We start from the raw sequence: 55041 nt of genomic DNA on the forward strand, positions 1-55041 counted from the left end.
AACAGGGCAGCACCCAAGGCACCGAGGTCCGCGATCACGCTTCATTGCAGAAGAGCATCGAAGACGCAGGCGGGCTATGACTCATGAAGACCCTTAACATTAAATAATGCTTAACAAAAAAAGAGCTAAGGCGTTAGCTCTTTTTTTCGTCTTGTGTAACTTTATGAAGCGTCAGAATCTGGTATGCATTACAGATCAGCAACGGTACAACCATAAAAATCGTGGCGTTGCTCACTCCGATTTGCAGCACGCCGATAATCTCTACGATGGAAATGGCCATCATGAAGAACAGCGTCGGGATCCATGCGTTGGCATTTGTACTCTTTACTTTGAGGTAAGCAACGACAATGGCAATGACCAGTATGGAGATACCCAGAATCAAATCCTGCTGCAGGCTGGTGGATCCGCCGACAAACGTACGGAAGAACATCAGCTCCAGCAATGCCAGTACAGCCAACACAATCTGAATGTATTGCCAAGTCTTTCTTCGGAATATGCCAATCCCCATATAATTTAACGTCAGGTATGCAAAAAAGCCCATCTGGGAGTATACGCTCACCAGCGCCCCAGAGCCTAACAAAATCAGCGGGTATATCAATAAATCGGCCATTCCCGTGAACTCGATAGCGCCATTAAACAACTGCAGGATCAGACCTACGATCAATGCCGCCACTGCCCCGACGAGCAGCGTTTTCAAAAACAATTTGGACCACTTACGTAAGCTCAACTAACTTCCACCCCCACAGATCATTATTTTACCAACGTTCACAATAAAAAACCATTCTGAATCCGACATATTTCTGCAAATCCATCGCATACTATGCGAAGACCCGTAAGAAAAATGACAATCAACTTACTTTCACGAAAAGACAGACCGCATGCAGAAGGACTTTTCTTGCGAAAAAAGGAGGACAACGGTAATGAAGTGGCCGTTATTTCGTTTATGTATTATCGTCTTCGTTGCTGCCATGGTGCTTACCGCTTGTGGCGTAGAACAAAGCTCGTCCCCGCAGCTTGGCTATAAAGAAATCAAGTCTATGGTGGTCGACATTCTGAAAACCGACGAAGGCAAAAAAGCGGTGGAAGAAGCGCTAGGCGGCGGATCCGGCGGTTCCTCAGGCAGCGGAGGCTCAATGGGAATGCGGATGATGTCCGCCCAATCTGGCGATCAAATTCGGATGGCTGTTAAGGATACGCTGGTGTCGGATGAATATAAGAAGGAAATTGAGAAGATCATGACCGATCCGCAGTTCGCCGGCGATTTTGCCAAAGCCATTAATTCCGAGAGCAAGCAGCTGCATATGCAGCTGATCAAGGACCCTACGTATCAAAAGGCTATTCAGGATATGTTAAAATCACCGGATGTGATGAAATCGTTTCTTGAATTGACCAATACGCCGGACTATCGCAAACAGTCCATGACCGTGATGCAGGAAGCTATGCAAAATCCGCTGTTCCGCATGGAGGTTCTGGAACTGCTCAAAACGGTCGTGAAAGATGAACTTCAGCCTAAAGTGGAAAAGAAAAAACAAGGCGAGGGACAAGGCCAAGAAGAGCAAGGCGGTGGCGGCGGTGAAGGTAGCAGTGAAAGCGGCGGCGGTGAAGAAGGCGGCGGCGATGGCGGCGGCGGTTAAAGCATCCATTCCGAAAAATAGAACAAGCTCCCTGCAGAGGGAGCTTGTTTCGTCATATTATGAGTTGGTCTTAAACGGATCCTTCAAGCTTAGCCGCGATTCGTGAGGCGATCTCTTCGTAAATCGCTGCGCTCTCGGTCCCCGGTTTATAAACCGATGGCGAGAAATCCGGCTCCGAAGGGTGATTATCCGGGGCCCCCAACGGAAGCTGCGCGAGAAGCTCCGTATGAAGCGTCTCGGCAAGCTTGCCTCCGCCTCCACGACCGAACACATAATCCTTCTCTCCGCCATGGGAGCAGACATAATAGGACATGTTCTCGACGACGCCTAGAATTTCATGATCGGTCTGCAAGGCCATCGCACCCGCTCTGGCGGCAACAAACGCCGCCGTAGCATGCGGGGTGGTTACGATGATCTCTTTGCTCTGCGGAATCATTTGATGCACGTCCAGCGCCACGTCACCGGTTCCTGGCGGCAGATCAAGCAGCATGTAGTCCAAATCCCCCCAAGCGACATCGGTGAAAAATTGACGCAGCATTTTGCCAAGCATCGGTCCACGCCAAATCACCGGACTGTTCTCACGGATGAAGAAGCCCATCGACATGACCTTGACGCCAAAGCGCTCAACCGGGTGAATGACGCCGTCTTCGGTTACGGAGGGCCCTTCCTCAATACCCATCATGTCCGGTACGCTGAATCCGTAAATATCCGCGTCGATCAGACCGACCCTCTTTCCTTGTCGGGCCAAAGCTGCGGCTAAATTCACCGTAACGGTGGATTTGCCGACGCCGCCTTTGCCGCTTGCGATCGCAATGAAATGAACGCCGGATTGTTCGCTTAGAAGCGTATTCTGCTCCATGCCGGCAGCATGCCCTTTTGTCAGCTTGTCGCGATCGTTGGCTTCCTCGCGGTTCGCTTGGTTTGAGGCATTGTCCAGGGGACGCATGCGGATATGAATATCCTCTGCCCCCATCGCCTCCAGAATTTCTCTGATCTGCGCTTCCAGGGAAGCGCGTACATCTTCGCTGCTGTACGTCACGGATAGTCGAACCGTGCGTTCCTTGACTACAATATCTCGAATACGCTGGAGCTCCATCAGGCTCTTTCCGGTTTCGGGATCACGTAAAGGCTGGAGTATCTCCTGTACCGTTTCTCTAGTCAGCATATAAGCACCTCTGCTCTATGTAATGGAATAGACAATGTTTCGATATTCGTGTCTATTATACCATTACTCTGCAGCTTGTGACGACTCGCTGATGGACTCTCCGGAGGTATACCGCAAAATGCCGTTATACACGGAAGCTGCGACCTTTCTCTGGTATTTCTCGTCCCGAAGCAATTCGGATTCCTGCGGGTGGGACAAGAAACCGACCTCGACCAGGGCGGATGGCATGCGCAGGGCTTGGAGCAAATATATCTTGTCGTCCGTTTTGGCCAGACGCTGCGTATTCTCCAGGTTATGCCTAATTTCAGCTTGGATCAATTCGGCAAGTTTCTTGCTGTCCTCGTTATTCGGCGGGAAAAAGGTCTGTGCGCCTCTCCACCGATTGGACGGAATGCTGTTCAGATGCATGCTGATAAACAGGTCGGCCTTGCTGTCCTCAATCATCCGCACGCGTTGTTTGAGATCTTCCGTTTTCCGCTTGGAATATCCCTTGGTGCTTTCCGCCGCCAGGTCGTAGTCTCCTTCTCTTGTCATAATGACAAGCGCGCCTGCCTGCTGCAAGTAATCACGTAGATACAAGGTGATGGCCAGGTTTACATCCTTCTCTATGACGCCTTGGCGGCTTACTGCTCCCCCGTCTGGCCCGCCATGGCCTGCATCAAGGGCAATGACTTTGCCGGCAAGCGGCAGGCTCCAGGTATTGGACGTTTTGGCAGAGGGGATTTCGTACGTCACTACGATAATGAGCAGTGCCAGTAGTACGGCACCAATCAGGGTTTGTTTGATTCTCTTCAACGATATCCATACCGTAACCTTGTCCGTTCTCCGCCTGGACATAACAAAACCACCTCGTCCCATGAGTTGTTCTACTCCATCATATGGGACAAGGCGGTTATTTATGCCTTCGTTATACCGTGATCTGCTCTTTCATGCCTTCGATCAGTACTTGCGCAACTTCCGGGCGCGTAAATTCCGGCGGCGGGCACTGCCCCTCACGAAGCAAGCCGCGAACCTTCGTTCCCGACAAGGTCAGATGATCCTCCTTAGGATGCGGGCATGTTTTGCTCGAGGCCATGTTTCCGCATGTTGTGCAGAAGAAGCTGTGCTCGAAGAACAGCGGGGTAATGCCCAACTCTTCCGCAGTGAAATTCTTGAAAATTTCCTGTGCCTCATAAGTGCCGTAGTAGTCGCCGACTCCGGCATGATCCCGGCCCACGATAAAATGAGTGCATCCATAATTTTTACGAACCATGGCATGGAATATGGCTTCCCTTGGGCCTGCATAACGCATGGCAGCCGGAAATACGCCCAGGAAGGTACGATCCGCGGGGTAATAGTTCTCCAGCAAGGTCAGGTAGCTCTTCATCCGCACGTTGGCAGGAACGTCATCCGATTTGGTCTCTCCCACGAGCGGATTGAGGAATAGCGCATCTACGATTTCCATTGCGCTTTTCTGAATGTACTCATGTGCACGGTGGACCGGGTTTCGGGTCTGAAAGCCGACAACCGTATTCCAGCCCTTGGCTTTAAAATGTGCGCGTGTCTCTGCCGGATCAAAATAAAACTCGCCAAACCGTTCAGGCTGTGGACGATTCAATACTTGAATCGGACCTCCAACATACGTCGCAGGTCGTTCCAAAAGCTTTTTCACGCCTGGATGCTCCGGATCATCGGTCTTGAATACTTGTACAGCCTCGACTTGCTGATCGACCTGGTAGACACTCTCGACATCGATGACGCCATAAACGACGCCGTCTTCTTCTCCTACAAGCGCCGCCTTCTCGCCGACTACGAGCTTCGCCGCCGTGACTTCATCTACGGCCAGCGTGACCGGTATGCTCCACACCGTTCCGTCAGATAAACGCATATTGGAAACGACGGATTTGTAGTCCTGCTCGTTCAGAAATCCCTGCAATGGCGAAAATGCTCCGACCCCGATTAGATCCAAGTCCGAAATGCTCCAGGCGTTTACAGGGATCTTATGAAAGGTGTCAACCTGCTTCAACAAAGTTTCACGTTCTTCTCCTTGGGCTACCCGCTGTACCAGCGTACCGCCATGAGGGAGTATGGCTGTCATGAATAATTCCTCCTTCTTATGCTGCAACTGTGATAAGGCAAGTGGTTCTTATCTGTTTATTTATGAAGCCCGCACTCCGTCTTCTCATGCCCGGACCAGCGTCCTGCACGTGGATCTTCTCCCGGCATGACCTGCCGCGTGCAGTATTCGCAGCCAATGCTCGGATAATTCTGATCATGCAGCGGGTTGTAGATGATCTCGTTCGTGCGGATGTAATTCCACACATCCTCACTCGTCCAGCCCGCGATCGGATTGAACTTCACCAAACCAAACTTGGTATCATATTCAATCTTCTTCGAGTTCGCCCGGGTAGGGGCTTGATCTCTTCGTATGCCTGTGATCCAAGCCTCGTATTGAGACAGAATCCGGGTCAACGGCTCTACCTTGCGGATGTTGCAGCATTCGTTCGGGCTGACGCTCCATAATGCTTCGCCATGCTGAGCCGCTTGCTCTTCCGGCGTGATGAGCGGAGATACGCGCACAAATTCCAGGCCATAGCGTTCTGCCATACGATCCCGCGTTTCGTATGTCTCCTTGAAATGAAAGTCGGTATCCAGATAAAAAATATCCGTCGACGGACTGATCTTCTGAATCATATCGACCAATACCACATCTTCTGCTCCAAAGCTGCAAGCAAACGTTATGTTAGGAAACGTCTTGATTGCAAATTCGATGACTTCCTCAGCCGATGCGTGCTCAAGCTCTTCAGCTTGCACTCTGATCAGATCTTCTTTCTCCAGCAAATTCATGATTGGATGCCTCCCCCATTTTCATTAATCCCGATAATCCTACTGAAATAATATGAATTAAATACAGTATAAAACATTCCTAATAAATGTCAACCATCAAATCGTTACCATAAAAAACGAAAAAACCCTTCCTGCGCAAGCAGAAAGGGTCTTCTTTCTCTTCGATTTCCAAACATTTTGACAAATGCCAATCTTAGTCTGTAGTTGCCACCGATACCTCTTTAGCTCTAGTACCAGCGCCAGCACTTTTCCCTTCCGAGTCCTCGGATTTGGGAGCGGATGCCTGATTCGTCGTTCGCAGCGGAATTTCCTTCAAGAAGAATACGAGCAGCAACGCGACTACGAGGACTAACGTACCTGTGAGGAACACCATGGACAATGTATTTCCAAGTGCATCGCGGATACTGTCGATCATTTGCGCGAACAAAGGCTGTACATCAGCAGGAAGACTTGCCTGCGTTTGCTCGATCAGCGGTTTATTCATCAGTGTCTGCGGATTAGCGAAGGACAACATCTGCTGGGCTAGCTGCGGATCCACCGAGCTAAAATCCGGTGCATTAGTCGACTGAAGTGCTTCCTTCAAATTCTTCGTCAGATTGTTCGACATAACCGTTCCCATAACCGCAATCCCGATTGTACCGCCGAGATTACGGAACAATTGAGATGAAGCCGTTGCTACACCGAGCTCATTGTGGGGTACGGCATTCTGCGTAGCCAGCGAGAATACCGGCATACCCAAACCAAGACCGATACCGAAAATAATGGTACTAACGACAGTAAGCCAAATGTTGTCCATAAACACCATAATGCCCATACCGACCATCATAATTGGAACTCCAAGAAGTGCGTACCGTTTGTACTTTCCGCTCTTAGCAATGAGTTGACCTGCTATAGCACTCGTACCCATCATGAAAATCGACATGGGTATGGTTACATAACCCGCATAGGTTGGTGAGATGCCAAGCACACCTTGAACATAGAAGGAAATATAAATCATGGCACCCATCAAACCAAAGTTCATAAAAAATCCAATCAGATTAGAAACCGTAACGACACTATTTTTGAACAAACTAAGTGGCAATACCGGTTCCTTCGCCTTCATCTCTACCAAGATAAAGATTAAAGCTGATACGACTGAAGCTGCGATGAGACCAATAATCTGAGGTGATCCCCAAGCATATTCCGTACCTGCCCAAGAAAAGGCCAGCAGTAAAGGAACGATGGACGTTGTAAGGAACAGGGAGCCCAGATAGTCAATGGATTGGCCAGGTTTGCGTTCAACCTTCGGAAACAACGTCCATATCATAATAAAGGCTACTACACCCAGCGGCAGGAAGATCCAGAATAACCAACGCCATTCGATGTTATCGACCAGGTATCCGCCTAGCGTAGGGCCAAGGACACTGGAAAAACCGAATACCGCGGTCATCAGTCCCATCCATTTACCACGTTCCCGCGGCGGGAATAAGTCCCCGACCGACATAAATGCCGTTGACTGGATAATGCCGGCACCGATACCTTGAATCCCCCGATAAATAATAAACTGATACACGTCTGTCGAAGTACCCGTCAGGAAAGCTCCTAACATGAAAAATAATATACCTATCAAGATAAACGGCTTACGTCCGAACATATCGGACAGCTTGCCAACCAGTATGGTTGCGATCGTTGATGTTAACAAATAAATGTTGATGGTCCATGTGTAATAATCCATGCCATCAAGAATGGCGATAATCCGCGGCATCGCGGTGCTTGTTATCGTCTGGTTAATGGCTGCGAAGAACATCGCAGCCATGATCGCGATCATAATCGAAACTTTACGTTTAAGCGTTAAATGCTCCATGCTCCACCTCTACCTGTTGTGATTGTCTTTATCTATGTTTGACAGCATCAAGGAGAAGATTCTTCTTAAATGCTGAATGTCTTCCTCAGAGAGGAAGTCAAAAAATCCCTGGATCATTTCTTTTTGATCCTTCTTCACTTTCTTAATGATCTCAAGCCCCGGTTCCAAGAGCGTGATGTTGACAACTCTGCGGTCATCCTCGGCGCGTTCTTTCTGCAGATATCCTTCTGCAACCAATTTATCCGTCAGTCCGGTTATAGCCGGCGGCGTCAAAGACAAAACTTCAGCAAGCTCCGAGACCTTAAGAGGTCCTCTCATCTTTAATACATACAGCACCTGAAATTGAGGGAAACTTAAATTGTATTTCCCGGCGCTCGACTTGTTCCATTCTTGAGAAATGTTCTTTAGCAGCGCCCGAAACATCGACGACACCTTAAAAATCTCTTCATTGCGATCCAACCATATCACCCCTTACTGCTCCAAGAAATTACTTATCTAATTAATGATTAAATATTAATTATTTAAGTGCTTAATTAATTTGCAATTAATAATATATCTCTATTTACATATGAAGTCAAGTGGTTAACGATGTCAGATGATCATGCTCGGAAGCCAGCTTCATTCTTTCTATCCTCAACCTGTGCACATGATGTGAACAACATGCCCCAAAACACGCGAACGTATTCCAAATGTGCTCACCATGATGTGCATATCTTTGTGGACAACCTGACTACAAACGTCTTGTCCACTTAATATTCAGTAGACAGACTTCGTGCAGAGGACGGTGTATTGCGATAACCGGGAGACCTATGCTTCGAGAATTATGCTTTCAGACACCACAAAAAAGCCCTTGACCATAATGGCCAAGGGCTTGGTAAATCGAATATTAACGTTTGGAGAACTGAGGCGCGCGACGAGCTGCTTTAAGACCGTATTTCTTACGTTCTTTCATACGAGGGTCGCGAGTCAGGAATCCAGCTCTTTTCAGAGAAGGACGGAATTCAGGATCTGCTTTCAGAAGAGCACGGGAGATACCGTGACGGATTGCTCCAGCTTGACCGGAGATGCCGCCACCGTGAGCGATGACAAGCACGTCATATTTGCCCAGTGTTTCTGTCAGATTCAAAGGTTGTTTAACGATCAGTTTGAGTGTTTCCAAACCGAAATATTCATTGATATCACGTTTATTGATGACAATGCGTCCTTCACCCGGTACGAGGCGTACACGTGCTACCGAGTGTTTACGACGACCTGTCCCATAGTATTGTACTTGTGCCATGAAACTGTCCTCCTTTTTAATTAACCGCGAAGTTCGTAAACTTCTGGTTTTTGTGCTTCATGTGGATGTGCCGTGCCTGCGTATGCTTTCAGTCTCAGCTTCATTTTCTCGCCCATGCGAGTTTTAGGAAGCATGCCGTGAACCGCGCTTTCGATTACACGCTCTGGGAATTTAGCAATCAGGTCTTGAGCTGAAGTTACTTTCAATCCACCTGGATGCAGGGAGTGACGATAATATTTCTTGTTCTCCATCTTTTTGCCAGTGAGGTGGATTTTCTCGGCGTTGATAACAACCACGAAATCCCCTGTGTCAACATGTGGAGTGAATTGAGGCTTATGTTTGCCGCGGATCAGAGCCGCAACTTCACTTGCCAAACGGCCAAGCGTTTTGCCTTCGGCATCAACGATGTACCATTTGCGCTCAACTTCATTTGGCTTCGCCATATAGGTGGTACGCATGTATAGTTCCTCCTTGTATTCGTCCGAAAATCATCATTAATTTTCATCATTTATCTTCGTTCATGTGTAAAGCATTTTCATGGTGATGCTGTCTTGCTATTGGCATTCTCTTAACCGGGGCTGTGGGAGAGCCGTTAAGAAAACACAACTTATATAATACAGGATTACGCCCACTTCCGCAAGTGTTTTTTGCTTTTCTACCTTACACCCTGCGGTTTGATTCAAACAAGCCGCCAAACGCATCCCGAATGCTTTCCGGTTCTTTGGGGAATAACCGTCTGCGTGGTACGTACCGCGTCAGTCATTGCAGCTTCTCGTGGCCGGCGATATCGTAATCCACTTCCCATAACATCAAGCCCTTGCCCATCGCTGTGGGACCGGCTGCCGCCCGATTTTGGGCTTCCAATATGACCTTCATATCATCCGGATGACGCTTGCCTTCCCCTACCTCAATCAACGTTCCCATAATGATCCGGACCATGTGCTGCAGAAACCCGTTCCCGGATATGAACGTATGAATGATTCCTTGATCTCTGGTGCCTGGGCGGCACATGGATGTATCCTTCTCGATCCAAGCATCAAAAATCGTACGGACATGGGACGGCTTCGTCGACTTTCGTGACGCAAACGTTGTAAAGTCATGCGTTCCGATCAGATGAGAAAGTCCCTGCTCCATCGCTGCGATATCCAGTTTTCCATGATGATGGATCTGGTACCGCCGGTTGAAGAGATCCGGATATTGATTCGCATTGATGGTAAAACGATAGGTTTTGCGTTTCGCTGCATGGCGGGAATGGAATTCCATCGGTACCTCCATTGCATCCGAAACCACGATATCTTCCGGCAGCCAAGTGTTTAATGCCATGCACCAACGCTCCACGGGAATGGGGGAAGCCGTGTAAAAATTAAATACCTGGGCGCGGGCATGCACCCCGGCATCTGTCCGGCCGGAAGCCGTAATCTTGAGCTGCTCTCCGGACAAGCGGCGAATGGCTTCCTCCAAATAGTCCTGAATCGTGTGGCCACCGGGCTGGGTCTGAAAGCCGTTATAATCGGTACCGTCGTAACTGACCTTCATCAGAAGATTACGCATTGCTTGCCTCCTGCGTGCTTTCATCGAATGATTCCGCAACGAAACTTGCGATTTAGAATCTCATCAGCATCGCTGATAACTCATGAGTTCCATATCTATCAAAAAAAGAGCCCCATAGGAGCTCCTTTTCATCATGTTAAGCCGAACCCTTCGAGTCAGCCACATGACTAGAAGGTCCCCGTTATCGTAGCCCATGGAGTAGTCGAGACGAGTCGAACCAAATGATCGACTATATCTCGCACCACTTCCCGTTCATGGCTCCTAGAATAAACATCTGAAGAGCCGGGCATACATAACTTCAGTCACTTCAATGGAACAAAACGAAATTACGCGCGATCTACCAGTTCCAAATAAACCATTGGAGCTGCGTCACCACGACGAGGACCCAGTTTCAGGATACGCGTGTATCCGCCTGGACGCTCTACGTAGCGAGGAGCGATTTCGGAGAACAATTTTTGGATTGCATCTTGTTCACCGTCAACTGTTTCACGACGCACGAATGCAGCTACTTGACGACGAGCGTGCAGATCACCTTTTTTTGCTTTTGTGATCAGTCTCTCAGCGATCGAACGAACTTCTTTCGCTTTGGCTTCAGTCGTTTGAATACGCTCATATAAGAAAAGGTCGGTTACCAGGTCACGGAACAACGCTTTACGCGCACTGGAATCGCGGCCCAACTTTTGGTATGCCATGTGTTTTTCCCTCCTTTGCTAAGCTAAGCCGAATCTGCTATTCTTCCGTACGAAGTCCCAGGCCCAACTCTTCGAGCTTCTCTTGAACTTCCTCCAAGGATTTGCGTCCGAGGTTCCGGACTTTCATCATATCCTCTTCGGTTTTCGTAGTCAGCTCTTGTACCGTATTAATGCCGGCACGTTTCAAGCAGTTGTAGGAACGAACGGAAAGATCCAGCTCTTCGATCGTCATTTCAAGCACTTTTTCTTTCTTGTCTTCTTCTTTCTCGACCATGATCTCCGCATCCTTCGCTTCGTCGGTCAGACCCACGAAGAGGAACAGATGCTCAGTCAAGATTTTCGCGCCGAGACTAACGGCTTCTTCTGGGCGGATGCTGCCATCCGTCCAAATTTCAAGCGTCAGTTTGTCGTAGTTGGTTACTTGGCCAACACGCGTATTTTCCACGCCGTAGTTAACACGGCTAATCGGAGTGTAGATCGAATCGACGGGAATGACGCCGATAGGCTGGTCATCGCGTTTGTTCCGATCCGCCTGGACATAGCCACGACCGCGACTGGCAAAAATACGCATATGAAGTCTTGCACCAGGGCCCAGCGTCGCAATATGAAGATCCGGATTCAGAATCTCCACATCACTATCCGCACGGATGTCACCAGCAGTAACAACCCCTTCACCCTCCGCATCAATCTCGAACACTTTCTCTTCATCGGAATGAATTTTCAGAGACAAAGCTTTCAGGTTCAGGATGACCTCGGTCACGTCTTCCATGACACCCGGAATCGTGGAGAATTCATGAAGCACGCCATCGATTTGAATCGATGTGACGGCTGCACCCGGGAGTGAGGATAACAAGATGCGGCGAAGCGAGTTCCCCAGCGTCGTGCCATATCCTCTCTCTAGAGGCTCAACAACGAATTTCCCATAGGTTCCTTCTTCATTGACATCAACGGTCTCAATTTTCGGCTTTTCGATTTCAATCACGCAAGTACCCCTCCTTCAAACGTCGCTCCTATATGAAACTGTCATCTTATCCAGTAATCCATGTAGTAGTATGCCTAAACAACCATTATTAGCAGATTGCAACGGATTTATACCACATTAACAGGATGACTTCATTATACGCGACGACGTTTTGGTGGGCGGCATCCGTTATGTGGAATTGGTGTTACGTCTTTGATCAGGTTAACTTCGAGACCTGCTGCTTGCAGGGAACGAATTGCTGCTTCACGACCAGCACCAGGACCTTTAACCATGACTTCCACCGCTTTCATACCGTGTTCCATAGCCGCTTTGGCAGCTGTTTCAGCAGCCATTTGCGCAGCGAACGGGGTCGACTTACGGGAACCTTTAAATCCAAGGCCGCCGGAGCTTGCCCAAGAAATCGCGTTTCCGTGAGGATCCGTAATCGTTACGATTGTATTGTTGAACGTGGAGCGGATATGAGCCACGCCACTTTCAATATTTTTGCGGTCACGACGTTTAGTACGTACGACTTTTTTTGGTTTAGCCATTGTCTATTATCCCCCTTTCTTATTTCTTCTTGTTCGCTACGGTACGACGAGGACCTTTACGTGTACGAGCATTCGTTTTAGTACGTTGACCACGAACAGGCAATCCACGACGGTGACGAATACCGCGGTAGCAGCCGATCTCCGTGAGACGTTTAATATTTAAGGAAATTTCACGACGCAGGTCACCTTCTACCTTAACCATACCATCGATCGTTTCGCGCAATTTGCTGACTTCATCTTCTGTCAAATCACGGACACGAGTGTCTGCATTGATTCCAGTTTCTTTCAATACTTTCTGGGAAGTCGTTTTACCGATTCCGAAAATGTAAGTCAAGGCGATCTCAACGCGTTTGTCACGTGGCAAATCCACACCAGCTATACGAGCCATTTTACGCTACACCCCCTTCTTTAACCTTGTTTTTGTTTGTGTTTCGGATTTTCACAGATAACCATTACGTTCCCTTTGCGGCGAATGACTTTGCATTTTTCGCAAATAGGCTTTACAGAAGGTCTTACCTTCATGCTAATTACCTCCTCCAAGTTTTACGTTGTAAAACCAGCTTCGAAACTAAAGTAGTTTGTTACCGCTGCTGAGTTTTACGTCAGTAAAACCGCTTCGCAGCTTTCCTTGATTCCCCGGGGGAACCTTGAATCTATTTACGGTACGTGATACGACCTTTGGTTAAATCGTACGGCGAGAGTTGAACAACCACTTTGTCTCCTGTAAGGATACGGATAAAGTGCATCCGCAGCTTTCCGGAAACATGAGCGAGAATCTGGTGACCATTCTCCAGCTCGACTTTAAAGGTAGCATTCGGCAACGGCTCGATGACCGTTCCTTCGACTTCAATGACATCTTCTTTAGCCACAGTTAGTCTCCTTTCTGATCTGCCTTGGATTTATCGGATACAAATTGGCCAAGTGCGAAACGCAGTTTACCGTTTGTAACCCGACCGCTTTCTTGCAAACTGTTTACCACTTCACTGCTAATGTAGGATTGAGGTTCAAGATGAAGAACATTCTTCTTCTTGGCCCCGTCAAACTTGCGTTTGTCCCCATCCGCGATCCACACGAACCTGCTGTCCTCAATCGAAACGATAACGGCATACTGTCCGGCATCTCTGCCCTTCAGTATCTTAACAATCTGACCGGGTTGTAGCGTGATTTCATGATTCAATGTCATCACCCTATTCCGGCAGCTTCGTCAAAATTTCCATGCCATCCGGCGTGACTGCTACCGTATGCTCGAAGTGAGCACATAGTGAGCCGTCAACCGTTACAACCGTCCAGTTGTCTTCCAGCGTCTTGACATGCCGTTTCCCGGCATTGACCATCGGCTCAATCGCGAGCACCATGCCCGGTTTGAGTCTTGGTCCGCGGTCAGGGATGCCATAGTTCGGAATTTGCGGATCCTCATGCAGATCGGTACCCACGCCATGACCAACGTACTCCCGGACGACAGAGAAACCTGCATCCTCGATATGACGCTGAATGGCATGAGAGATTGTAAACAAGCGGACATCGGGTTTGACTAGCGCAAGTCCAGCATAGAGCGATCCTTCCGTAACGTCCAGCAAACTCTGGGCCTCTTCGGAAATTTCTCCTACAGCGTAGGTCCATGCCGAGTCACCATGGTAACCCTGGTATTGCGCGCCGATATCAAACGTAACGATATCGCCCTCGATCAATTTGCGTTTGCCTGGAAATCCATGCACCAATTCTTCGTTGACTGATGCGCAAATGCTGGAAGGAAATCCGTTGTAGCCTTTAAAAGATGGCACAGCGCCTTGGCTTCGAATGAACTTGTCGGCCATCAGGTCCAGTTCCCCGGTCGTAATGCCCGGTTCAACATGAGCGGCAAGGAGTTTGTGGCATTCCGCCACGATCCTTCCTGCTTCTCTCATCAAGCTCAGTTCCGTTTCGGATTTACAAATGATCATTATACTTAACCTCTCAGTATAGACGCAATTTGTGATGAAACCGCGTCGATTTCCTGATCACCATCGATTTGACGCAAAAGACCTTTGTTCTCATAAAACGTGAGGAGTGGTGCTGTTTTGTTGATATATTCGTCTAAACGAATGCCGACGCTCTCTTCGTTATCATCGGAGCGCTGGTACAATTCGCCGCCGCATTTATCACAAATGCCTTCCTGTTTAGGAGGATTAAAGATCACATGATAAGTCGAACCGCAGTTTTTGCAAATCCGGCGGCCGGTTAGGCGGGCCAGAAGCTTTTCCCGATCCACTTTCAGGTTGATGACGTGATCGAGACCAGTATTCAAGCGGGCGAGGATGTCATCCAGCGCTTCCGCTTGCGAAAGGGTTCTTGGAAAGCCGTCCAATAAAAAACCTTTTTCGCAATCGGACTGCTGCAGACGCTCTTCCACAATACCAATCGTTACGTCATCCGGTACCAGCAGACCCTGATCCATGAATTCCTTCGCTTTGATCCCGATGGGAGTTCCTTGTTTGATCGCGAGACGAAATGCATCGCCCGTAGAAATATGAGGAATACCGAATTCATTCACGATGTTTTCTGCTTGCGTTCCTTTTCCTGCCCCAGGAGGACCCATGAATAAGATGTTCACCTTACGTCACTCCCTCCCCTTGATTGACTAGCAAGAACAACACAATAGGCGCCGGGAAGCGATACAGACCACTCGCCGGAACCTATCGCCTATTTATTGATAAAACCTTTGTAATGACGTTTGATCAGTTGGCTTTCGATCTGCTTCATCGTATCCAGTGCAACACCGACGACGATCAAGAGGGACGTACCACCAATCTGAACCGTACGAGGAAGACCTGCAAGTGATCCAAAGAACACCGGAAGTACGGAGATCACGGCCAGGAACAGAGCTCCTGTCATGGTCAGACGGGTCATAACCCGTGTCAGATACTTCTCGGTAGCTTTACCAGGACGAATGCCCGGCACATAGCCGCCGTTCTTCTTCATATTATCAGCCATTTGGTTCGGATTCATCTGCACGAAGGTGTAGAAGAACGTGAAACCAATGATCATGAGTACATACAGTACCATTCCAAGCGGGCTGTCATAAGCCAGGTTCGCCGTAATCCATTTCGCCCAATTCTGGTGTGCCCAGAAGCTGGCCAGGATAACCGGGAACTGCAGCAATGACATCGCAAAGATTACCGGAATAACGCCTGCTCCGTTAATTTTGAGCGGAATGTGTGTGTTCTGTCCACCGTACATTTTGTTTCCTACAACACGCTTCGCGTATTGAACCGGAATTTTACGGATACCTTGCTGAATGAATACAACACCGGTAATGATCAGAACCAAAATCAAGAGGATGATGACACCCTTCAGAATGTTCATGAAGACCTGACCATCCTGAATGAAGTTCGATTCAATCGTTGTCCGAATGTGCATCGGAATACCAGCAGCGATACCTGCAAAGATAATGATCGAAATACCGTTACCGATTCCGCGTTCCGTAATCTGTTCGCCGAGCCACATCAAGAATGATGTACCTGCAGTAAGAACGATCGCGATCACGACGAAGTCGATAAAGGTTGCTCCAGGAACCATTTCGGCGCCATACAGGCGGTTAAACCCGATGGACATACCGAACGCCTGAATCAGACCCAGTATTACCGTACCATAACGAGTAATTTGAGCCAACTGTTTCTTCCCGTGTTCCCCTTGTTTGTTCCATTCCGCAAACTTTGGAATGACGTCCATCGACAGCAACTGCACGATAATGGACGAAGTAATATATGGAAATATCGAAAGGGCGAAGATCGAAAACTGCGATAACGCGCCCCCCGAGAACGTGTTAAGAAGACCGAACAACTCATTGCCTGCCTGATTTGTCTGGGTAAAGACATCCTTGTTAACACCGGGAACCGGTACAAAGGATCCGATACGGAAGATGATCAGAACGAATAAGGTGAACAAAATACGCTTGCGAAGGTCCTCGACACGCCATATATTTTTCAGGGTCTTAAACATTAGATCACCTCGGTTTTACCGCCGGCAGCCTCGATCTTCTCTACCGCAGATTGAGAAAACTTATTAGCTTTTACAGTCAAAGAAACGGTAACTTCACCGTTGCCAAGAATTTTGATTCCGCTCTTTGTATTGTTAACAATACCGCTCTCAACCAAAACTTCTGGAGTCACTTCAGTACCTGCTGCAAAGCTGTTAAGTTCTTCGATGTTCACAATCGCGTACTCTTTCCGAGTTGGGTTTACGAAACCGCGCTTCGGAAGACGACGATACAATGGGTTCTGTCCACCTTCGAAGCCTGGACGTACACCACCGCCGGAACGAGAGTTTTGTCCTTTGTGACCGCGACCCGACGTTTTACCCGTACCGCTACTAGTACCGCGTCCAACGCGCTTGCGCTCTTTGCGGGATCCAGGTGCTGGGCTCAGCTCATGTAACTTCATCGTTCGTTGCACCTCCTTAATATGTCCGGGGATAAACTGCCCGGGATTAACCTTCGATTTCTTTAACAGAAACCAGGTGATTTACTTTCTTGATCATTCCGCGAATTGCAGCATTGTCGCTTTGAACCACGGAATGGTTGATTTTGCGAAGTCCGAGTGTTTTCACGGTTGCACGCTGATCCTCTGGACGACCAATCACGCTGCGTACGAGGGTGATTTCAAGTTTAGCCATGAGATTCCCTCCTTAACCCAACAGCTCTTCGACGGATTTGCCGCGAAGCTTGGCAACATCTTCAACACGCTTCAGGCGGGACAAGCCTTCCAAAGTCGCATTGACCATGTTCATGGAGTTCGAAGAACCTAGAGATTTTGTCAAAATGTCGCCTACGCCAGCCAGCTCGAGTACTGCACGAACCGGTCCGCCAGCGATAACCCCAGTACCTTCAGATGCCGGCTTCAACAATACGCGGCCTGCTCCGAAGTGTCCTGTTACGAGGTGAGGAATAGTGGTTCCAACAAGTGGAATGTGAATCAGGTTTTTCTTAGCATCTTCAATACCTTTGCGGATTGCATCCGGTACTTCGCCTGCTTTACCGATACCTGCTCCTACCCAACCTTTGCCATCACCGACAACTACCAGTGCGCTAAAGCTAAAGCGACGTCCGCCTTTTACAACTTTAGCAACGCGGTTAATGTTTACTACTCTTTCAGTCAGTTCTAAAGTGTTAGGATCTACACGCAAGTCGTTTACCTCCTTTTGAAAATATCTTAGAATTCAAGGCCTGCTTCGCGAGCTGCCTCTGCAAGTGCTTGAATACGTCCATGGTACAAATATCCACCACGATCGAATACGATCGATTTATAACCTTTGTCCGCTGCACGTTTTGCAACGAGTTCGCCGACTTTACGAGCGGATTCAACGCTTCCGCCGTTCTTGATGTCGTTAACCAGTTCTTTGTCCAGCGTAGAAGCTGATGCCAAAGTCACGCCAGCCACGTCATCGATCAATTGAGCATAAATGTGTTTCGAAGAACGGAACACGTTCAAACGTGGACGTTCTGCAGTGCCTTGGATTTTCTTACGGACACGCAGGTGTCTTTTCAGACGAGCTTTGTTCTTGTCTTGTTTCGTGATCATGCTTCCATTTCCTCCCTTCAGTTTTGCCTTAAGAGCTTCACTTTTAGACGCATCGGGTAAGTATGGGAGAAGAGGCAAGTTATCCACCAGGTGAATCCCCAGTCAGCTAACCTTACTTCTTCTTACCAGCTTTACCTTCCTTACGGATAATGCGTTCACCTTCGTATTTAATCCCTTTACCTTTATAAGGCTCAGGCTCACGTACGGAACGGATCTTAGCAGCGTATGCACCTACGCGCTCTTTATCGATACCGCGAACGGTGATTTTTGTGTTTGACGGCACATCGAATTCGATGCCAGCTTCCGGTGTAATTTCAACTGGGTGGGAGTAACCCACGTTCAGAACGATTTTATCTCCGGTTTTGCTTGCACGGTACCCGACACCTACCAACTCCAGGTTTTTCGAGAATCCTTCAGTTACACCGTTGACCATATTCGAGACAACGCTGCGGGTCGTGCCGTGAAGAGAGCGATGTGTTTTGTTGTCGGAAGGACGAACAACATTGATCTCGTTGTTTTCTACTGTAATTTGCATGTCTTTATGCAACTCACGAGTCAAGGTACCTTTAGGTCCTTTTACGGTGATTACAGTGTTATCCAGTGTGACTTCCACACCGTTAGGAATAGCAATTGGTTTACGACCAATACGGGACATTCATTACACCTCCTATCTTGTGACGTTGATTACCATACGTAGCAGAGAACTTCTCCGCCAGCTTTGGATTGACGAGCTTCTTTGTCGGTCATAACTCCCTTAGACGTGGAGATGATCGCAATACCCAAACCACCAAGTACGCGAGGTACTTCGTTGCTCTTCGTGTAAACGCGAAGACCTGGTTTGCTGATTCTTTTCAGACCTGTGATTACGCGCTCGTTGTTGGAACCATATTTCAGGAATACACGAATGATCCCTTGTTTATTGTCTTCCACAAACTCTGCATCACGGATGAAGCCTTCACGCTTCAAGATGTCAGCGATTTGTTTTTTAATCGTCGAAGCAGGCATTTCTACTGTTTCGTGGCGAACCGTGTTCGCGTTACGAATACGAGTTAGCATATCTGCAATTGGATCGGACATAGTCATGTAGGATAAACCTCCTTCCCGTTTATAAACTTCTTACCAGCTTGCTTTTTTCACGCCAGGAATCTGGCCTTTATAAGCTAATTCACGGAAACAAATTCTGCAAATTTTAAACTTCTGCAGTACCGAATGTGGGCGACCACAACGTTCACAACGGGTATATGCCCGTACTTTGAATTTCGGTGTACGTTGTTGTTTAACTTTCATCGAAGTTTTTGCCACTTAGCCTGACACCTCCTAAATAGTTTCGGAGAAAAGGACAACCGTCTTATTTCGCGAAAGGCATGCCCAGTTGAGCAAGCAGTTCACGGGATTCTTCGTCGGTTTTGGCAGTCGTTACGATAACGATGTCCATACCGCGAACCTTATCCACTTTGTCATACTCAATTTCAGGGAAAATGAGCTGCTCTTTCAGACCGAGCGTATAGTTACCGCGTCCGTCAAATGCTTTGGTGGACACGCCTTGGAAGTCACGTACACGTGGAAGTGTAACGTTGAACAGCTTGTCGAGGAAGTAGTACATACGCTCACCGCGCAGCGTTACCTTCACACCGATTGGCATGTTCTCACGCAGTTTGAATCCCGCGATGGATTTCTTTGCACGGGTGATAACCGGTTTTTGACCAGCAATCAGCTGCATGTCGTTCACAGCGGAATCAAGCACTTTCGAGTTGGCTACAGCGTCGCCCACACCCATGTTGATGACAACCTTCTCGATTTTTGGTACTTGCATTACTGTCTTATAGCTAAACTTCTGCATCAGAGCAGGAGTTACTTCGTTCAAAAAACGCTCTTTCATTCTTGCTGCCATGATTCAAGGACCTCCTTTCTAAACCGTCTTATTTATCGATAACTTCTCCGGATCTTTTAGCTACGCGAACTTTTTTACCGTTGTCCAGTACTTTGTAACCGATACGAGTTACTTTTCCGCTCTTCGGATCAACGTGCATAACGTTCGATACATGGATCGGAGCTTCCTTCTCGATGATACCGCCTTGTGGGTTCATTTGGTTTGGCTTCTGGTGCTTCTTAATCATGTTCACACCTTCAACCAAAACACGATTTTCACGAGGGTACGCTGCGATGACACGGCCTTTTTTGCCTTTGTCTTTACCGCTGATGACGATAACTGTATCATCTTTTTTCACGTGCAGTTTGTTGCTATGGGATTCCAGAACTTTTTTCACTTTAGGCATTCGTTACACCTCCTATGACTAGCCAGTTCAACTATTTATCGGGTTCCCGAAAAGTTACGTCACTTTTTGGGGTGTTATTAGATTACTTCCGGAGCCAAGGAAACGATTTTCATGTAGTCTCTTTCGCGAAGTTCGCGAGCAACTGGTCCGAAAATACGAGTTCCGCGTGGGCTTCTGTCGTCTTTAACAACAACAGCTGCATTCTCGTCAAATGAGATGTAAGATCCGTCTTTACGACGTACAGAACGCTTCGTACGAACGACTACCGCTCTTACTACATCACCCTTTTTGACAACGCCGCCTGGTGTTGCTTGTTTGACGGAACATACGATCAAATCACCGATTTGAGCTGTACGACGACCAGTACCACCCAATACGCGGATACACATCAGTTCCTTCGCACCGGAGTTGTCAGCAACAGCTAAACGTGTAAATGGTTGAATCATTTAAATTTCCTCCTTCCATCAAAAACTGATCATATCTTAGATGATAACCGCTTTTTCAACCACTTCTACCAGTCTCCAGCGCTTGTCTTTGGAGAGAGGGCGAGTTTCCATGATTTTAACGGTATCTCCGATTTGAGCTTGATTGTTCTCATCATGCGCTTTAAATTTTTTCGTGTATTTAATGCGTTTGTGATACAAGTCATGCTTCTTATAAGTTTCAACAGCTACAACAATGGTTTTATCCATTTTATCGCTGACAACTTTACCGATTTGCACTTTACGAGCATTGCGTTCTTCGCTCATTTGTTAGCCTCCTTCCTGAATACAGAACATGACGTTCCATTTCATTAACTAATCCCAAGTTCTCTTTCACGGATAACGGTTTTAGCACGAGCTATTTCTTTGCGAACGTCACGGATCCGAGTCGGGTTATCAAGCTGGCCAGTGGCCAATTGAAAACGGAGGTTAAAGAGTTCCTCTTTAAATCCGGCGATTTTTTGCTCGATTTCTGCAGTGGTTAAGTTGCGCAGTTCATTAGCTTTCATTTGCTTCACCACCCACTTCTTCTCGTTTCACAAACTTCGTTTTTACAGGCAGCTTGTGAGCGGCGAGACGCATCGCTTCGCGGGCGATTTCCTCGGACACGCCTCCAAGTTCAAACATGATCTTGCCTGGTTTTACAACGGCAACCCATTTCTCAACGTTACCTTTACCGCTACCCATCCGCACTTCGAGAGGCTTTTGAGTAATCGGCTTATCTGGGAAAATCTTGATCCATACTTTACCGCCACGACGGATGTAACGAGTCATCGCGATACGAGCAGCTTCGATCTGACGGTTCGTGATCCAGCCTGGTTCTGTAGCTTGCAGACCGAATTCGCCGAAGTTCAGTTCAGTACCGCCTTTCGCTTGGCCTCTCATATGGCCGCGCTGTTGTTTGCGGTGTTTTACACGTTTTGGTACCAACATGATTAGTTGCCTCCTTCCTGAGCAGCTTGTTTCTTAGCCGTAGGAAGAACCTCTCCACGATAGATCCATACTTTCACGCCGATACGGCCGTAAGTCGTATGCGCTTCTGCTGTACCATAGTCGATGTCTGCACGAAGCGTATGAAGTGGAACAGTTCCTTCACTGTAGCCTTCCGTACGAGCAATCTCGGCTCCGCCAAGACGTCCGCTGACCGATGTTTTAATCCCTTTCGCTCCAGAGCGCATAGTTCTTTGAATCGCTTGTTTCAGTGCACGACGGAAAGATACACGACGTTCCAGCTGTTGTGCAATGCTTTCAGCAACAAGAATTGCGTCCAGTTCAGGGTTTTTGATTTCAGAAATGTTGATGTGAACTTTTTTACCGCCGGCGATTTTAGTCACTTGTCCGCGCAGTACTTCTACTTCGGAACCACCTTTACCGATAACCATACCTGGCTTCGCAGTGTGGATCGTCACGTTCACACGATTAGCCGCTCTCTCGATTTCGATACGGGATACAGCGGAGTCTTTCAATTTATTTTTCAGGTATTCACGGATTTTCACGTCTTCCAGCAAAAGATCACCGAAATCTTTGCCTGCATACCATTTGGATTCCCAATCACGGATAATACCGATACGGAGTCCTACTGGATTTACCTTTTGGCCCACACGTTTTCCCTCCTTATTTTTCAGCTACCACCAAAGTAATGTGGCTGGTGCGTTTATTGATCCGGCTTGCACGTCCCATCGCACGAGGGCGGAAACGTTTCATAGTCGGTCCCTGGTTGACATAAGCTTGCGTCACAACCAATTTAGTTACATCCAAAGAGTAGTTATGCTCAGCGTTTGCGATAGCCGAGTTCAAAAGCTTCTCAACAACCGGAGATGCAGCTTTCGGAGTGTGACGAAGAATTGCGATCGCTTCGCCCACTTGCTTACCGCGGATCAAGTCAACAACGAGTTGAGCTTTACGAGGAGCAATACGAATCGATCTAGCATGTGCTTTTGCTTCCATATGTTTAACCTCCTCTCAAACAAAGAGCTTCGTTAATTATCTTCTTGTTTTCTTATCGTCTTCATGACCTTTGTAAGTACGGGTTGGAGCGAACTCACCCAACTTGTGTCCTACCATGTCCTCAGTTACATATACAGGTACATGTTTACGGCCATCGTATACACCGAACGTGTGACCGATAAATTGCGGGAAAATAGTGGAGCGGCGGGACCAAGTTTTGATCACAGCCTTTTTGCTTGAGGCGTTCATATCCTCCACTTTTTTGAGCAGATATCCGTCAATAAAAGGTCCTTTTTTCAAACTACGGCTCATATTGAAATCCTCCCTTCATCAAATTGTCTCGTTACCTTCGGGCCTGACACGAAGTTATGCACTTAAGCGCGCATTACTTCGTGCGGCGGCGAACGATATATTTGTCAGAAGCTTTGCCTTTTTTACGAGTCTTAGCACCAAGGGTTGGTTTACCCCATGGAGACATAGGAGACTTACGTCCGATTGGAGCGCGGCCTTCACCACCACCGTGAGGGTGATCGTTAGGGTTCATGACGACACCGCGTACTTCAGGACGTTGTCCGAGCCAGCGGCTGCGGCCTGCTTTACCGATTTTGATCAACTCATGGTCTTGGTTACCCACAGAACCGATGGTTGCACGGCAAACTTTCAGGATGCGGCGAACTTCACCGGAAGAAAGACGAACCGTTACGTACTTGTCTTCTTTACCGAGAAGCTGAGCTTCTGTACCAGCAGCACGAACCAATTGTCCGCCTTTGCCTGGTTTCAATTCGATGTTGTGGATAACGGTACCTACTGGAATGTTTTCCAGAGGAAGCGCGTTACCGATCTTGATGTCAGCACCTACTCCAGATACTACTTGGTCTCCAACTTTCAGACCTTTAGGAGCGATGATATAACGCTTTTCACCATCTACATAGTGAATCAGAGCGATGTTGGAAGTACGGTTCGGGTCGTATTCGATTGTAGCAACGCGACCTGGAATGCCGTCTTTATTCCGTTTGAAGTCGATGATACGGTATTTACGTTTGTGTCCGCCGCCATGGTGACGAACCGTAATTTTACCTTGGTTGTTGCGGCCAGCTGTTTTGCTCAGTGGAGCCAGCAACGATTTCTCCGGCTGATTCGTGGTGATTTCTTCGAAAGTCGACACGGACATGTTGCGTCGAGCCGGGGATGTCGGTTTATACTTTTTAATAGGCACTGAATTTTCCCTCCTTACTTAAGAAATTCTTATTCAACCGATTCAAAGAACTCGAGCGGTTTGCTGTCTGGTGCCAAAGTCACGATTGCCTTTTTCCATTCGGTCGTGTAACCGGAATAACGGCCGTAACGTTTTGGTTTAGCAGGGACACGCATCGTATTCACGTTCGATACTTTAACTTTAAAAATAGATTCGACAGCTTGCTTGATCTCGGTCTTGTTAGCACGGATATCCACTTCAAAAGCATATTTCAGCTCTGCCATGTAGTCAGCCGTACGTTCCGTGATCACCGGGCGCTTGATTATATCGCGTGGGTCTTTCATTACGCGAGCACCTCCTCTACCTTCTGAACTGCTTCCTTCGTAATGATCAGTTGATCGTACGACAGTACGTCAAGAACATTAATGCCGTCAGCCGCTACGAATTTCACACCAGGAATATTACGTGCGGAAAGGGCTACATTATCATCATAGCTTGGAGCAACGATCAGAGCTTTACGGCCTACTTTCAGGTTGCTAAGGATGTTAGCAAACTCTTTCGTTTTCGGCGTGTTCAGCGTCAGTTGATCCAATACGATAATTGCGTTGTCAATCACTTTGGAAGACAAAGCGGATTTGATAGCCAATCGACGAACTTTCTTAGGAAGTTTAAACGTGTAGCTGCGCGGAGTCGGTCCAAATACCACGCCGCCGCCTTTCCATTGTGGAGAACGGATCGAACCTTGACGAGCACGGCCGGTACCTTTTTGTTTCCAAGGCTTACGTCCGCCGCCGCGTACTTCAGAACGTCCTTTTACTTTGTGGGTACCACGACGAAGGGAAGCGCGCTGCAGCAATACTGCGCTGTGCAGTACGTGAGCGTTCGGCTCGATGCCGAATACAGCTTCATTCAATTCTACTTCGCCAACCTGGCTACCGCTGACATTATAAAGTGCTACTTTAGGCATTGTTTGTTCCTCCTTTCTTTAGGCGATTATTTCTTCACCGTTTCTTTGATTTGAACGAAACCTTTTTTAGGTCCTGGAATGGAGCCTTTAACAAGGATTACGTTACGCTCTGCGTCGACTTTAACAACTTCGAGCTTTTGGATCGTAACTGTCTCATTGCCCATGTGACCTGGCAGACGCTTTCCTTTAGGAACACGGTTTGCCTGGATCGAACCCATGGAACCTGGTCTACGGTGATAACGGGAACCGTGAGACATTGGTCCGCGGCTTTGGCCCCAACGCTTGATTACGCCTTGGAATCCTTTACCTTTAGAAATACCCGTTACGTCAACAAATTCGCCTTCCGCGAAGACATCAGCCTTCAGCTCTTGTCCAACCTCGACACTCGCGAGGTCAACACCGCGAATTTCGCGAACGTAGCGCTTAGGCGCAGTGTTTGCTTTTTTCGCATGGCCTGCTTCTGGTTTGTTAGATCTGTTCTCTTTCTTATCGGAGAAACCAACTTGGATCGCTTCGTATCCGTCGTTTTCCAGATCTTTCTTTTGAAGAACAACACAAGGACCTGCTTCGATAACCGTTACAGGAATTACAACACCCTCAGGGGTAAATACTTGAGTCATTCCGAGCTTTCTACCTAAGATACCTTTCATGTTGACACCTCTTTTCTCTTCTCTAATTCGTTATGCAATGCTTACAGTTTGATTTCGATATCTACACCGGACGGCAGGTCCAAGCGCATCAAGGCATCCACAGTTTGTGGAGTCGGGTTCACGATGTCGATCAAGCGTTTATGTGTACGCATTTCGAACTGTTCCCGAGAATCCTTATACTTGTGCACCGCACGGAGAATGGTAATTACTTGTTTCTCAGTTGGAAGCGGGATCGGACCGGATACACCAGCACCCGAACGTTTTGCTGTCTCAACAATTTTCTCAGCGGATTGATCAAGAACTCTGTGGTCGTATGCTTTCAAGCGAATACGAATTTTTTGCTTTGCCATTTTATTCCCTCCTTCTATCGCCCAATTTGGTATCGGACATACTCCGTGAAAATTTTCCAACCACCCACCTCATGGCAAAGGGGCCGGGTGTGTCGGTAACCTCTCACATCATCGCAACGTCGCAGAACAACATTCACTATTATATATAAAAGATAGGCGCAATGCAAGCACTATTTCATATTTGATTAGTATTTACATTCGCTCCGTGCTTTCCTTGAAATTTTCGGCAGAAACCGCAGCTTCGGACGTGGCTTCCCGGATGCTTCCGATCGTCATGGAGAGCAGCTTCATTTCTTTCTCCGCGCTCATCATTCGATCCGCACTGGACTGTACGGACATCAGAATGCTGGAGAACAGCTTGCTGGATTCCTCGGACTGTCTCTTCCCTTGCATCGTTAGCCCTTGAACCTGGTTAATAGATTCTACCACTTCCGCCGTGATGGATTTCGACTTGGATACGATATCTGCAATTCGGTTCACGGTCGTCCTCGTGTCCTCCGACAGGCGGCTTACCTCTTGGGCTACAACGGCAAAACCCTTTCCATGCTCTCCGGCGCGTGCTGCTTCTATGGTGGCATTTAAGGAAAGCAGCTTGATCTGGGAGGCTATTTCCTGAACACTCACCGCTATAACGGAAATTTGCTTGGAGGATTCCTGAAGTTCTTGCACCGCATGATGCATCCCGGCCGCGCTTTGGTCAATCGCATTCATTTGATCCTCCAACTCTGCTATTTTTGCTTCACCGGCCCTTGCATCCGATATCGAGCCCTGCGTTGTGGTTGAAGTGCGTTCAAATGTATCAGCCATCTCGCTACTGCTAGTCATCAGGCGTTCTACAGCCTCATTAATATCCAGCGTCAGCCCGGATAATTCGCTAACAAAAGCAGCAATGTTCTGTTTCAGCTCTTTTCTTACCCTATCATACTGGAACTGCTTCTCACTTAAGTTTACTCTCTCGTAAGCTTCCAACACTAGCTGCTGCTCCAGGCTAAGCAACTTGGTAATCGTCGACACTAGCCGTATTTGTTGTTCTTCTCCTACAACCTCTCTATAGATCATCTTGAAGAATTCGTTCTGTAAGTTCTGGAAAGCGGACAAGTACCATTTAGGCTCAAGCCCCACGCGCTTATGCACCTCGGCAATGCGCAGCCTTTTTGCTACATAAGCTTCATTGATTTCTCCATTCCATATTTCGAGAGGATGATCGCGACAGACTGATAAAATGCTTCTGTTATCTCCTCAAGCCTCTCCTCCATTTGCGGACGGAGCTGCCTCAAAAGCTGAAGATCACCCTCGGTAAGGCTAATCATCCGCATTTGATCATTCAGCTCGCCTAATGGTTCTTGATACACATAACGGGCATCTTCTGAATTGCGCAGTTCTACTGCAGGCTGAACTTCATCTTCCAAACTCCTCTTCATCCATGCAAACGGACATTTCATACAGTCAGTGATCTCCATTCTATATAATAGATAAATCTAATTCCTTAACTGACTTCAATCAAAGATTGTAATCATACTGGAACCAAATAAATAGAATGAATCCTTGAATATATGGCATATTCTGTACAGTAAGCTTGACTAATTTTCTACAAATCCTACACTTAAGGTTTTAGTTTAGCCGCAAAGATCACAGTGGGGTATCACTACAAATAGAAAAAGAGCCCGATCCAAGGGATCAGACTCTTTTATCAGGACATCACACTGTTGCTCGTTACAATACACTGTTGCTATATGCAAGGCTGTTCGAAGCCTTAATTATTTAATGATGGAAGCAACGGAACCAGCACCTACGGTACGGCCGCCTTCACGAATGGAGAACTTAGTTCCTTCTTCGATCGCGATTGGGCTGATCAGGTTAACCGTTACAGTGATGTTATCACCAGGCATAACCATTTCAGAACCTTCTGGCAAGTTGATCACGCCAGTTACGTCCGTAGTACGGAAGTAGAACTGTGGACGGTAGCCAGTGAAGAAAGGCTTATGACGTCCGCCTTCTTCTTTGCTCAGTACGTATACTTGAGCTGTGAACTCAGTGTGTGGTTTAACGGAAGCAGGCTTAGCAAGTACTTGACCGCGCTCGATTTGAGTACGCTCAACACCACGAAGCAATGCACCGATGTTGTCACCAGCTTGTGCGGAATCCAGCAATTTACGGAACATTTCAACGCCAGTAACAACGGATTTCTTAGTTTCTTCAGCGATACCAACGATTTCGATCTCGTCACCAACTTTGATCGTACCACGCTCTACACGACCTGTAGCAACGGTACCACGACCAGTGATGGAGAATACGTCCTCGACAGGCATCAAGAAAGGCTTGTCAGTGTCGCGCTCAGGCAATGGGATGTACTCGTCGATTGTTTTGAACATTTCAACGATTTTTTGTGCCCATTCGCCTTCTGGGTTTTGCAGAGCTTCACGAGCGGAACCACGAGTGATCGGAGTGTCGTCGCCTGGGAAGTCATACTCGCTCAGAAGGTCGCGAACTTCCATTTCAACCAATTCCAAGAGCTCTTCGTCTTCAACCATGTCGCATTTGTTCAAGAATACAACGATGTAAGGAACGCCTACTTGACGGGACAACAGGATGTGCTCGCGAGTTTGCGGCATTGGGCCGTCAGCTGCGGATACAACCAGGATTGCTCCGTCCATTTGAGCAGCACCAGTGATCATGTTTTTAACATAGTCAGCGTGACCTGGGCAGTCAACGTGTGCATAGTGACGAGCATCAGTTTCATACTCTACGTGGGAAGTAGAGATTGTGATACCGCGTTCGCGCTCTTCTGGAGCTTTGTCGATTTGATCGAAGGACATTGCTGCGCCACCGTAAGTTTTGGACAATACAGATGTAATTGCAGCAGTCAAAGTTGTTTTACCATGGTCAACGTGACCGATAGTACCGATGTTAACATGGGGTTTCGTACGTTCGTATTTAGCCTTTGCCATTTGAACAATTCCTCCTTAAGGGGATTATATATGTTGGGCCGGAAGCGGAGTTAACGGGATGTTTGGTCCCGCCTCCTATCCAGCAGGTAAAACGTTATTATTCTCCGCCTTTGATCTTGGACACAATTTCATCGGAGATATTCTTAGGAACTTCTTCGTAGTGGGAGAGTTCCATGGAGAACACGCCGCGTCCTTGTGTACCGGAGCGAAGCGTAGTGGAGTAACCGAACATTTCGGAAAGAGGCACTTTCGCACGGATAATTTGAGTACCGCCACGGGAGTCCATACCTTCGATACGTCCACGGCGGGAGTTCAGCATACCCATTACGTCGCCCATGTATTCCTCAGGCACGGTAACTTCAACTTTCATGATTGGCTCGAGCAGGACAGGCTTACACTTGTCTTTAGCTGCTTTCAGAGCCATGGAACCGGCGATTTTAAACGCCATTTCATTGGAGTCAACATCATGGTAAGAACCGTCGACGATTGTTGCTTTAACGTCAACAAGCGGGAAGCCGGCGAGTACACCGTTCTTCATTTGCTCTTCAATACCTTGTTGTGCTGGACCAATGTATTCTCTTGGTACCGAACCACCGACAACTTTGCTGTCGAATTGGTTACCGCTACCAGGTTCCAGAGGTTCGAACTCAACCCATACGTGACCGTATTGTCCACGACCACCGGACTGACGAACGAATTTACCTTCAACGCGAGCTGGTGCACGGAATGTTTCGCGGTAAGCTACTTGTGGTTTACCCACGTTAGTTTCTACCTTGAACTCACGACGCATACGGTCGATGATGATGTCCAAGTGAAGCTCACCCATACCTGCCAGGATCGTTTGGCCTGTTTCTTCATCAGTATGTGCACGAAGAGTTGGATCCTCTTCCGTCAACTTACCGAGAGCCACACCCATTTTATCTTGGTCAGCTTTTGTCTTAGGTTCTACTGCGATTTCGATAACCGGATCAGGGAAGTTCATGGACTCCAGGATAACCGGGTTTTTCTCATCACATAGTGTATCACCTGTGCCCGTATCTTTCAAACCTACGGCAGCTGCGATATCTCCGGCGAATACTTCGGAAATTTCTTGACGGCTGTTCGCATGCATTTGAAGGATACGACCAATGCGCTCACGCTTGCCTTTCGTTGCATTCAGTACGTAAGAGCCGGATTGCAGTACACCGGAGTATACGCGGAAGAATGTCAGCTTACCAACATAAGGGTCCGTAGCGATTTTGAATGCCAAAGCCGAGAACGGCTCTTCATCGGAGGAATGACGGATAGCTTCAGTTCCGTCTTCAAGGGTACCCTTGATGTCTGGAACGTCAGTTGGAGCCGGCAAATAATCGATTACGGCATCAAGCATCAGCTGAACGCCTTTGTTACGGTAAGAAGATCCACAGATAACCGGGAAGATCTTAACTTCGACAACACCTTTACGCAGAGCAGCTTTCAACTCAGCGATGGTGATTTCTTCACCTTCAAGATATTTCATTGTCAAGTCTTCGTCAAGTTCTGCTACCTTCTCAACCAACTCGTTGCGAAGCTCTTCCACTTGATCCTTGAATTCTGCTGGAATTTCGGTTTCTTCGATATTTTGACCGAGGTCATCCTTATACATATAAGCTTTTTCCTCGATAATATCGATGATGCCAACGAAATCGTTCTCTGCACCGATCGGAAGCTGAATTGCTACCGCATTCGCCTGCAGGCGCTCTCTCATATCTTTAACTACGTTCAAGTAGTCGGCACCGATAATATCCATTTTGTTTACGTATGCGATCCGCGGAACTCCGTAACGGTCTGCTTGTCTCCAAACAGTCTCCGACTGAGGTTCAACGCCCTCTTTCGCACTGAATACACCTACTGCCCCATCCAATACACGAAGGGAACGTTCAACTTCTACTGTGAAGTCAACGTGCCCCGGGGTGTCGATAATATTAACGCGATGACCCTTCCAAGAAGCGGTAGTCGCAGCGGACGTAATCGTGATACCGCGCTCCTGCTCCTGTTCCATCCAGTCCATTGTAGCTGCACCCTCGTGAACTTCCCCGATTTTGTGCGTACGGCCTGTATAGAACAAAATCCGCTCTGTAGTGGTCGTTTTACCAGCGTCAATATGCGCCATGATCCCGATATTACGTGTATTTTTCAAGGAGAACTCTCTTGTCGCCATGCGAATAGTCTCCCTTCAAAATTTGAAGTATAAATTAGTTGCTGAATCCTACCAACGGTAGTGAGCAAACGCTTTGTTCGCTTCAGCCATTTTGTGCGTGTCTTCACGTTTCTTAACGGAAGCGCCTGTGTTGTTGGAAGCGTCGATGATCTCAGCCGCCAAACGCTCTTCCATCGTCTTCTCACCGCGGTTGCGGGAGTAGTTTACGAGCCAACGTAATCCAAGGGATGTACGTCTCTCTGGTTTAACTTCGATCGGAACCTGGTAGTTAGCACCGCCGACACGACGAGCTTTAACTTCCAATACTGGCATGATGTTCTTGATAGCTGCTTCAAACACTTCCATCGGATCATTACCAGTACGTTCCTTGATGATGTTGAACGAATTGTAAAGGATGCTTTGAGCAACACCTCTTTTACCATCCAACATGATGCGGTTGATCAGACGAGTTACCAGTTTGCTGTTATACACCGGATCTGGCAGCACGTCTCTTTTAGTTACTGGACCTTTGCGTGGCATGGATATCCCCCTTTCTTCAGTCATGAGTCATGTTAAGAAAACATGAGCATCAATTAGCTTTTTGCTTTAGGACGCTTCGTGCCGTATTTGGAACGAGCTTGCATCCGGTTGTTTACACCAGCGGTATCAAGTGCGCCGCGAACGATATGGTAACGTACACCCGGAAGGTCTTTTACCCGTCCACCGCGAACCAATACAACACTGTGCTCTTGCAAGTTATGTCCGATACCCGGAATGTAAGCCGTCACCTCAATGCGGTTCGTCAAGCGAACACGAGCATATTTACGAAGTGCGGAGTTCGGTTTTTTCGGCGTCATTGTGCCTACACGAGTGCATACACCGCGTTTTTGCGGAGCGCTCAAGTCGGTCTCCTCACGTTTCAAAGCGTTAAAACCTTTTTGAAGAGCTGGAGATTTCGATTTGTAAACTTTAGCTTGACGGCCCTTGCGAACCAGTTGGTTAATTGTTGGCATGCTAGCCACCCCCTTCCCGTATTTATCATTCAATTACAAACCCCGTTTAAGTCCACAGACCCAGGCGGTTCATAAAAGAACAAATGAAAAGTTTTTGCCGAAAGAAGTAACGTCTTCTCCAACAAAAACGATTTCTCAAATCATGATTTCAAGACAGCTACCATAGCTGCACCAACTTCAATACCGCATGCTTCTCCAAGCTCTATCATCGTGGGTACATAGTTGATATGCACGCCATTCTTATCACACTCGGATACGACTTTTGAAATCAAACGTTGGTCGCAATCTTCAGCCACATAAACCTCTGTAGCCAAACCGGATTCAACGGCCTTCATCGTTTGTTTGGTGCCAATCTTGATGTGTGCATCCTGTAATCCTTTATCATTAGACACAAGTCATTCCTCCAAAAGAACAGGGAACAAAGAAACTATTCACGCACCTTTGCTATATTAGCATCTGCCCTAATCGATGTCAAGCTATTAAATCAGAAAAAAAGAAACTTTGGGACGAGGAGGGCTTCCGCATCTTAAGACACGGAAATCTCCTCATCACCTGACTGTTTCTTAATCTATAGAAGCTGTTTCGAGTTCCTGACTTTCGTCATTCACATCATTTTGTCCCGCGAACTTCACGCTGCGATAACGGTTCATACCGGTACCTGCAGGGATCAGTTTACCAATGATAACATTCTCTTTCAGACCAAGCAGCTGATCGACTTTACCTTTAATGGCAGCGTCGGTCAACACGCGAGTTGTCTCCTGGAAGGAGGCCGCTGACAAGAACGAATCGGTTTCGAGAGATGCCTTCGTAATACCGAGGAGAACCGGTTTGGCAACCGCTGGTTCTTTCCCGGAAAGAATAGCGTCTTTATTCGCTGTCTCGTATTCATGCATATCCACGAAGGAGCCTGGCAGCAGGTTCGTATCTCCCGCATCAACGATACGGAATTTACGCAGCATCTGTCTGATCATAACTTCAACGTGTTTATCGTTAATTTCTACGCCTTGGTTACGGTATACGCGTTGAACTTCCTGAAGGATGTAGTTCTGCACGCCACGGATACCTTTGATGCGAAGCATTTCCTTCGGATCAATGGAACCATCGGTCAGTTCATCCCCGGCTTCAATATGCTTGCCTTCGCTTACGCGCAGACGGGAGCCATAGGTAACCGCGTAAACTTTGGTTTCAGCTTCACCTTGAATTTCGATTTCACGACGGTCTTTCGTTTCACGGATCTCCTTAACTACGCCGTCGATCTCACTAATGGTCGCTTGACCTTTAGGATTACGGGCTTCAAAGAGCTCCTGGATACGCGGAAGACCTTGTGTAATATCATCACCGGCAACACCGCCTGTGTGGAACGTACGCATCGTGAGCTGTGTTCCCGGTTCGCCGATGGATTGAGCTGCGATAATACCAACCGCTTCACCAATCTCAACATGCTTACCAGTAGCCAGGTTACGGCCGTAACATTTTTTGCAGACGCCATAACGTGCACGGCAGCTCAAGATGGAACGAATTTGAAGCTTCTCAACTCCAGCTGCCACGATTTCCTCAGCTTTGTCGGAATCAATCAATTCGTTACGATTAACGATGATCTCTTTCGTTTCCGGATGACGAACGGTCTCAAATGCATAACGTCCCTCAATACGGTCGTAGAGATCCTCGATAACTTCTTTACCGTCCTGAATACGGCTAACGGTAAAGCCTTTATCCGTGCTGCACTCGTCTTCGCGAACGATGACATCCTGGGCCACGTCGACAAGTCGACGAGTCAAGTAACCGGAGTCAGCGGTACGAAGCGCTGTATCGGCAAGACCTTTACGCGCACCGTGCGTGGACAGGAAGTACTCGAGTACCGTCAGTCCTTCACGGAAGTTCGATTTGATCGGGAGTTCGATGATACGGCCCGACGGGTTCGCCATCAGACCCCGCATGCCACCGAGCTGGGTGATCTGCGATTTGTTACCCCGCGCCTTGGAATCCACCATGAGCATGATGGAGTTAAAGCGATCCATCGACTTCATGAGTACATCCGTAATATCGTCTTTGGTCTTGGACCAGATGTCGATAACGCGGTCATAACGTTCTTCGTTCGTGATCAAGCCGCGGCGATATTGGTTCGTTACCACTTTAACCTTCTCGTCTGACTCTTTCAGGATTTCATTCTTCTCGTCAGGTACGATAACGTCGGATACCGCAACGGTTACGCCTGCACGGGTAGAGTATGTGAAACCGATCTGCTTGATTTTATCCAAAATCACAGAGGTTTCCGTTGTATGGTACGTTTCGAAACAGCGCGCAATGATGGAACCCAGGTATTCCTTGCCAACGGCTCCGCTGACCGGCAGTTCCTGGATCACTTTTTGGATATCTGCACCCTTCTCGTATACGAAATACTTCTCAGGCGTGCCTTGCAGCAGGTTCGTACGAGTCGCTTCATTGATGTACGGGAAGCTGGCAGGGAAAATCTCGTTAAAGATAATCCGGCCGATCGTCGTAATCAAAATCGCATCCTGCTGTTTGTCGGTGAAGCTGGTTTTGCCAAGGGCTTTAACCGGAATCGCTACGCGTGCATGCAGACCGGCTGCTTCACGCTGATAAGCGGAAACCGCTTCGTTCACGCTGCCCAGAATCATGCCGGTACCTTTCTCTTCCTTGTTATCCATTGTCAGATAGAAGGAACCCAGTACCATATCCTGAGACGGCGTAACAACCGGTTTACCGTCTTTCGGGTTCAAAATGTTGCCCGATGCCAGCATCAACAGACGCGCTTCAGCTTGAGCCTCAGCGGACAAAGGAACGTGAACCGCCATTTGGTCACCGTCAAAGTCAGCGTTATACGCCGTACATACGAGCGGGTGAAGACGGATCGCATGGCCCTCAACCAGAATCGGCTCAAATGCTTGAATACCGAGTCTGTGAAGCGTCGGTGCACGGTTCAGAAGAACCGGATGCTCTTTAATGACTTCCTCGAGCACATCCCATACTTCTGGACTTACACGTTCTACTTTGCGTTTCGCACTCTTGATATTATGTGCCAGGCCTTTGTTGACCAGTTCTTTCATCACGAACGGCTTGAAGAGCTCGAGCGCCATTTTCTTAGGCAGACCGCATTGGTACATTTTCAGGTAAGGACCTACGACGATAACGGAACGACCAGAATAGTCAACCCGTTTACCGAGCAAGTTCTGACGGAAACGCCCTTGTTTACCCTTCAGCATGTGGCTGAGGGATTTAAGCGGACGGTTACCCGGACCTGTTACCGGACGGCCGCGGCGGCCGTTGTCGATCAGTGCATCGACAGCTTCCTGCAGCATTCGCTTCTCGTTTTGAACAATGATATCCGGCGCGCCGAGATCCAGCAGTCTTTTCAGACGGTTGTTCCGGTTAATAACACGGCGGTACAGATCGTTCAAGTCGGAAGTCGCAAAGCGTCCGCCATCAAGTTGAACCATCGGACGAAGCTCCGGCGGAATGACCGGCAGCACATCCATGATCATCCATTCCGGATTGTTGCCGGAGTTGCGGAACGCCTCAATCACTTCCAGGCGTTTGATCGCCCGGTTGCGGCGCTGACCTTGTGCAGTGCGCAGTTCTTCCTTAAGGAATTCAAGCTCTTTCTCAATATCAATGTCTTGTAGAAGTTTCTTGACCGCTTCAGCACCCATGCCGGCTTGGAAGCCGTAGCCGTACTTCTCACGGTAGCTGCGGTATTCCTTCTCGGACAGCAATTGCTTCTTCTCCAGCGGCGTATCTCCTGGATCGGTTACAACATAAGATGCGAAGTAAATGATCTCCTCAAGAGATCTTGGGGACATATCCAGAGCCAGACCCATGCGGCTTGGAATGCCTTTGAAATACCAAATGTGCGATACAGGAGCTGCGAGCTCAATATGGCCCATCCGTTCGCGGCGGACCTTGGCGCGCGTAACTTCAACGCCACAGCGATCGCAGACTACTCCTTTATAACGGACACGCTTATACTTACCGCAATGACATTCCCAGTCCTTCTGAGGACCGAAAATACGCTCGCAGAAGAGGCCTTCTTTCTCCGGCTTCAATGTACGGTAGTTAATCGTTTCCGGCTTCTTCACCTCTCCGCGAGACCAAGAACGGATTTTTTCCGGTGAAGCAAGACCGATTTTCATGTACTCAAAATTGTTAACGTCCAACAAGGAGCAACCCTCCTCAACCTAGTCCTATTTATGTGCTGTACGACCATAACACCACCGCCGACTAATCAGCCGACGGGGGTGAATGATTGACCGTTATTCCACTCCGACTTCAGCGCCTTCCAAGTTAAGGCTCAGTTTATCACCTTGAGCATCGTCTTCGTCATCGAGTTCTTTCATCTCGATTTCCTCTTCGTTCTCGCTCAGGATTTTAACGTCCATACCGAGAGACTGAAGCTCTTTAATCAATACCTTGAACGATTCAGGAACACCCGGTTCCGGAACGTTCTCGCCTTTGACGATCGATTCGTAGGTTTTCACCCGGCCGACCACGTCATCGGACTTGACGGTAAGAATTTCTTGCAGCGTATAGGCAGCACCGTAAGCTTCAAGCGCCCATACTTCCATCTCACCGAAGCGCTGTCCGCCGAACTGGGCTTTACCACCCAGCGGCTGCTGCGTAACGAGGGAGTATGGTCCCGTGGAACGGGCGTGAATTTTATCATCAACCATGTGCGCGAGCTTGATCATGTGCATGACGCCGACGGTAACTTCACGTTCAAAACGTTCGCCCGTCCGTCCGTCGTACAACACGGTCTTACCATTGCGCTGCATGCCTGCTTCTTCCATCGTATCAAACACGTCATACTCGCTTGCACCGTCGAATACCGGTGAAGCCACGTGAATGCCGAGCTGGAGCGCAGCCATACCCAAGTGAACCTCAAGCACCTGACCGATGTTCATCCGTGATGGAACCCCCAGAGGGTTCAACACAACTTGAACCGGCGTGCCATCCGGCAGGAACGGCATGTCTTCTTCAGGCAGAATACGGGCAACGACACCTTTGTTACCGTGACGTCCGGCCATTTTGTCGCCTTCGGAGATTTTGCGTTTCTGTGCGATGTAGACGCGAACCAATTGGTTGACGCCCGGCGGCAACTCGTCGCCGTTCTCACGCGTAAACACCTTCACGTCCACGATGATTCCGTCACTACCGTGAGGAACGCGCAGCGAGGTATCGCGCACTTCGCGAGCCTTCTCACCGAAGATCGCATGCAAGAGACGCTCCTCTGCCGTCAGCTCGGTTACGCCTTTAGGCGTTACCTTACCAACGAGAATGTCGCCAGCGCTGATTTCGGCACCGATGCGGATGATTCCGCGCTCGTCAAGGTTCTTGAGCGCTTCTTCCCCTACGTTAGGAATATCGCGCGTGATTTCCTCCGGACCAAGCTTCGTGTCACGTGCCTCGGATTCGTACTCCTCGATATGGATCGAAGTGTACACGTCCTCTTTGACCAGCTTCTCGGAGAGAAGAATCGCATCCTCGTAGTTGTAGCCTTCCCAAGTCATGAACGCAACAACGACGTTGCGGCCCAGTGCCAATTCGCCCATCTCGGTGGATGGTCCGTCAGCCAGGATGTCACCTTTTTTGATCACATCGCCGCGCTTGACGATTGGACGCTGATTGATGCATGTTCCTTGGTTCGAACGCATAAATTTGTGTAATTTATATTTAACAATATCGCCTTTGACTTCTTGTCCGTCGATATTTTCCACGCGGCGGAGCCAGATTTCGTTGGCGGATGAACGTTCAATAATCCCGTCGTATTTGGATACAATACATACACCGGAGTCTTTCGCAGACTTATGCTCCATCCCGGTTCCGACGAGCGGAGCCTTAGGAATAAGAAGCGGAACAGCCTGCCGCTGCATGTTCGATCCCATCAGCGCGCGGTTGGAGTCATCGTTCTCGAGGAACGGAATGAGCGCCGTCGCTACCGACACGACCTGCTTAGGCGATACGTCCATGTAGTCTACACGGTCGCTCGGCATTGGAAGGATGTTGTCGGATTGCTTGTTATAACGGACGATTACCATTTCGTCAGCGAAGGTACCGTCTTCGTTGAGTTCGGCGTTTGCCTGGGCAACGATGTAGTTATCCTCTTCGTCTGCAGTCAGGTAATCGATTTGGTCCGTGACTTTACCGGTCTTCGGATCCACCCAACGGTACGGAGCTTCGATGAAGCCATACTCGTTGATGCGCGCAAACGTGGACAAGGAGTTGATCAGACCGATGTTCGGTCCCTCCGGCGTCTCGATCGGACACATACGGCCATAGTGACTGTGGTGAACGTCCCGCACTTCAAAGCCTGCGCGCTCACGCGTCAAACCGCCCGGTCCGAGTGCAGACAGACGACGTTTGTGCGTCAGTTCCGCTAGCGGGTTAGTCTGATCCATGAACTGGGACAACTGGGAGCTGCCGAAGAACTCTTTGATCGATGCGATAACAGGACGGATGTTGATGAGCGCCTGCGGCGTAATCACGTTCGCATCTTGGATCGACATTCTCTCACGAACAACGCGCTCCATCCGGGACAAACCGATACGGAACTGATTCTGGAGCAATTCGCCCACGGAACGCAGACGACGGTTACCCAGGTGATCGATATCATCCGTATTGCCGATTCCATGCAGCAGGTTGATGAAGTAGCTGATGGAGGAGATGATATCCGCCTGCGTAATATGCTTCACGGATTTATCGATGTTTGCGTTCGCGATGACTTTCACGACTTTTCCGTCCTCGATCGGAGAGAATACGTCGATCGTTTGCAGCGGGATATCCTCGCTGTCCATCACGCCGCCGGCAACATGATAATTCTTGAAGCCTACGCTCTTCTCAAGGTAAGGCATAATCTCGTCCAAAAGACGACGATCTACGGTTTGACCGGCTTCCGCCACGATCTCACCCGTATCGATGTCTATCAAACTTTCTGCCAAACGTTGATTAAAGAGACGGTTCTTAATATGAAGCTTCTTGTTGATCTTGTAACGACCAACGTTAGCCAAATCATAACGCTTCGGATCGAAGAAACGGGCAACGAGAAGGCTCTTCGCATTCTCCAGTGTTGGCGGCTCGCCCGGACGAAGGCGTTCATAGATTTCAATGAGCGCTTTTTCCGTGGAGTCCGTGTTGTCTTTATCCAGCGTATTTTGAATATATTCATCATTGCCCAGAAGATCCAAAATCTCGGCATCTGTGCCAAAACCAAGTGCACGTAAAAGCACCGTTACAGGGATTTTACGGGTGCGGTCGATCCGGACATAAATAATGTCCTTCGCGTCCATCTCCAGTTCCAGCCAAGCGCCGCGGTTAGGGATAACTGTTGCAGTGTACGTCGTCTTACCGTTTTTATCCACTTTCGTGCTGAAATAGACGCTGGGAGAGCGAACCAACTGGCTGACAATAACCCGTTCGGCACCATTGATAATGAATGTTCCGGTTTCCGTCATTAACGGGAAGTCTCCCATGAACACTTCCTGCTCCTTGACCTCGCCGGTCTCCTTGTTAATGAGCCGGACTTTCACGCGGAGCGGCGCCGCATAAGTAACGTCGCGTTCTTTCGCGTCATCGACGGTGTATTTCGGTTCTCCAAGGCTGTAGTCAATGAACTCTAGCACCAAATTGCCTGTGAAATCCTGAATCGGCGAGATGTCCTGGAACATTTCGCGGAGTCCTTCCTCCAAAAACCATTCATAAGATTTTTGTTGGATTTCAATCAGGTTCGGAACTTCGAGTACCTCGTTAATACGAGCATAACTTCGCCGAGTGCGTCGACCATATTGAACAAGATGTCCTGCCAACTTAAACTCACCCCTCATGTCTACTCACTTTAAAAATTTCATTGCGAACCTCTGTTTGTAACACTATAATGGAACATACAGAGGACACTCCCATAAATAGAGAAAAGCCCTTATCGAATACCTTTTCGAAAAAAGAGCAGCTTATCCATGGTTATGATAATCATCTCATATCCTGTAGATTTGCCCAAAATGTACATATTATACGTCAATATGATCGACTTTATGCGTATTTCCGCATAATAAGTCTTGACATTTCAGCCAACTAAAGACAAAGAGACCATCCTAATACTGACATTTTATAATAATACCATACCAGCATACCCAAGTCAACAGCCTAGTCGAACTATTTTAAGAAGATTTCGTCGCTTTGAATATTCGGTACCCTTTATCCTTCGTTACTTCCTCAACCTGTTCAAATAAACTCTCCAGCTTCGCTTTTGCCGAAGGCGCACCCTGCTTCTTCTGAATCACAACCCACAACTGTCCATTCTCGCGCAGATGTTTCCACGATTCCTCGAATATGGCATGCACCGTTTCTTTTCCCGCACGAATCGGCGGATTGGTCAGAACCACATCAAATTGCTGATCCTTCACCGCCTCAAACAAGTCGCTTTCTAAGATCGTAACGTTGATTATACCGTTGCGCTTCGCATTCTCTTTGGCCAATTCGACAGCCCGGCTATTGATGTCGATCATCGTCACATGGCCTTGCGAGGCCATTCTTGCCGCCGTTAGGCCGATCGGGCCGTACCCGCACCCTACATCCAGCACTTGGGCATCCTGCCCGAAATCCATGGCGTCTATTAACACCTTGCTGCCATAATCCACGCCGCCCTTGGAGAACACGCCGGCGTCGCTGACCAAACTAAATGACTGCCCCCGAAGTTCCGTCTTTAGCTCCTTACGATCATGAGCAATCTCCGGCTGGTTTGAGTAATAATGTTGATTCGGCATCATTTCCTCCGTCTTGAATCAAATTCTGCCCGCCTAAGGCATACCGGCCTTAAGCGCTCCATTATCCCAGTATAACCTTTCCCGCGGAGAATCAGTACCTATCGAACTCCCCGCCACAATAACAAACCCCTTGAACAAATATTCAAGGGGTTTGTTTCTTGCTGACATTCATCTAGAGAAGTAATTACTTCACTTCTACGGATGCGCCTGCTTCTTCCAATTTAGCTTTAACAGCTTCAGCTTCTTCTTTAGCTACTTTTTCTTTCAATGGTTTTGGAGCGTTGTCAACCAGTTCTTTTGCTTCTTTCAAGCCAAGACCTGTGATTTCGCGAACCACTTTGATTACGTTGATTTTGGACGCGCCTGCGCTTGTCAGGATTACGTCGAATTCGGATTGCTCTGCTTCAGCAGCTGCACCAGCGCCACCTACAACAGCTACTGGAGCTGCAGCAGTTACACCAAATTCTTCTTCGATTGCTTTTACGAGATCGTTCAGTTCCAGAACAGACATACCTTTAATTGCTTCCAAGATTTGCTCTTTGCTCATTTAAGTTGAACCTCCATTTATTATTAAGATTTGATAGTTGTTGTTACACAGCTTCAGCAAGACAAGGCTTATGCGCCTTGTTCTTCCTTCTCAGCAACGGCTTTAACTGCAAGCGCGAAGTTGCGCACTGGAGCTTGAAGCACGCTGAGGAGCATGGAGAGGAGACCTTCGCGGGACGGAAGTTCTGCCAGAGCTTTGATTTCGCTCTCTCCGATTACACGGCCTTCTACTACGCCGCCTTTCAATTTCAACGCGTCGTTTTTCTTAGCAAAATCGTTGAGGATTTTTGCTGGAGCGACAGCGTCATTGGTACCAAAAGCAACAGCTGTAGGACCAGTCAGGACTTCGTCCAGATCAGTCAGCTCTGCTGCCGCAGTTGCGCGGCGAAGCAGCGTGTTTTTCAGTACTTGGAACTCGACGCCAGCTTCGCGAAGCTGCTTACGAAGTTCAGTTACTTGCGCAACGTTCAGTCCGCGATAGTCAGCAACTACTGTAGATACGCTCTCGCGCAGCTTAGCAGCAACGACATCAACCGCTTCTTGTTTCGCTTGAATCACTTTTGCGTTTGCCAATGATTACACCTCCTGGTTGTATTAGTAGCGTAAGAGCACCAAGCTCTCCGCTCTTCCTACGGGCACTAAAAAAGCCTCCGTAGAATCACGAAGGCCTGATGAATCATCATTTGGCCGGTGTAACCGGACAAATTGTTGACGTTCTATCATAACACCTCGGTAGGAAATTAAGCCTGCTTAGGGCACCTACTGTCTACGGTAAGCATATTCAACTTTAAGGGTCAGTCTCGAAGACTCACAACTGTTACATAATATCAAACTTCATTGACCAAAGTCAATGGTAATATTATCTGTAAACGGTTGTGTTCACGCGAGCGCTTGGTCCCATCGTCGAGGAAACAGCGATACCTTTCAGGTAAACACCTTTAGCAGCAGCTGGTTTCGCACGATTCAATGCATCGATGAGAGCTTTGAGGTTCTCATTCAATTGAGCTGCATCGAAAGACACTTTACCGATTGGCGCGTGAATTTGACCTGCTTTGTCCAGACGGTACTCGATTTTACCGGCTTTGATTTCTTGAACAGCCTTTGCAACATCGAATGTAACCGTACCAGCTTTAGGGTTAGGCATCAGGCCTTTACCACCGAGCAGACGGCCAAGTTTACCGACTTCACTCATCATATCAGGTGTAGCTACGCAGACATCAAACTCGAACCAGCCTTGTTGAATTTTGTTGATCATGTCTTGATCGCCAACAAAATCAGCGCCAGCCGCTTCAGCCTCTTTCGCTTTTTCACCTTTTGCAAATACCAGAACGCGTTGTGTTTTACCTGTGCCGTGAGGCAAGACAACAACACCACGAACAGCCTGGTCTTGTTTACGTGGGTCTACGCCCAAACGTACAGCCGCTTCAACAGTTTCGTCGAATTTGGCAGTTGCAGCCTTCTTCACAAGCTCTACAGCTTCCAAAGGCTCATAAGTTGCTTCGCTGTCAATCAGCTTGGCAGCTTCAACGTATTTCTTACCGTGTTTAGCCATGTTTGTTTTCCTCCTTTGTGGTGTTAGCGGAAATTCCTCCCACATAATCCGGACCTCGTCCGGTTTCAACCGAAAGACGATTAGTCTTCGATTGTGATACCCATACTACGGGCAGTACCTTCTACCATCTTCATTGCAGCTTCAACAGATGCAGCGTTCAGGTCAGGCATTTTTTGCTCAGCGATTTGACGAACAGCGTCACGCTTAACGGTAGCCACTTTCTTCTTGTTAGGCTCGCCGGATCCTTTTTCGATCTTAGCAGCCACACGAAGCAGAACAGCAGCCGGTGGAGTTTTCGTGATGAACGTAAAGGAACGATCTTCAAACACCGAAATTTCAACCGGAATGATCAGACCAGCTTGATCAGCAGTACGTGCGTTGAATTCTTTACAGAATGCCATGATGTTGACACCCGCTTGACCCAATGCAGGACCTACTGGAGGAGCCGGATTCGCTTTACCTGCAGGAATTTGCAGTTTCACAATTTTGATAACTTTTTTAGCCATGGTTGACACCTCCTTGCATCAATAGTGGTAGACGGACGCGTATTTACGCCCTCCCACAAGAAACCTGAAGAATCAGATCTTCTCCACTTGAGTATAATCCAACTCCAGCGGGGTTTCCCGTCCAAACATGTTGACGTGAACTTTCAACTTGCTCTTTTCAGCCAAAATCTCTTCCACGGAGCCCACAAAATTCGCAAAAGGACCAACCTTGATACGAACGGATTCCTTGATGTCGAATTCGATCTTCGGTTTCGGCTCTTCCATGCCCATATGCTTCAGAATCTGTTCCACTTCTTCCGGAAGCAAAGGCGTCGGTTTAGAACCGGACCCTGTCGAACCAACAAAACCGGTCACTCCTGGCGTATTGCGGACAACATACCAAGAATCATCGGTCTGAATCATTTCGACCAAGACATATCCCGGGTAAACTTTACGCATGACGGTTTTTTTCTTGCCGTCTTTGTTTACGATTTCTTCTTCCATCGGAACAAGAACGCGGAATATTTTGTCCTCCATGCCCATGGACTCGACACGTTTTTCCAAATTGGCTTTGACTTTATTCTCATACCCAGAATAGGTATGAACTACGTACCATCTTTTTTCCATATCAAGCCACCTGGGACCCTTCTAAATTATCGCTTCGATCACAGCGGAAATACCGATGTCTACAACCCAAAAATAAATCGTGACAAACACAATGGTGCCTAGAACAATGAGAGTATAGTTCGTCAGTTCTTTACGATTGGGCCAGCGAACTTTTTTAAGTTCCGCCCAGCTTTCAGAGAAAAAGGAAAACAGAGACTTGAAACCACGTTTCACGCCGACTACACCTCCAAAAGAAAACTATCTGGTTTCGCGATGAGGAGTTTGCTCGTTACAGAACTTGCAAAATTTCTTCATCTCCATGCGGTCGGGGTGATTTCGCTTGTTTTTGGTGGTTGTGTAGTTTCTTTGTTTGCAGCTTGTACAAGCCAAAGTGATAATTACCCGCATGATGTGCACCTCCCGAAGACGTCCTTCTTTGTCAGAAGAATCGATATTGATCCTAGTAGAAACAACCTTGTTCTCATCGAAACCCGGTTATTTCTGCGAGATGAATAAAACCGTTGTTCCAAAAGCTGTAACAACGATCCATTCATAAAACACGCGAATTTAGGCCTACCTAAAACACTTTATCACAAGGGTAGCGCCATTTCAAGCCTTTTTCTCTCTGATTGCGGGCTGCAATAAATGCCATTGCCAGCTAAACCAGGGAATAAGTCCCCGGCTTATTGTACACCTTCCGCTGTAAAAAACTGTGGCGTTTCACAGTCTTTGTCCATCTTGCATAGCATTTAGCCTATATCCAGTATGTTCAATCTTCCAACAGATGAAACACCAAATATTACACATTATGCGAAAATGGACATCTCTGAATTGCGTCCTATCACGTCTGCCGACAAAAGATCATGGCGGTAAAGCATGCAAAAATCCTTCACCGGCCATCCCGAAATACGATGTTGCAATTAAAAAAAGGCTCTGATTGAGCCTTCTGCTTCTTGTCCGACATTTGCTTTAATTATCCCTGACCTCCAGATAACGCTCAAGCTTTCGCTTTACCCGCTGGAGGGCATTGTCAATCGATTTCACGTGACGCCTCAAATCTACCGCGATTTCTTGATAGGAACGACCGTCCAAATAAAGCATCAAGACTTTCCGTTCCAGATCGCTTAAGATCTCTGACATCTTGTCTTCCAGGCCGACAAACTCCTCTTGATTGATGATCAGTTCCTCCGGATCGCTTACCGCTGTACCACAAATGACATCCAGCAGCGTACGGTCCGAGTCCTCGTCATAAATCGGCTTGTCCAAAGAGACATACGAATTGAGCGGAATATGCTTCTGTCTCGTAGCGGTTTTGATCGCCGTAATGATCTGCCTGGTAATGCAGAGCTCGGCAAAGGCCTTGAACGAGGACAGCTTATCCCCTTTAAAATCACGAATTGCCTTGTACAGCCCGATCATGCCTTCCTGGACGATATCCTCCCGGTCGGCGCCAATCAGAAAATAGGAACGGGCTTTAGCACGTACAAAATTCCGGTACTTATTGATCAAATACTCCAGCGCCCCGCTGTCACCCTCGCGGACCGCCTCGACAATGTCTTCATCGCTTATCACATCATACCCTGACAACATGACTTCCTTGAGGTCCACACTCAATAGAATCCCTCCGGCCCGGAACGCACGGTAGCCCGTCACTCGCTTGAAATATATGACAAGTATATATGATGTCTACTAGACCGTCAACCACGTTCTACCTAAAATAGACCGATAATAACATTTAATGTAAACTATTTCGTAGATTCATATATTGTTTCATTTTCCAAATGAGCCGACCTTTCGTCCCTCATGGTGTAAAACTGTGTTACTCCCTTCGCCAGCGCTCGAACGCCTGTCTCACATCCGGCGGCAGCTTCCCGTCAAGCGTATTTCTGCTCTTGGTATGCTCTTTCGTAATCTTCTGCTTCACTTCGCGCTCGCTCTGCTCGACCTCGCTCAGCAATTCCCGGGCGGACAGCCGGAGTGCTCCTCTAGCAAAAATGACGTGCTGCTCGATTAAATCGCTGGTTGCCACATAAATTTTACGCCGTCGATGGCTAAACTCGCCGACAAGCCGCTCAATACACTCATCGGCGGTTTCCTTCTCTTTCGTAAAAAACACCTGCACCTTGCCTTGCGTGTAGGATTTCCCCAAGCCTGGGACCCGGTACGCGTCAAAAATCACCACGACTCTGAGGCCTGAATACGCTTGGTAATCCGCTAATTTCTCAAGCAGCAAGTCCCGCGCTTCGTGCATGCTGCTGTTGGCAAGCTTCGCAAGATGCGGCCAGCCGCCGATCATGTTATAACCGTCGACCAGCAGCACATCCCGCCAATCGGCCATCATCGCTAACCTTGCAGGCGGCGACGGCGAAGCACTTCGTACATGACGACGCCTGCGGCAACCGAGGCGTTAAGCGAATTGATTTTTCCGGCCATCGGCAGTTTCACAAGCACATCGCATTTCTCGCGGATCAGACGCCCCATCCCTTTATTCTCATTGCCGATAACGATGGCGACCGGCCCGTCAAAAACCTCGGTATCATACAATTCCTGAACGGCATCGACCACGGTTCCGACAACCCACACGCCCATTTCCTTCAGTTGATCGATGGTTTGGCCCAGATTGGTCACTCTGGCTACAGGCACATACTCCACCGCGCCGGCCGATGTTTTGGATACCGTTGCCGTTATCTGCGCGGATCTGCGCTTAGGCAATATGACGCCGTGAGCGCCCGTGCAGTCGGCAGTTCGGAGAATCGATCCCAGATTGTGCGGATCCTCGATCTCGTCCAGAAGCAGCAGGAAAGGCGGCTCGCCTTTTTCCTCCGCGGCCTTCAGCAAATCGTCCACTTCCACATAAGCGTAGGGTGCCGCCTGGGCAACCACGCCTTGATGCTGGACTCCCGGAACCATCTGATCCAGCTTCCGTTTGTCCACATGCTGAATGACGATGCCCAGCTTCTTCGCTTCCGCGATGATCGGCAGGGTCAGATGCTTTTGCGCGTTTTCGGCAATCCATATTTTATTGATCGTGCGTCCGGATTTGAGCGCTTCCGTGACGGAATGCTTACCGGCTACTACTTCCTCTTCTTGCATCATGTAGGTCTCCTCCTGCATATCAGCCGGCGTCCCCCTCGCTTGGGAAAAACCGGCTGTATCGTTTCATGTTGATGCCTATATTGCCACATGGTTTATTTAACGGACCCCTCGATAAACTCGATGCTCTTTCCGATGAGTTCACGGAGACGGTCCTGCTCTCCCGCATAATATAAATACCCAACCAGCGTCTCGAATGCCGTTGCATGCCGATATTCCAGCACGTCGGCATTTTTCGGTATGCTGCCTGATTTGGCATTGCGCCCCTGACGCACCACATCGCGCTCTTCCTCCGTCAGCTCCGGATCCAGAAAAGCCAATATCCGGCTCTGCGCCTTCGCCGACACGAAACTCGTGGCCGAACGGTGCAAGTGATGGGGACGGAGATTGGCCCGTGATATCAGAAACTGCCTCACCGCCACCTCATAAATGGCATCCCCGATATAAGCGAGCACGATGGGCGGGATTAAACGGGCCGGCTTCGACGGCGGAAAATCAAACCAGCCTACTGCAGGATCCTGATGCTTATCCCCGCTCATTTACGCCGCCAGCGCATGCCCTGCGCCGTATCCTCCAGCACGATGCCTTCGTCCGCCAGCTTGTCGCGGATTTCGTCCGCTCGGGCCCAGTTTTTATTCTTGCGGGCTTCGACACGTTCGGCAATCAGCGCTTCGATTTCCTCATCCAGCAATTCATCCGTACCTGTGTTCACGATGCGGAGCACGCCGTTCATTTCGTTGAAAGCACCCAGCACTTCATGCAGATCCGCGGCAGGAATCGATGCTTCCTTCAGCAGCTGATTCGCCTCGCTGGCCCATTGGAACATCGCGGTGATGGCGTCCGGCGTGTTGAAATCGTCCTGCATTTTCTCGTGAAATTCGACAAGCACGGCCGATATTCTGTCGGCTACGTCCTGGCTGACTTGATCGTCCTTGGAGCCGATCGCCGTGCCCAATCGATGTTCGACGTTTGCCGCCGCATTCGCGAGGCGTTCCACGCTGTTCTGTGCCTGTTCCATCACCTCGTCGCTGTAATTCAGCGGGTTGCGGTAGTGGGTGGACAACATGAAATAGCGCACGGCTTCTTTCGTATATTGTTCGCGAAGTTCCTTAACCAATACGCCGTTGCCCAGCGATTTCGACATTTTCTCGTTGTTGATGCGGATATATCCATTATGCATCCAATAGTTCGCGAGCGGTTTGCCCGTCAATGCCTCGGACTGCGCCACTTCGCATTCATGGTGCGGGAACTGCAGATCCTGGCCGCCGCCGTGGATATCCAAGGTATCCCCGAGATAGCGGCGAGCCATGGCGGAGCACTCGATATGCCAGCCCGGGCGGCCGTCGCCCCATGGACTGCTCCAGTAGATCTCTCCCGGCTTCGCGGCTTTCCACAGCACGAAGTCCTCCGGATTTTCCTTCCGCTTATCCACTTCGATCCGGATCCCGAACTGCAGCTCATCGAGGTTCTGCTGGGACAGCTTACCGTAGTCGTCGAACTTGCGGGTCCGGTAGAATACGTCTCCGCCGTTCTCATAAGCAAAGTCGCGATCAATGAGCTCCTGGATGAATTCGATGATGCTCTCCATATTGTCCGTTACCCGCGGATTCAATGTCGCTCTGGGTATGCCGAGACCGTCCAAATCCTCGTAATAGGCGTTGATGAACTTCTCCGCAACCTCCGGAACGGTCGTCCCGGTTTGCTCCGCTTTCCGAATCATTTTGTCATCCACATCCGTGAAGTTCACCACGTAATTCACGTCGTTGCCCTGATTCTCGAAGTACGCTCGAACCACGTCGAAAAAAATCATCGGGCGGGCATTGCCGATATGGATATAGTCGTACACGGTAGGACCGCATACGTAGATCTTTACCTTTCCGGGTTCCTGGGCAACAAACGTTTCTTTCATGCGGGTTAGCGTGTTATAGATTTGCAGTGCCATATTGTATCATCTCAATCCTTTCGTTCCATCGCTTATTGTCTTTTACTTCAAAAGCCTGCGTAACGCATTGATTCATGTTGAAGATGATGTATCGAAATCGCTATATGAAGTCAGGCTATGCATCGTCCAAGGCTTCCAAGGTTACGGGAGTTCTTCTATTCTTCCTTGGCCGAAGACACGACAGCCTCGGAAACCATCGCTTGATGCCGGCTTCCCTTGCTCTCATCCAGTTCCGCCCGGAGCTGATCGATCTCCTTCTGCATCGAACGGAGCGTATCGACAATCGGATCGGGCAGGTTCGTGTGATCCAGCCGGTCGCGCACCCGCTCCCCGTTCTGTTTCACGACTTTGCCGGGATTGCCGACAACGGTGCTGTTCGGGGGTACGGGCCTTAATACGACCGCGTTGGATCCGATGTTACAGTTATCCCCAATCGTAAAAGAACCTAGCACTTTCGCTCCGGATCCGATGACCACGTTGTTGCCGATGGTCGGATGCCGCTTGCCTTTTTCCTTACCGGTTCCGCCAAGGGTCACCCCCTGGTAGATCACCACGTCGTCTCCGATCTCGCAGGTCTCTCCAATGACAACCCCCATGCCATGGTCGATGAACAGCCGACTCCCGATACGGGCGCCCGGATGAATCTCGATGCCTGTCATGAACCGGCTGATCTGAGATATGATCCGTGCCAGCGTATACCACCGCCGCTTAAATAATGCATGAGCCACCCGGTGCGCCCACAGGGCGTGAAGTCCCGAGTAGGTGAATACCACTTCAAAAAGTCCCCGGGCGGCCGGGTCATTCTCGAACACTGTCCGAATATCCGATTTCATCTGTTTAAACATGAACGCTCCCTCTTTCCCCTCTTCCAATCGCGCATGCAACTTGCTATCCATCGTTATTCCTGTAATAAAAAACGCCTCTGCAGCTTATCGCTGCAGAGGCGCTAGACCGCGGTTCCACTCTGCTTCGAACCGGCACAAGACTCCTCCCTTCGTCAGGGACGGATCCTACCGATTCTCTTCATGTCATTAACGGCAGACGACCGGCATGATCTAACGATTGCGTTCGCTTCAACCATGCAGCTCACAGGTGCATTTCCGCTGCAGGCGACGGGACAACTCTCAGCCGGCAGATTCAAGTGGTTCTTGTCTTCTGCCGATTGTCCTCTCTGGAACGTGCCTGTTTTACGCGTACTTCTCCTGATCGTAGCTTTTTAAACGTTTATATTTGTTGATCTAAGTCAGTGATTAATGAGCGCTTCGTTTGCGGATCCTTCTTCCGATCGCTGTTGCCCTCCGATTTCTATAACGATATTAATTAGGTTGAAATCGGAAGGCAAAGGCGAACGCTTCGCTTCTCCAGAACGATTCCGCCTCCTCCGCTGGCCTTATAATCCATGAACCCTTAGATCAAAGAATATTTCACTTATAGTTTGGTGTAATTATAACTGATGATATACGGGCTGACAAGGAACGTTTATTGCGGATGCCGCCCGACTTATGCGCCTTTGATCTGGGAACGCAAACGGTCAAGCACACGATCCCTGCCAAGCAGCCAGATCGTCTGGTTCAAGTCGCGGCCATGGGTTTGTCCCGTCAAGGCTACGCGGATCGGCATGAAGAGCTGTTTGCCCTTAAACCCGGTCTCCTTCTGGACTTCCTTGATCATGGCAGCGATCTTCTGCGCGTTAAACTCATCGGACTGTTCAATCTTCGCCAGGAATGCGGACAGTACGGCAGGCACCTGCTCGCCGCCCATTACTTCGATCCCTTCGGCATCCAGCTCCAGGTGCGTGCGGAAGAACACTTCCGACAGATCCACGATATCCGAAGCCGCCGTCATCTGCTCCTGATAGAGCGCCACGAGCGCGCGTGCCCATTCCTCTTGCTCGGCCGTAAGCTCGGACGGCAAACGGCTGGCTTTCTGCAAATGCGGAATGGCCAAATCGGCGATCCGGTCCGGATCCGCGTTCTTAATGTACGTGTTATTCATATGAGCCAGCTTGTTCGTGTCGAATACCGCCGGGCTCTTGGACAGGCGATGCTCATCGAAGATCGAGATCAGCTGCTCTTGGGAGAACACTTCCTCTTCCCCTTCCGGAGACCAGCCCAGCAGCGAGATGAAGTTGAACAGCGCTTCAGGCAAATAACCAAGCTGGTCATACTGCTCGATGAACTGGATGATCGATTCGTTGCGCTTGCTCAGCTTCTTGTGGTCCTCGCCCACGATCAGGGTCATATGCCCGAACTGAGGGGGCTCCCACCCGAAGGCTTCATAGATCATCAGCTGACGCGGCGTATTGGAGATATGATCCTCCCCGCGCAGCACATGGCTGATCTTCATGAGATGATCATCCAAAGCTACCGCGAAATTGTAGGTAGGAATGCCGTCTTTTTTGACGATGACGAAGTCGCCCGTCTCTTTGCTGTTAAATGAAATCGTGCCCTTCACCATATCGTCGAACGTGTAGACGCGGTCTTCCGGCACGCGGAAGCGGATGCTCGCCACGCGGCCTTCAGCCTCAAGCGCCTGGCGCTGCTCTTCGGTCAAATCGCGATGCTTCCCGGAATAGCGCGGCGTTTCGCCCCGAGCCATCTGCTCTTCCCGCTCCTGCTCCAGCTCTTCCTCCGTGCAGTAGCAGCGGTAAGCAAGCCCGCGATCCAGAAGGTCCTGCCAATATTCTTTATAAATATCAAGGCGCTCGGTCTGGCGATAAGGTCCGTACTCGCCCCCGACATCCACGCTCTCGTCCCAATCCATGCCCAGCCACTTCAAGTACTTCAGCTGGCTCTGCTCGCCGCCTTCCACGTTGCGTTTCACATCCGTATCCTCGATGCGGATAATGAATTTCCCGTTGTTCTTGCGGGCGAATAAATAATTGAATAATGCCGTTCTGGCATTGCCGATATGTAAATGTCCCGTTGGACTCGGTGCATAGCGCACGCGGACTTCTCCGGTCATTGTAACCCCTCCGCTTCCCTATTCTACAAAGTTTCCCAGTTCAAAAACTCCCTTTTTGAACGCATACTTCAAGATGATAGCACACCTTTTACAAGGCAGACAACCGACTGGGCGGCGATTCCTTCGCCCCTGCCGGTAAACCCGAGCTGCTCGGTGGTGGTCGCCTTCACGTTCACCTGATCCACCTCGGCATCCAGCGCTTTGGCGATCACTTCCGCCATTTGCGGAATGTATGGCGCCATCTTCGGCTTCTGGGCAATAATCGTGGAATCGATGTTACCCAGTCTATACCCGCGTTCCTTCGCCATGACCCACACCTGCTCCAAAAGCTTCAGGCTGTCGGCGTCTTTAAAGGCAGGGTCGTTATCGGGAAAATGGCGTCCAATGTCGCCAAGCCCCAGCGCCCCCAGGATCGCATCCGTCACGGCATGCAGCAGCACGTCGGCGTCGGAGTGCCCAAGCAGACCTTTGTCATACGGAATCGTGACGCCTCCGATGATGCACGGCCTTCCTTCTACGAGCTGATGTACGTCAAACCCTTGTCCTACTCGAATCATTCCATGTCCTCTCCCTTACGTTTCTGTAAAAAAGCCGCATATTCCAGATCCTCCGGCGTGGTGATTTTGATGTTGCTGTATTTCCCCTCCACCACGGTGACCGGATGCCCTGCCCGCTCCATCAGCATGGCGTCGTCGGTACCGGCAAATCCCTCCTTCGCCGCAGCTTCATGCGCGGACAGCAGGTCGGAAAGACGAAAAGCCTGTGGGGTCTGGACGGCCCACAGACTTTGACGGTCCGGGGTACCTGTAATCAGCCCCTTACCGTTCACCTGCTTAATCGTATCCTTCACGGGAACCCCGAGTACCGAGGCGCCTTCGCGGATCGCCGCATCGCGGCAGGCTTCAATTTCCTCTTGCGTTACGAACGGCCTTACGCCGTCATGTATCATTACCCATTCTGAAGAGATTTGCTTGATGCCTTGATATACGGACTGTTGTCTCTCGCTTCCGCCAGGGATTACGGTCGATACCTTACCCAAACCGTATTCCTGCACCCAGGACTGGCAGCGAGGAACATCCTCCATCCCCGTTACAAGCACAATTTCCTGCAGCCATGGTATCCGGCTGAATGCTTCAAGCGTATGAACGATAATGGGCTTACCGTCCAGAACCAAGTACTGCTTGCTCTCCCGGGTGCCCATCCTCGTTCCTTTTCCCGCCGCTACGATGACGGCGCCGAAGTTACTCATCACACACCAAACTCCTGTCTCACCCAAAACGCCACAAAAGGACGAATACCGGATATGTATATCCCCATCATACCCCTTTACTGGGCTTTTTCCAACAGTTTTGGTTTCGCGAAGATCATCCGGCCCGCCGAGGTTTGCAGTACGCTGGTAACCAGCACCTCCATCATCGTGCCGATATACTCGCGTCCGCCCTCCACTACGATCATCGTGCCGTCATCCAGATATGCGACGCCCTGACCATGCTCTTTGCCGTCCTTGATAATCTGCACCAGGATTTCTTCCCCTGGCAGAACCACCGGCTTCACCGCGTTGGCCAGGTCGTTAATGTTCAACACCGACACGCCCTGCAGCTCGCAAACCTTGTTCAAGTTGAAATCATTCGTGACCACTTTGCCTTGAAGCACTTTGGCGAGTTTCACCAGCTTGCTGTCCACTTCGGATATCTCCTCAAAGTCGCCTTCGTAGATAAGCACCTTTACATCCAGTTCCTTCTGGATTTTGTTCAAGATATCAAGCCCGCGCCGGCCGCGATTTCGCTTTAAAAGATCCGAGGAATCCGCAATATGCTGAAGCTCCTCCAGAACGAATTCGGGAATGACAATCGTTCCTTCAATAAATCCGGTTTTGCAAATATCTGCGATCCTGCCATCAATAATGACGCTTGTATCCAGAATTTTATGTTCCTCCACGCGCCGGCCTTCCGGCTCGGCGGTTTGGCTCCACTTCCCCGACATCCATAGGGAAGCCAGCTCATCCTTCTTCTCCAATCCAATGCGCAAACCGATGTAGCCGCCGAGCAGCGTGATGCCAACCTGCAGCAGCTGCCCTGCTTGTCCGAGCAAGGATAACCCCGGTGAGAGCAATAAAGACAGCAGCAAACCGCTTAACAATCCCGCCGTTCCCGCAGCCAGCTCATTCATCGGGATCCGGGAGAACGAAGAGATCAGGCTGTGCAGCCATCTCGTTACCCGATCCGCCGACAGCACGCCGATCATGCCAAACAATAATCCTCCAAGCACCGCGAAGGCTCCGCTTCCCGCTGCAAATATTCCTTGTCCAAACATAGGCGAGAGCCCTGAGAAAGACCGTTCCATTGTATGATATAACGTATACCCGCCCCATGCTCCGCATAATACCGTAAATGCTAAGATAGCTTTTTTTAACATGAGCTTCCGCACACCTCCTTTTTATACCTGATAATCTTGGCTTCTATTTCCAGTATGGTCCAATTTGCAAAGTCGTAATCGTGCCGATTGAAGTTTTTCTTATAAAGTTTCCGGATGCGATGACCTGCCTGTTTTTACCTACACCCATCAGGCTTTGACGTGTACTGACATCGACCTCACAACTGGAATTGACCGCCTTTACACGCCTGAAACTGGTTGAAATCGGCTGAAGTAGTGGAATATAATGAACTCAATTCATAATATCGAGGTGGATGTATAAATGAGCGCTCCTAGTTTACAGGCTTTTCAGGACCAAGTTTCCGAATTGTTGCTCCGTCACCGCAGTCTCTTGGATGTTCTGTCTAAAAATGGTCAAAGCAATGCTTCAGTCAACCGGGCCGTCACCAAGGCCATCACAGAATGCGGATGCATCGAGCTCCACGCCACGAAGCAAACCTTCGATATCGGCGCTGATCTCGAATCAGCCCGGGAATTGGCAGGCACGCACGTCGAAGGCCATCTGTGCGAGAATTGCCGCGAAGCGGTAAGCACCGAGCTTGGCCGCAACCTATTTTATATGTCTGCCCTTGCAAATCTTCTGGACATTCAACTGGATGAGGTTGT

71 protein-coding genes, 1 pseudogene and 1 other annotated feature (2 of these 73 running past the window's edge) are annotated in these 55041 nt (G+C 49.0%); of the genes and pseudogenes, 4 read left to right on the top strand and 68 right to left on the bottom strand.

From position 1 onward, the window contains the following. A protein-coding gene (pdaB, locus tag MHI43_RS28955) for a polysaccharide deacetylase family sporulation protein PdaB (protein ID WP_009589226.1) crosses the window boundary here: on the top strand, positions 1 to 80 show its end. 724 nt of this gene lie to the left of the window's left edge; only the last 80 of its 804 coding nucleotides appear in the window; its start codon lies beyond the left edge, outside the window; its stop codon occupies positions 78 to 80. Between the two features lie 53 nt (positions 81 to 133). Here pdaB and MHI43_RS28960 read toward each other — a convergent pair whose 3' ends face one another. Beyond that, positions 134 to 727 carry a KinB-signaling pathway activation protein gene (locus MHI43_RS28960; protein WP_015737612.1) on the bottom strand — a complete coding sequence of 198 codons (594 nt, stop codon included), beginning with the start codon at positions 725 to 727 and terminating at the stop codon, positions 134 to 136. Between the two features lie 193 nt (positions 728 to 920). Here MHI43_RS28960 and gerD point away from each other — a divergent pair, with 193 nt between their 5' ends. Further along, positions 921 to 1634 carry a spore germination lipoprotein GerD gene (gene gerD / locus MHI43_RS28965; protein ID WP_036662722.1) on the top strand — a complete coding sequence of 238 codons (714 nt, stop codon included), beginning with the start codon at positions 921 to 923 and terminating at the stop codon, positions 1632 to 1634. 70 nt (positions 1635 to 1704) lie between these two features. On the opposite strand, the gene MHI43_RS28970 is transcribed toward gerD, so the two are convergent. The 63 genes and pseudogenes from MHI43_RS28970 to cysE form a co-directional block, all read right to left on the bottom strand. Further along, positions 1705 to 2799 carry an Mrp/NBP35 family ATP-binding protein gene (locus MHI43_RS28970; protein ID WP_015737614.1) on the bottom strand — a complete coding sequence of 365 codons (1095 nt, stop codon included), beginning with the start codon at positions 2797 to 2799 and terminating at the stop codon, positions 1705 to 1707. A 63-nt stretch (positions 2800 to 2862) separates the two neighbouring features. Beyond that, on the bottom strand, positions 2863 to 3636 hold the full coding sequence (gene cwlD / locus MHI43_RS28975) for an N-acetylmuramoyl-L-alanine amidase CwlD (RefSeq protein WP_009589216.1): 774 nt from the start codon (positions 3634 to 3636) through the stop codon (positions 2863 to 2865). Between the two features lie 70 nt (positions 3637 to 3706). Next, complete coding sequence (gene sat, locus MHI43_RS28980; RefSeq protein ID WP_036662725.1) at positions 3707 to 4876, bottom strand: sulfate adenylyltransferase; 1170 nt, start codon at positions 4874 to 4876, stop codon at positions 3707 to 3709. Positions 4877 to 4932: 56 nt separating this feature from the next. Further along, positions 4933 to 5625, bottom strand: coding sequence for a phosphoadenylyl-sulfate reductase (locus tag MHI43_RS28985; RefSeq protein ID WP_015737617.1), 693 nt, complete (start codon positions 5623 to 5625; stop codon positions 4933 to 4935). Positions 5626 to 5818: 193 nt separating this feature from the next. Then, the gene (locus MHI43_RS28990; RefSeq protein ID WP_015737618.1) at positions 5819 to 7468 is read right to left on the bottom strand and encodes an MDR family MFS transporter; all 1650 of its coding nucleotides are present in this window, start codon (positions 7466 to 7468) and stop codon (positions 5819 to 5821) included. Between the two features lie 9 nt (positions 7469 to 7477). Next, positions 7478 to 7927 (bottom strand): MarR family transcriptional regulator, encoded by a 450-nt coding sequence (locus MHI43_RS28995; protein WP_036662727.1) that lies wholly within the window; start codon positions 7925 to 7927, stop codon positions 7478 to 7480. A 427-nt stretch (positions 7928 to 8354) separates the two neighbouring features. Continuing rightward, complete coding sequence (gene rpsI, locus MHI43_RS29000; protein WP_006212891.1) at positions 8355 to 8747, bottom strand: 30S ribosomal protein S9; 393 nt, start codon at positions 8745 to 8747, stop codon at positions 8355 to 8357. Positions 8748 to 8767: 20 nt separating this feature from the next. Beyond that, a complete protein-coding gene (gene rplM, locus MHI43_RS29005) occupies positions 8768 to 9205 on the bottom strand; it encodes a 50S ribosomal protein L13 (protein WP_009589234.1) in 438 nt (145 codons plus the stop codon). A gap of 301 nt (positions 9206 to 9506) precedes the next feature. After that, complete coding sequence (gene truA, locus MHI43_RS29010; RefSeq protein WP_036662730.1) at positions 9507 to 10298, bottom strand: tRNA pseudouridine(38-40) synthase TruA; 792 nt, start codon at positions 10296 to 10298, stop codon at positions 9507 to 9509. 326 nt (positions 10299 to 10624) lie between these two features. Next, positions 10625 to 10990 (bottom strand): 50S ribosomal protein L17, encoded by a 366-nt coding sequence (gene rplQ / locus MHI43_RS29015; protein WP_009589203.1) that lies wholly within the window; start codon positions 10988 to 10990, stop codon positions 10625 to 10627. A gap of 37 nt (positions 10991 to 11027) precedes the next feature. Beyond that, positions 11028 to 11972 carry a DNA-directed RNA polymerase subunit alpha gene (locus MHI43_RS29020; protein WP_006212895.1) on the bottom strand — a complete coding sequence of 315 codons (945 nt, stop codon included), beginning with the start codon at positions 11970 to 11972 and terminating at the stop codon, positions 11028 to 11030. A 134-nt stretch (positions 11973 to 12106) separates the two neighbouring features. Continuing rightward, positions 12107 to 12502, bottom strand: a complete 396-nt coding sequence (rpsK, locus tag MHI43_RS29025) for a 30S ribosomal protein S11 (protein ID WP_009589209.1) — start codon at positions 12500 to 12502, stop codon at positions 12107 to 12109. 19 nt (positions 12503 to 12521) lie between these two features. Further along, complete coding sequence (rpsM, locus tag MHI43_RS29030) at positions 12522 to 12890, bottom strand: 30S ribosomal protein S13 (protein ID WP_006212897.1); 369 nt, start codon at positions 12888 to 12890, stop codon at positions 12522 to 12524. Positions 12891 to 12910: 20 nt separating this feature from the next. Further along, positions 12911 to 13024, bottom strand: a complete 114-nt coding sequence (gene rpmJ / locus MHI43_RS29035; protein WP_003333770.1) for a 50S ribosomal protein L36 — start codon at positions 13022 to 13024, stop codon at positions 12911 to 12913. 131 nt (positions 13025 to 13155) lie between these two features. Continuing rightward, positions 13156 to 13371: a translation initiation factor IF-1 gene (gene infA, locus MHI43_RS29040; protein ID WP_006212898.1), complete on the bottom strand. Its 216-nt coding sequence runs from the start codon at positions 13369 to 13371 to the stop codon at positions 13156 to 13158. Between the two features lie 2 nt (positions 13372 to 13373). Further along, positions 13374 to 13685 (bottom strand): KOW domain-containing RNA-binding protein, encoded by a 312-nt coding sequence (locus MHI43_RS29045; protein ID WP_015737620.1) that lies wholly within the window; start codon positions 13683 to 13685, stop codon positions 13374 to 13376. Positions 13686 to 13689: 4 nt separating this feature from the next. Then, complete coding sequence (gene map / locus MHI43_RS29050) at positions 13690 to 14442, bottom strand: type I methionyl aminopeptidase (protein WP_036662733.1); 753 nt, start codon at positions 14440 to 14442, stop codon at positions 13690 to 13692. 5 nt (positions 14443 to 14447) lie between these two features. Then, positions 14448 to 15092: an adenylate kinase gene (locus MHI43_RS29055; RefSeq protein ID WP_009589204.1), complete on the bottom strand. Its 645-nt coding sequence runs from the start codon at positions 15090 to 15092 to the stop codon at positions 14448 to 14450. A gap of 89 nt (positions 15093 to 15181) precedes the next feature. Then, on the bottom strand, positions 15182 to 16480 hold the full coding sequence (gene secY / locus MHI43_RS29060; protein ID WP_009589213.1) for a preprotein translocase subunit SecY: 1299 nt from the start codon (positions 16478 to 16480) through the stop codon (positions 15182 to 15184). Beyond that, positions 16480 to 16920: a 50S ribosomal protein L15 gene (rplO, locus tag MHI43_RS29065; RefSeq protein ID WP_006212903.1), complete on the bottom strand. Its 441-nt coding sequence runs from the start codon at positions 16918 to 16920 to the stop codon at positions 16480 to 16482. Before rplO ends, secY begins: the two co-directional genes overlap by 1 nt. Positions 16921 to 16966: 46 nt before the next feature. Continuing rightward, the gene (gene rpmD / locus MHI43_RS29070) at positions 16967 to 17152 is read right to left on the bottom strand and encodes a 50S ribosomal protein L30 (RefSeq protein WP_006212904.1); all 186 of its coding nucleotides are present in this window, start codon (positions 17150 to 17152) and stop codon (positions 16967 to 16969) included. 12 nt (positions 17153 to 17164) lie between these two features. Then, positions 17165 to 17662, bottom strand: coding sequence for a 30S ribosomal protein S5 (rpsE, locus tag MHI43_RS29075; RefSeq protein WP_009589212.1), 498 nt, complete (start codon positions 17660 to 17662; stop codon positions 17165 to 17167). 26 nt (positions 17663 to 17688) lie between these two features. Then, complete coding sequence (gene rplR, locus MHI43_RS29080) at positions 17689 to 18057, bottom strand: 50S ribosomal protein L18 (RefSeq protein ID WP_009589217.1); 369 nt, start codon at positions 18055 to 18057, stop codon at positions 17689 to 17691. A 112-nt stretch (positions 18058 to 18169) separates the two neighbouring features. Further along, positions 18170 to 18712, bottom strand: a complete 543-nt coding sequence (rplF, locus tag MHI43_RS29085) for a 50S ribosomal protein L6 (protein ID WP_009589224.1) — start codon at positions 18710 to 18712, stop codon at positions 18170 to 18172. Positions 18713 to 18741: 29 nt separating this feature from the next. Further along, positions 18742 to 19140, bottom strand: a complete 399-nt coding sequence (rpsH, locus tag MHI43_RS29090) for a 30S ribosomal protein S8 (protein WP_006212908.1) — start codon at positions 19138 to 19140, stop codon at positions 18742 to 18744. A gap of 33 nt (positions 19141 to 19173) precedes the next feature. Continuing rightward, positions 19174 to 19359, bottom strand: coding sequence for a type Z 30S ribosomal protein S14 (locus MHI43_RS29095; RefSeq protein ID WP_013312154.1), 186 nt, complete (start codon positions 19357 to 19359; stop codon positions 19174 to 19176). Between the two features lie 46 nt (positions 19360 to 19405). Continuing rightward, entirely contained in the window at positions 19406 to 19948 is a 543-nt protein-coding gene (gene rplE, locus MHI43_RS29100) for a 50S ribosomal protein L5 (RefSeq protein WP_007132558.1), read from the bottom strand. A 28-nt stretch (positions 19949 to 19976) separates the two neighbouring features. Then, a complete protein-coding gene (gene rplX, locus MHI43_RS29105; protein WP_006212910.1) occupies positions 19977 to 20333 on the bottom strand; it encodes a 50S ribosomal protein L24 in 357 nt (118 codons plus the stop codon). 77 nt (positions 20334 to 20410) lie between these two features. Further along, positions 20411 to 20779: a 50S ribosomal protein L14 gene (gene rplN / locus MHI43_RS29110; protein ID WP_006212911.1), complete on the bottom strand. Its 369-nt coding sequence runs from the start codon at positions 20777 to 20779 to the stop codon at positions 20411 to 20413. Between the two features lie 36 nt (positions 20780 to 20815). Then, entirely contained in the window at positions 20816 to 21082 is a 267-nt protein-coding gene (rpsQ, locus tag MHI43_RS29115) for a 30S ribosomal protein S17 (RefSeq protein ID WP_009589223.1), read from the bottom strand. A gap of 44 nt (positions 21083 to 21126) precedes the next feature. Beyond that, a complete protein-coding gene (gene rpmC, locus MHI43_RS29120; RefSeq protein WP_007132561.1) occupies positions 21127 to 21324 on the bottom strand; it encodes a 50S ribosomal protein L29 in 198 nt (65 codons plus the stop codon). After that, entirely contained in the window at positions 21314 to 21748 is a 435-nt protein-coding gene (gene rplP, locus MHI43_RS29125) for a 50S ribosomal protein L16 (protein ID WP_009589221.1), read from the bottom strand. Before rplP ends, rpmC begins: the two co-directional genes overlap by 11 nt. A 2-nt stretch (positions 21749 to 21750) precedes the next feature. Continuing rightward, complete coding sequence (rpsC, locus tag MHI43_RS29130; RefSeq protein ID WP_006212915.1) at positions 21751 to 22416, bottom strand: 30S ribosomal protein S3; 666 nt, start codon at positions 22414 to 22416, stop codon at positions 21751 to 21753. A gap of 13 nt (positions 22417 to 22429) precedes the next feature. Further along, positions 22430 to 22762 carry a 50S ribosomal protein L22 gene (gene rplV, locus MHI43_RS29135; RefSeq protein ID WP_015737624.1) on the bottom strand — a complete coding sequence of 111 codons (333 nt, stop codon included), beginning with the start codon at positions 22760 to 22762 and terminating at the stop codon, positions 22430 to 22432. 36 nt (positions 22763 to 22798) lie between these two features. Next, positions 22799 to 23074, bottom strand: a complete 276-nt coding sequence (rpsS, locus tag MHI43_RS29140) for a 30S ribosomal protein S19 (protein WP_036662739.1) — start codon at positions 23072 to 23074, stop codon at positions 22799 to 22801. Positions 23075 to 23147: 73 nt separating this feature from the next. After that, complete coding sequence (rplB, locus tag MHI43_RS29145) at positions 23148 to 23978, bottom strand: 50S ribosomal protein L2 (RefSeq protein WP_009589218.1); 831 nt, start codon at positions 23976 to 23978, stop codon at positions 23148 to 23150. Between the two features lie 29 nt (positions 23979 to 24007). After that, a complete protein-coding gene (gene rplW, locus MHI43_RS29150; protein ID WP_006212919.1) occupies positions 24008 to 24301 on the bottom strand; it encodes a 50S ribosomal protein L23 in 294 nt (97 codons plus the stop codon). Then, complete coding sequence (gene rplD, locus MHI43_RS29155) at positions 24301 to 24924, bottom strand: 50S ribosomal protein L4 (protein WP_009589231.1); 624 nt, start codon at positions 24922 to 24924, stop codon at positions 24301 to 24303. The genes rplW and rplD overlap by 1 nt, the downstream gene beginning before the upstream one ends. 26 nt (positions 24925 to 24950) lie before the next feature. Continuing rightward, entirely contained in the window at positions 24951 to 25574 is a 624-nt protein-coding gene (rplC, locus tag MHI43_RS29160) for a 50S ribosomal protein L3 (RefSeq protein WP_009589211.1), read from the bottom strand. Between the two features lie 41 nt (positions 25575 to 25615). After that, positions 25616 to 25924: a 30S ribosomal protein S10 gene (gene rpsJ, locus MHI43_RS29165; protein ID WP_009589214.1), complete on the bottom strand. Its 309-nt coding sequence runs from the start codon at positions 25922 to 25924 to the stop codon at positions 25616 to 25618. Between the two features lie 192 nt (positions 25925 to 26116). After that, positions 26117 to 26749 carry a methyl-accepting chemotaxis protein gene (locus MHI43_RS29170; protein WP_327196875.1) on the bottom strand — a complete coding sequence of 211 codons (633 nt, stop codon included), beginning with the start codon at positions 26747 to 26749 and terminating at the stop codon, positions 26117 to 26119. Between the two features lie 183 nt (positions 26750 to 26932). Further along, a pseudogene (locus MHI43_RS29175) lies at positions 26933 to 27384 on the bottom strand (protoglobin domain-containing protein); the annotation flags it as partial. A 297-nt stretch (positions 27385 to 27681) separates the two neighbouring features. Then, positions 27682 to 28872: an elongation factor Tu gene (gene tuf, locus MHI43_RS29180; protein WP_009591967.1), complete on the bottom strand. Its 1191-nt coding sequence runs from the start codon at positions 28870 to 28872 to the stop codon at positions 27682 to 27684. 97 nt (positions 28873 to 28969) lie between these two features. Beyond that, the gene (fusA, locus tag MHI43_RS29185) at positions 28970 to 31051 is read right to left on the bottom strand and encodes an elongation factor G (RefSeq protein ID WP_015737625.1); all 2082 of its coding nucleotides are present in this window, start codon (positions 31049 to 31051) and stop codon (positions 28970 to 28972) included. Positions 31052 to 31099: 48 nt separating this feature from the next. Then, positions 31100 to 31570 carry a 30S ribosomal protein S7 gene (gene rpsG / locus MHI43_RS29190; protein ID WP_006212929.1) on the bottom strand — a complete coding sequence of 157 codons (471 nt, stop codon included), beginning with the start codon at positions 31568 to 31570 and terminating at the stop codon, positions 31100 to 31102. 53 nt (positions 31571 to 31623) lie between these two features. Further along, on the bottom strand, positions 31624 to 32043 hold the full coding sequence (rpsL, locus tag MHI43_RS29195; RefSeq protein ID WP_006212930.1) for a 30S ribosomal protein S12: 420 nt from the start codon (positions 32041 to 32043) through the stop codon (positions 31624 to 31626). Between the two features lie 140 nt (positions 32044 to 32183). Continuing rightward, a complete protein-coding gene (locus MHI43_RS29200; RefSeq protein WP_015737626.1) occupies positions 32184 to 32435 on the bottom strand; it encodes a ribosomal L7Ae/L30e/S12e/Gadd45 family protein in 252 nt (83 codons plus the stop codon). Positions 32436 to 32606: 171 nt separating this feature from the next. Further along, entirely contained in the window at positions 32607 to 36221 is a 3615-nt protein-coding gene (gene rpoC, locus MHI43_RS29205) for a DNA-directed RNA polymerase subunit beta' (RefSeq protein ID WP_015737627.1), read from the bottom strand. 93 nt (positions 36222 to 36314) lie between these two features. Beyond that, complete coding sequence (gene rpoB / locus MHI43_RS29210; protein ID WP_036662748.1) at positions 36315 to 39860, bottom strand: DNA-directed RNA polymerase subunit beta; 3546 nt, start codon at positions 39858 to 39860, stop codon at positions 36315 to 36317. 348 nt (positions 39861 to 40208) lie between these two features. Continuing rightward, entirely contained in the window at positions 40209 to 40814 is a 606-nt protein-coding gene (locus tag MHI43_RS29215) for a class I SAM-dependent methyltransferase (RefSeq protein WP_036662750.1), read from the bottom strand. A 184-nt stretch (positions 40815 to 40998) separates the two neighbouring features. Continuing rightward, positions 40999 to 41361 carry a 50S ribosomal protein L7/L12 gene (gene rplL / locus MHI43_RS29220; RefSeq protein ID WP_009591984.1) on the bottom strand — a complete coding sequence of 121 codons (363 nt, stop codon included), beginning with the start codon at positions 41359 to 41361 and terminating at the stop codon, positions 40999 to 41001. A 68-nt stretch (positions 41362 to 41429) separates the two neighbouring features. After that, positions 41430 to 41933: a 50S ribosomal protein L10 gene (gene rplJ, locus MHI43_RS29225; RefSeq protein WP_009591975.1), complete on the bottom strand. Its 504-nt coding sequence runs from the start codon at positions 41931 to 41933 to the stop codon at positions 41430 to 41432. Positions 41934 to 41991: 58 nt separating this feature from the next. Then, positions 41992 to 42150 (bottom strand) — a sequence feature (ribosomal protein L10 leader region). Positions 42151 to 42219: 69 nt separating this feature from the next. Beyond that, positions 42220 to 42912: a 50S ribosomal protein L1 gene (gene rplA / locus MHI43_RS29230; RefSeq protein WP_009591966.1), complete on the bottom strand. Its 693-nt coding sequence runs from the start codon at positions 42910 to 42912 to the stop codon at positions 42220 to 42222. Between the two features lie 80 nt (positions 42913 to 42992). Next, positions 42993 to 43418, bottom strand: a complete 426-nt coding sequence (gene rplK / locus MHI43_RS29235; protein WP_006212938.1) for a 50S ribosomal protein L11 — start codon at positions 43416 to 43418, stop codon at positions 42993 to 42995. A gap of 72 nt (positions 43419 to 43490) precedes the next feature. Further along, positions 43491 to 44024 (bottom strand): transcription termination/antitermination protein NusG, encoded by a 534-nt coding sequence (nusG, locus tag MHI43_RS29240; protein WP_006212939.1) that lies wholly within the window; start codon positions 44022 to 44024, stop codon positions 43491 to 43493. Positions 44025 to 44045: 21 nt separating this feature from the next. After that, the gene (secE, locus tag MHI43_RS29245) at positions 44046 to 44237 is read right to left on the bottom strand and encodes a preprotein translocase subunit SecE (protein WP_006212940.1); all 192 of its coding nucleotides are present in this window, start codon (positions 44235 to 44237) and stop codon (positions 44046 to 44048) included. 24 nt (positions 44238 to 44261) lie between these two features. Beyond that, positions 44262 to 44411 carry a 50S ribosomal protein L33 gene (gene rpmG, locus MHI43_RS29250; RefSeq protein ID WP_006212941.1) on the bottom strand — a complete coding sequence of 50 codons (150 nt, stop codon included), beginning with the start codon at positions 44409 to 44411 and terminating at the stop codon, positions 44262 to 44264. A gap of 561 nt (positions 44412 to 44972) precedes the next feature. Then, positions 44973 to 45617: an RNA polymerase sporulation sigma factor SigH gene (sigH, locus tag MHI43_RS29255; protein WP_006212942.1), complete on the bottom strand. Its 645-nt coding sequence runs from the start codon at positions 45615 to 45617 to the stop codon at positions 44973 to 44975. Positions 45618 to 45822: 205 nt separating this feature from the next. Continuing rightward, the gene (locus MHI43_RS29260; RefSeq protein ID WP_036662755.1) at positions 45823 to 46341 is read right to left on the bottom strand and encodes an NYN domain-containing protein; all 519 of its coding nucleotides are present in this window, start codon (positions 46339 to 46341) and stop codon (positions 45823 to 45825) included. Between the two features lie 5 nt (positions 46342 to 46346). Beyond that, complete coding sequence (gene rlmB / locus MHI43_RS29265) at positions 46347 to 47099, bottom strand: 23S rRNA (guanosine(2251)-2'-O)-methyltransferase RlmB (protein WP_036662775.1); 753 nt, start codon at positions 47097 to 47099, stop codon at positions 46347 to 46349. 92 nt (positions 47100 to 47191) lie between these two features. After that, positions 47192 to 47635 (bottom strand): Mini-ribonuclease 3, encoded by a 444-nt coding sequence (locus MHI43_RS29270; protein WP_009591968.1) that lies wholly within the window; start codon positions 47633 to 47635, stop codon positions 47192 to 47194. Continuing rightward, a complete protein-coding gene (cysS, locus tag MHI43_RS29275) occupies positions 47632 to 49038 on the bottom strand; it encodes a cysteine--tRNA ligase (RefSeq protein WP_036662757.1) in 1407 nt (468 codons plus the stop codon). The genes MHI43_RS29270 and cysS overlap by 4 nt, the downstream gene beginning before the upstream one ends. Positions 49039 to 49193: 155 nt before the next feature. Further along, complete coding sequence (gene cysE / locus MHI43_RS29280; protein WP_036662760.1) at positions 49194 to 49883, bottom strand: serine O-acetyltransferase; 690 nt, start codon at positions 49881 to 49883, stop codon at positions 49194 to 49196. A gap of 180 nt (positions 49884 to 50063) precedes the next feature. On the opposite strand from cysE, the gene MHI43_RS29285 reads away from it, so the two are divergent. Next, entirely contained in the window at positions 50064 to 50258 is a 195-nt protein-coding gene (locus MHI43_RS29285) for a hypothetical protein (protein ID WP_341283192.1), read from the top strand. A gap of 280 nt (positions 50259 to 50538) precedes the next feature. Here MHI43_RS29285 and gltX read toward each other — a convergent pair whose 3' ends face one another. The 4 genes from gltX to MHI43_RS29305 all read right to left on the bottom strand — a co-directional run bounded on the left by gltX (position 50539) and on the right by MHI43_RS29305 (position 54417). After that, on the bottom strand, positions 50539 to 52002 hold the full coding sequence (gene gltX / locus MHI43_RS29290; protein ID WP_009591965.1) for a glutamate--tRNA ligase: 1464 nt from the start codon (positions 52000 to 52002) through the stop codon (positions 50539 to 50541). A gap of 68 nt (positions 52003 to 52070) precedes the next feature. Continuing rightward, the gene (gene ispF / locus MHI43_RS29295; protein WP_015737634.1) at positions 52071 to 52559 is read right to left on the bottom strand and encodes a 2-C-methyl-D-erythritol 2,4-cyclodiphosphate synthase; all 489 of its coding nucleotides are present in this window, start codon (positions 52557 to 52559) and stop codon (positions 52071 to 52073) included. After that, the gene (gene ispD / locus MHI43_RS29300) at positions 52556 to 53251 is read right to left on the bottom strand and encodes a 2-C-methyl-D-erythritol 4-phosphate cytidylyltransferase (protein WP_015737635.1); all 696 of its coding nucleotides are present in this window, start codon (positions 53249 to 53251) and stop codon (positions 52556 to 52558) included. Before ispD ends, ispF begins: the two co-directional genes overlap by 4 nt. A gap of 77 nt (positions 53252 to 53328) precedes the next feature. Continuing rightward, positions 53329 to 54417 carry a PIN/TRAM domain-containing protein gene (locus MHI43_RS29305; protein ID WP_015737636.1) on the bottom strand — a complete coding sequence of 363 codons (1089 nt, stop codon included), beginning with the start codon at positions 54415 to 54417 and terminating at the stop codon, positions 53329 to 53331. Positions 54418 to 54697: 280 nt separating this feature from the next. Here MHI43_RS29305 and MHI43_RS29310 point away from each other — a divergent pair, with 280 nt between their 5' ends. Beyond that, positions 54698 to 55041: the 5' portion of a hypothetical protein gene (locus MHI43_RS29310; RefSeq protein WP_009594665.1), read on the top strand. 52 nt of this gene lie beyond the right edge of the window; only the first 344 of its 396 coding nucleotides appear in the window; the start codon lies at positions 54698 to 54700; its stop codon lies beyond the right edge, outside the window.

Source organism: Paenibacillus sp. FSL H8-0457, assembly GCF_038051935.1.
Lineage (GTDB): Bacteria > Bacillota > Bacilli > Paenibacillales > Paenibacillaceae > Paenibacillus_AQ > Paenibacillus_AQ lautus_A.

Bases quoted from the DNA above. Each gene is read 5' to 3' on its own strand.
- gerD (WP_036662722.1), top strand. From the start codon at position 921: ATGAAGTGGCCGTTATTTCGTTTATGTATTATCGTCTTCGTTGCTGCC.
- MHI43_RS28970 (WP_015737614.1), bottom strand. From the start codon at position 2,799: ATGCTGACTAGAGAAACGGTACAGGAGATACTCCAGCCTTTACGTGAT.
- cwlD (WP_009589216.1), bottom strand. From the start codon at position 3,636: ATGTCCAGGCGGAGAACGGACAAGGTTACGGTATGGATATCGTTGAAG.
- sat (WP_036662725.1), bottom strand. From the start codon at position 4,876: ATGACAGCCATACTCCCTCATGGCGGTACGCTGGTACAGCGGGTAGCC.
- MHI43_RS28985 (WP_015737617.1), bottom strand. From the start codon at position 5,625: ATGAATTTGCTGGAGAAAGAAGATCTGATCAGAGTGCAAGCTGAAGAG.
- MHI43_RS28990 (WP_015737618.1), bottom strand. From the start codon at position 7,468: ATGGAGCATTTAACGCTTAAACGTAAAGTTTCGATTATGATCGCGATC.
- rpsI (WP_006212891.1), bottom strand. From the start codon at position 8,747: ATGGCACAAGTACAATACTATGGGACAGGTCGTCGTAAACACTCGGTA.
- rplM (WP_009589234.1), bottom strand. From the start codon at position 9,205: ATGCGTACCACCTATATGGCGAAGCCAAATGAAGTTGAGCGCAAATGG.
- truA (WP_036662730.1), bottom strand. From the start codon at position 10,298: ATGCGTAATCTTCTGATGAAGGTCAGTTACGACGGTACCGATTATAAC.
- rplQ (WP_009589203.1), bottom strand. From the start codon at position 10,990: ATGGCATACCAAAAGTTGGGCCGCGATTCCAGTGCGCGTAAAGCGTTG.
- rpsK (WP_009589209.1), bottom strand. From the start codon at position 12,502: ATGGCTAAACCAAAAAAAGTCGTACGTACTAAACGTCGTGACCGCAAA.
- rpsM (WP_006212897.1), bottom strand. From the start codon at position 12,890: ATGGCTCGTATAGCTGGTGTGGATTTGCCACGTGACAAACGCGTTGAG.
- rpmJ (WP_003333770.1), bottom strand. From the start codon at position 13,024: ATGAAGGTAAGACCTTCTGTAAAGCCTATTTGCGAAAAATGCAAAGTC.
- MHI43_RS29045 (WP_015737620.1), bottom strand. From the start codon at position 13,685: ATGACATTGAATCATGAAATCACGCTACAACCCGGTCAGATTGTTAAG.
- map (WP_036662733.1), bottom strand. From the start codon at position 14,442: ATGATCATTTGTAAATCCGAAACGGAACTGAGCTTGATGAGAGAAGCA.
- secY (WP_009589213.1), bottom strand. From the start codon at position 16,480: ATGTTTAAGACCCTGAAAAATATATGGCGTGTCGAGGACCTTCGCAAG.
- rplO (WP_006212903.1), bottom strand. From the start codon at position 16,920: ATGAAGTTACATGAGCTGAGCCCAGCACCTGGATCCCGCAAAGAGCGC.
- rpmD (WP_006212904.1), bottom strand. From the start codon at position 17,152: ATGGCTAAACTTGAAATCACCCTCGTACGCAGCGTGATTGGTCGTCCA.
- rplR (WP_009589217.1), bottom strand. From the start codon at position 18,057: ATGATCACGAAACAAGACAAGAACAAAGCTCGTCTGAAAAGACACCTG.
- rplF (WP_009589224.1), bottom strand. From the start codon at position 18,712: ATGTCCCGTATTGGTCGTAAACCAATTGCTATTCCTAACGGTGTGGAA.
- rpsH (WP_006212908.1), bottom strand. From the start codon at position 19,140: ATGACTATGTCCGATCCAATTGCAGATATGCTAACTCGTATTCGTAAC.
- rplE (WP_007132558.1), bottom strand. From the start codon at position 19,948: ATGGCAGCAAGAATGAAAGAGCGTTTTTTGAACGAAGTAACTCCTGCT.
- rplX (WP_006212910.1), bottom strand. From the start codon at position 20,333: ATGCCTAAAGTGAAAAAAGTTCTGGAATCCCATAGCAACAAACTGCAC.
- rplN (WP_006212911.1), bottom strand. From the start codon at position 20,779: ATGATTCAACCATTTACACGTTTAGCTGTTGCTGACAACTCCGGTGCG.
- rpsQ (WP_009589223.1), bottom strand. From the start codon at position 21,082: ATGAGCGAAGAACGCAATGCTCGTAAAGTGCAAATCGGTAAAGTTGTC.
- rpmC (WP_007132561.1), bottom strand. From the start codon at position 21,324: ATGAAAGCTAATGAACTGCGCAACTTAACCACTGCAGAAATCGAGCAA.
- rplP (WP_009589221.1), bottom strand. From the start codon at position 21,748: ATGTTGGTACCAAAACGTGTAAAACACCGCAAACAACAGCGCGGCCAT.
- rplV (WP_015737624.1), bottom strand. From the start codon at position 22,762: ATGGAAGCAAAAGCACATGCTAGATCGATTCGTATTGCTCCTCGTAAA.
- rpsS (WP_036662739.1), bottom strand. From the start codon at position 23,074: ATGAGCCGTAGTTTGAAAAAAGGACCTTTTATTGACGGATATCTGCTC.
- rplW (WP_006212919.1), bottom strand. From the start codon at position 24,301: ATGAAAGACCCACGCGATATAATCAAGCGCCCGGTGATCACGGAACGT.
- rplD (WP_009589231.1), bottom strand. From the start codon at position 24,924: ATGCCTAAAGTAGCACTTTATAATGTCAGCGGTAGCCAGGTTGGCGAA.
- rplC (WP_009589211.1), bottom strand. From the start codon at position 25,574: ATGAAAGGTATCTTAGGTAGAAAGCTCGGAATGACTCAAGTATTTACC.
- rpsJ (WP_009589214.1), bottom strand. From the start codon at position 25,924: ATGGCAAAGCAAAAAATTCGTATTCGCTTGAAAGCATACGACCACAGA.
- MHI43_RS29170 (WP_327196875.1), bottom strand. From the start codon at position 26,749: ATGACTAGCAGTAGCGAGATGGCTGATACATTTGAACGCACTTCAACC.
- tuf (WP_009591967.1), bottom strand. From the start codon at position 28,872: ATGGCAAAGGCTAAATACGAACGTACGAAACCCCATGTTAACATCGGT.
- fusA (WP_015737625.1), bottom strand. From the start codon at position 31,051: ATGGCGACAAGAGAGTTCTCCTTGAAAAATACACGTAATATCGGGATC.
- rpsG (WP_006212929.1), bottom strand. From the start codon at position 31,570: ATGCCACGCAAAGGTCCAGTAACTAAAAGAGACGTGCTGCCAGATCCG.
- rpsL (WP_006212930.1), bottom strand. From the start codon at position 32,043: ATGCCAACAATTAACCAACTGGTTCGCAAGGGCCGTCAAGCTAAAGTT.
- MHI43_RS29215 (WP_036662750.1), bottom strand. From the start codon at position 40,814: ATGCCGAATCAACATTATTACTCAAACCAGCCGGAGATTGCTCATGAT.
- rplL (WP_009591984.1), bottom strand. From the start codon at position 41,361: ATGAGCAAAGAGCAAATCTTGGAAGCAATTAAAGGTATGTCTGTTCTG.
- rplA (WP_009591966.1), bottom strand. From the start codon at position 42,912: ATGGCTAAACACGGTAAGAAATACGTTGAAGCTGCCAAGCTGATTGAC.
- rplK (WP_006212938.1), bottom strand. From the start codon at position 43,418: ATGGCTAAAAAAGTTATCAAAATTGTGAAACTGCAAATTCCTGCAGGT.
- nusG (WP_006212939.1), bottom strand. From the start codon at position 44,024: ATGGAAAAAAGATGGTACGTAGTTCATACCTATTCTGGGTATGAGAAT.
- rpmG (WP_006212941.1), bottom strand. From the start codon at position 44,411: ATGCGGGTAATTATCACTTTGGCTTGTACAAGCTGCAAACAAAGAAAC.
- MHI43_RS29260 (WP_036662755.1), bottom strand. From the start codon at position 46,341: ATGGCCGATTGGCGGGATGTGCTGCTGGTCGACGGTTATAACATGATC.
- rlmB (WP_036662775.1), bottom strand. From the start codon at position 47,099: ATGATGCAAGAAGAGGAAGTAGTAGCCGGTAAGCATTCCGTCACGGAA.
- MHI43_RS29270 (WP_009591968.1), bottom strand. From the start codon at position 47,635: ATGAGCGGGGATAAGCATCAGGATCCTGCAGTAGGCTGGTTTGATTTT.
- cysS (WP_036662757.1), bottom strand. From the start codon at position 49,038: ATGGCACTGCAAATCTATAACACGCTAACCCGCATGAAAGAAACGTTT.
- cysE (WP_036662760.1), bottom strand. From the start codon at position 49,883: ATGTTTAAACAGATGAAATCGGATATTCGGACAGTGTTCGAGAATGAC.
- MHI43_RS29285 (WP_341283192.1), top strand. From the start codon at position 50,064: ATGTCATTAACGGCAGACGACCGGCATGATCTAACGATTGCGTTCGCT.
- gltX (WP_009591965.1), bottom strand. From the start codon at position 52,002: ATGACCGGAGAAGTCCGCGTGCGCTATGCACCGAGTCCAACGGGACAT.
- ispF (WP_015737634.1), bottom strand. From the start codon at position 52,559: ATGATTCGAGTAGGACAAGGGTTTGACGTACATCAGCTCGTAGAAGGA.
- ispD (WP_015737635.1), bottom strand. From the start codon at position 53,251: ATGAGTAACTTCGGCGCCGTCATCGTAGCGGCGGGAAAAGGAACGAGG.
- MHI43_RS29305 (WP_015737636.1), bottom strand. From the start codon at position 54,417: ATGTTAAAAAAAGCTATCTTAGCATTTACGGTATTATGCGGAGCATGG.